The organism is Methylobacterium sp. 142-1Y (assembly GCF_057747795.1).
Genome location: NZ_CM173224.1, coordinates 3,211,516 through 3,265,666 on the forward strand (window position 1 = coordinate 3,211,516; position 54,151 = coordinate 3,265,666).

Consider the following 54,151-nt stretch of genomic DNA (forward strand, 5'->3'; position numbering starts at 1 on the left):
AAGCGGTCGATCCGCATCCCGGCCTCGTCAGGCGTCACCTCCAGGGTCTGCACGCCGGTGGCCAGCGCCTCGGCGGTCGCCTCGCGGAGTGCCCGCCGGGTCGGGGGCTTGGCAGCCGGGCCCTTGTCGTCCGCGGGAGCGCGGCGCTGCGGGGCCTCGCCGGAGGCCCGGCGTTCGTCCTGGCGCTCATCGCGCCGCGGCCGGGCCGGCGCGCGGCCCTCGGAAAAGCTTCGGGCCGGCCGCTCCGCCGCACCCGTGCGCGGACGATCGGATCTCGGCGTGTCGGATTTCGGCTTATCGGATTTCGGCTTATCGGATTTCGGCTTGGCCGGAAACTTGCCGGCCGGGGCACGGGCCGGCGCCTCGTCGCGCTCCCAGGGCGCAGCGTCGCTCATGTCGCGGCCGAAGGCGGCGCGAGCCGTGGGAGGAGCGCGGTTGGAGACAACCAGGCCGGCGGCGCGCTCGGCGGCGTCGCGCGCGGTGTTGCGCGGTCCGGTGCGGGCCCGCGGCGGGCGGCCCGAGGCGGGTCCGCCCGGGCCGGTCCGCGACCGCCCGGTACCACCGCGAGAAGGAGGCTTCGTCATGCGGCGGCTCGTAGCACCCGCAAGCCCTTCCGTCACGCCCGGCGAATCATCGCCGGCCCGTCATCCTTGAAAATCCCCGTCCTCGCCCATCGTCATCGCCAGGAGATCCCGCGCGAGAACCCCTCCTGGCGCCCGTAGGACGGCTCCGCGAAGGCGGCGGCGCAGTCGATGCCGAAGCGCTGCACGAGATCGTCGGCGAGGCCCGAAAAATCCTCGGTCGCACGGGCATGGGGGCGGTGGCGGCGCACCGGCTGGCGCCGGGCGAAGGCCTCGCTCACCGCCACGTCGGTGCGCACGCCGCGTACCATCTGGCCCGGCCCGAAGGCGGTGCGCAAGCTGCCCAAGCTCTCCCGCTCGACATTGGTGCGCAGGTCGATCCGCATCGGCGCGATGGCGAGCCCGAGGGGCGCAGCGCGGAAGCGCAGCATCGTGTCGTGATAGGAGCGGGCGAACTGGCGCACGCCCTCCAGGCCGAGGGGGTCGAGGGTGGTGGGGACGACGACGCCGTCGCTCGCCATCAGGGCGCAGACCGTGAGGGCGGCGGAGGCCGGCGGCACGTCGATCAGCACCAGGTCGTGGACGCGGCTCAAGGGGCTGAGGGCGTCGGCCAGGCAGCGGATGTCATTGGTACCGAGCTGCCCGTCGAAGCCCCGGTCGGCCGGCACCACCGCGACGTTGTCCTCGTCGGTGGCCTGGGCGGCGCCGTCGAGGCCGGCCTGGCGCCGCAGGAGCGGCGTATGGGCGTTGGGCGAGCCGAGCCGGGCCGTGACTCCGAGCCCCAATCCCGCATGGCCCTGCGGATCGAGATCGACCACCAGGACCCGATGCCCCCTGGCGCCGAACTCGGCCGCGAGATTGACCGCGGAGGTGGTCTTGCCGGTGCCGCCCTTGCAATTGGCGATCGAGAGAACCCGCGCCGTCATCCGGCTGGACCGTGCGGGAGGAGGAGATTCCGTCTCATTCCCGCAGGCTGACTTAAGGGAGAGTGGCGCGTCAACGCCTATCGGTCCAGTTGTTCACACGGCCGTCACGAATCGTCGTCGGTGCGCTCCCGGCGCCGCGCATCCCACCACTCCAGGCGCTCGGCGACGCGGCGCTCGAAGCCGCGGTCGGTCGGCACGTAGACGCGCTGGCGCCCCAGGCGCTCGGGCCAGTAATCCTGGCCCGAGAAGGCGTCGGGCTCGTCGTGGTCGTAGCGGTAGCCCTCGCCGTAGCCGAGCCTGCGCATCAGCTTGGTCGGCGCGTTGAGGATGGTGCGGGGCGGCGGCAGCGAGCCGTGCTCCTTGGCCAAGCGCGTTGCGGCCTTGTAGGCGGTGTAGACTGCGTTCGATTTCGGGGCCGTGGCGAGATAGACCGCGGCTTGCGCCAGCGCCAGCTCGCCCTCCGGCGAGCCGAGAAAGTCGAACGCGTCCTTGGCGGCGTTCGCCACCACCAGGGCCTGGGGATCGGCGAGCCCGATATCCTCCACCGCCATCCGCACCAGCCGGCGGGCGATGAACAGCCGGTCCTCGCCGGCATCCAGCATCCGGCAGAGATAGTAGAGGGCGGCGTCGGGGTCCGAGCCGCGGACCGTCTTGTGCAGCGCGGAGATGAGGTTGTAGTGGCCCTCCTGCGCCTTGTCGTAGACGGGAGCCCGGCGCTGGATCAGCTCCTGCAGCAGGGCGGCATCCAGGGTCTCGCCGGGTCCCACCGAGCGCCACACCTCCTCGGCCAGGGTCAGCGCCGCCCGCCCGTCGCCGTCGGCCATCCGCACCAGCACCGCGCGGGCTTGCCCGTCGAGGGGCAGGGTCCGGCCGGTCACCGCCTCGGCCCGGTCGAGGAGCTTGGCGATCGCCGCCTCGTCGAGGGCGCGGAAGACCAGCACCCGGGCCCGGGACAGGAGCGCGGCGTTCAGCTCGAAGGAGGGGTTCTCGGTGGTGGCGCCGACCAGCGTGACCGTGCCGTCCTCGACCACCGGCAGGAAGGCGTCGAGCTGCGCCCGGTTGAAGCGATGGATCTCGTCGACGAAGAGCAGCGTGCCCCGTCCCGCCGCCCGCCGGGCCCGGGCCGCCTCGAACACCTTCCGGAGTTCGGCGACGCCGGAGAAGATCGCCGAGATCTGCTCGAAATGCAGGTCGGTCTCGCCGGCGAGCAGCCGCGCCACCGTGGTCTTGCCGGTGCCGGGCGGTCCCCACAGGATCAGCGAACCGAGATTGCGTCCGCGCAGGAGCCGGGTCAGCGCGCCTCCCTCCCCCGTCAGGTGCTCCTGCCCGACGACCTCGGCGAGGGTTGTCGGCCGCAACAGGTCGGCGAGGGGACGGGGAGCGTCGCGGTCGAGGCCCGCGGAGGCGAACAAGTCGGACATGGCCGCATCAAGACCGGGCGGGCCTGCGGCCGCAAGGGCTTCCCGGCCGCTGCCCACCGCGAGGGTGATCCGGCGAGCCGAAGCTGCTAGGCTGGCGCTCCCCGGGCCCCTCCGCCGCGACCTTGCCGCGACGCCGTCTTCAGCCTAGCAAGCAGCATGCGATTCAACTTCAACGTCGTCGGCCCGGCGAGCTTCGAGCTCTGGATCGCCCCCGACGACATGCGCCGCACGCCGCGCGTCCGCGTGGTCATGGACCGGACGCGCGAGACCGTGATCGAGGCCTGGGTCCATTACCCGCAGCTGAAGGAGTTCGGCTGGCACGCCCACGGCGTCTGCGGCTTCAAGCTCGACGGCCAGAGCTGCCCCGGCCTGGACCAGGCCGGGCGCTACGACATCGTCGACGCCGACACCAACATCCTGCTCTACCGGCACGGCAGTGACTCCGCGCATCGCCCGGCCCGCGTCCTCGCGCTCGACTACACGATCCACCAGGACAACGCCGCCCGCGACATGCTCTTCCCGGAATTCGCGATGGCGTATTTCGGCATCCACGACATCCACTTCGACCTTCTGCGCTGCATCATCGACATCAAGTACAGCAACTCGCTGCTGCTGCAGGGTAGCGTGCTCCTGAAACGCTACGAGGACGTGATCCAGTCGGGCGAGTACGTGAAGACGATCCTGGTCGTCGACCCGTATGTGGAGTTGGCCAAGCGCATCCTGTACCTGCGCCGGATGGCGGAGATCGGCAAGGACCCGGCCCAGAGCTGGCGCGTCGACCACCTGCAGGCCCCTTGCGCCTTCGCGGCCGGGCTCGATCTCGGCAGCGTCTCGGCCCTGCGCAAGGGATTCGACCGGATCGATCTCGAGACCTTTTCCTGGCTGGAGAACCCGCTCACCCGCGACCTCTCCTGCACGTTCCCGGGCGAGGCGATGAAGCCGGGCCACTGGACCCTGGCGATCGAGGCGCTGTCGCGCTTCCACGTCATCGGCCACCAGCATTTCTGGGGCGCCTACACGGCGATGCTGGCCGACGTGCTGCAGCTCCAGGGCCCGGCCGTGCCGGAGCGCAGGGTCCCCGAGCCGGTGCTGGAACTTGCCGAGACCCTGAGCCGGGTGAAGAACACGCTCGGGCTCGTCGAGATGGACATCAACCTCAGCGACAAGGTCTACACCATCATCGAGAACCAGTGGGAGAAGGCGTGAGCGCCTTGCTCCTGTCGAGGTAAGCTTCGGCTGATCCCGCTCTCGACCTCATCCTGAGGTGCCGAAGCGTAGCGCAGGCCTCGAAGGAGCGCTCCAGAAGCCTCAGCGCAGGCTGGAGCCCTCCTTCGAGGCTCCCGTTGGTCGCACCTCAGGATGAGGTCACGGGTGGGACCGCCGAAAGCTGCCGGCCGGACTCGTCGAACCGGTGCCCCTCAGGGCCGGCGATACACCCACACCCGTGCCGGCGGCAGGTTCAGCCACACCTTGTTCGAGCGGCTGGCGGTGTAGGTCGTGGACTTGGCCGGGATCGGCGGCACCACCGCGTAGGTGAACTGCACGAACGGCGCGTCCGGATGCATCAGGTCGTGGGCCGCCGTCAGCAGGTCGAGGCGCTGCTCCAGCGGCTTGGTGAAGAGCGGCAGGCTCGAGATCGTGGCGCAGGCCGGCTCGGCGACCACCCCCTCCAGAGTGGCGCGGATGTCGTAGGCGTCGCCCTGGAGCACCGTGGCCTTCGGGAAGCGCCGGCGCAGCAGCGTGCAGAAATCCGGGTTGTACTCGACGAGGACGAGGCGTTCCGGGGCGATGCCGCGGCGCACCAGAGCGTCGGTCACCGGGCCGGTGCCGGGACCGAGCTCGATCACCGGCCCGGTGAGGCGCGGATCGACGTAGGAGGCCATGGTGCGGGCGAGCATCCGGCCCGAAGGCGTCACGGCGCCGGTGACCAGGGGCCGCTCGAACCAGGAGCGCAGGAACCGCGCTTCGTCCTCGAGGATGTCGCGCTTCTTCTGGGGCTTCGGCTGCGAGTGGGGCAGCGGGCTCGAGACCGCGACGGCTTTGGCCCTGGATCGGTGAGGCAAAGGCAAGACCGAAGACCCTTGAACACGCGAAAAAGTAGGTCGGGGAACGGCTGTCGTTCAAAGGCGCGCCGCCGTCAAGCCTGACGCGCCCGGAACGCCCCGCGAACCACGCAATCCCACTCGCGCGGGAGAACGCGCAACGGCTGCCCCGGTTCGCCGGCCTAATCCGTCAGGCCGGGACCGAGCCGCCGTCGTGAGGGTCAGGCGCGGCCCGAGCCGCTGAGGCCGTCGAAGAATTCCTTCACCCGGGAGAAGAAGCCGGCGCTCTCCGGGTGGTTGTCGGCCTGCGTGCCGTGGGTGTCGAATTCCTGCAGCAGCTCGCGCTGGCGCTTGGTGAGGTTCTGCGGCGTTTCGACGAAGACCTGGATGTAGAGGTCGCCCACGTCGCGCGAGCGCAGGACCGGCATGCCCCTGCCCTTGAGGCGGAACTGCTTGTTGGTCTGGGTGCCGGCCGGCACCCGGACCGAGGTGTGCGAGCCGTCGATCACCGGCACGGTGATCTCGCCCGAGAGCGCCGCGGTCACCATCGAGATCGGCACGCGGCAGAACAGGTCGGCGCCGTCGCGCTGGAAGAACGGGTGCGGCTTGATCGACAGGAAGATGTAGAGGTCGCCCGCAGGTCCTCCGCGCAGACCCGATTCGCCCTCGCCGGCGAGCCGGATGCGCAAGCCGTCGTCGACGCCCGCCGGCACGTTGATCGACAGCGTGCGCTCGCGGGTGACGCGGCCGGCACCCGAGCAGGCCGGGCACGGATCCTCGATGATCTCGCCACGGCCGTGGCAGGCCGGGCAGGTGCGCTCGATGGCGAAGAACCCTTGCGCGGCCCGCACGCGGCCGTAGCCGGCGCAGGTCGGGCAGGTCTTGGGCTTCGAGCCCGCCTTGGCGCCCGAGCCGGCGCAGACCTCGCAGGTGACCGAGGTCGGCATCTTGATCGTCTCGGTCTTGCCGGTGAAGGCCTCCTCGAGGCTGATCTCGAGGTTGTAGCGCAGGTCGGCGCCGCGCTCGCGGCCGCCGCCCGGACGCCCGCCCTGGCCGCCGCCGGGGCGCCCACCTCCGGGACCGCCACGGGCGTCGCCGAAGAAAGTGTCGAAGATGTCCGACATGAAGTCGCCGAACTCGTTGCCGAATCCGGGGCCGCCCTGCCCGCCCTGCGAGAAGGCGGCGTGGCCAAAGCGGTCGTAGGCGGCGCGCTTCTGCCCGTCTGACAGGCACTGATAGGCCTCGTTGAGCTCCTTGAACTTGAGCTCGGCCTCCTTGTCGCCGGGGTTGCGGTCGGGGTGGTAGACCATCGCCAGCTTGCGGAAGGCTGACTTCATCTCACCGTCGGTCGCCGTGCGGGCGACGCCCAGCACCTCGTAATAGTCGCGCTTCGACATTCCTGTCCCCGGCCCCGCCGTACCCCGTCGGGCATCGTCCATACACGTCCGGTCCCCGGCACCGTTTTCGGCGCCGAGGACCGGGTCGCATCACAAGTCACTGGGCCGCACGGATCTCAGATCCGTGCGGCAACCTCAAGGCGTGTTACGCCCGCTTCTTGTGGTCCTTGTCGTCGACTTCCTGGAAGTCGGCGTCGATGACGTCGTCCTTCTTGGGCTCGGCGCCCGGGGCCGCGCCCGCGGCGGCGTCCGGACCGGCCTGGCTCGCGGCGTACATCGCCTCGCCGAGCTTCATCGAAGCCTGCATCAGGTCGGTGGTGCGGGCCTTGATCTGCTCGACGTCCTCGCCGGCCAGGGACTGGCGCAGGGCGTCGATGGCGGTGGTGATCGCGGCCTTGTCGGAGGCCGGCACCTTGTCGCCGTGCTCGGTCACCGACTTCTCGGTGGCGTGGATCAGGCTCTCGCCCTGGTTCTTCACCTCGACCAGCTCACGGCGCTTCTTGTCGTCGGCCGCGTTGGCCTCCGCCTCCTGCACCATGCGCTGGATGTCGGCGTCGGACAGGCCGCCGGAGGCCTGGATGCGGATCTGGTGCTCCTTGCCCGTCGCCTTGTCCTTGGCCGTCACGTTGACGATGCCGTTGGCGTCGATGTCGAAGGTCACCTCGATCTGCGGCAGGCCGCGCGGGGCGGGCGGGATGCCGACGAGGTCGAACTGGCCGAGCAGCTTGTTGTCGGCCGCCATCTCGCGCTCACCCTGGAAGACCCGGATGGTGACCGCGTTCTGGTTGTCCTCGGCCGTCGAGAACACCTGCGACTTCTTGGTCGGAATGGTGGTGTTGCGGTCGATGAGCCGGGTGAACACGCCGCCCAGCGTTTCGATGCCGAGCGAGAGCGGGGTCACGTCGAGGAGCAGCACGTCCTTGACGTCGCCCTGGAGCACGCCGGCCTGCACCGCGGCGCCGATCGCCACGACCTCGTCCGGGTTGACGCCCTTGTGGGGCTCCTTGCCGAAGAAGGTCTTCACCTGCTCCTGGACCTTCGGCATGCGGGTCATGCCGCCGACGAGCACCACCTCGTCGATCTCGGCCGCCGAGACGCCGGCATCCTTGAGCGCCTTGCGGCACGGCTCGATCGTGCGCTGCACCAGGTCGTCGACCAGCGACTCGTACTTGGCGCGGCTGAGCTTCAGCGCCAGGTGCTTCGGGCCGCTCGCATCCGCCGTGATGTAGGGCAGGTTGATCTCGGTCTGGGTGGCCGAGGACAGCTCGATCTTCGCCTTCTCGGCGGCCTCCTTGAGGCGCTGGAGAGCGAGCTTGTCCTTCGTCAGGTCGATGCCCTGCTCGCGCTTGAACTCGGCCGCCAGGTACTCGACGATGCGGTTGTCGAAATCCTCGCCGCCGAGGAACGTGTCGCCGTTGGTCGACTTCACCTCGAACACACCGTCGCCGATCTCCAGGATCGAGACGTCGAAGGTGCCGCCGCCGAGGTCGTAGACCGCGATAAGGCCGGCCTTCTTCTTGTCGAGGCCGTAGGCGAGCGCCGCCGCGGTCGGCTCGTTGATGATGCGCAGCACCTCGAGGCCGGCGATCTTGCCGGCATCCTTGGTCGCCTGGCGCTGGGCGTCGTTGAAGTAGGCCGGGACGGTGATGACCGCCTGGGTGACCGGCTGGCCGAGATACGACTCGGCCGTCTCCTTCATCTTCTGCAGCGTGAAGGCGGAGATCTGCGACGGGGAGTAGGACTTGCCGTCCGCCTCGACCCAGGCGTCGCCGCCGCTCGAGCGGGCGATCTTGTAGGGGACGAGCCCCTTGTCCTTCTGCGTCATCGGATCGTCGTAGGTGCGACCGATGAGGCGCTTGATCGCGAAGAAGGTGCGCTCGGGGTTCGTCACCGCCTGACGCTTGGCCGGCTGGCCGACGAGCCGCTCGCCGTCGTCCGTGAAGGCGACGATCGACGGGGTGGTGCGCGCGCCTTCCGCGTTCTCGATGACCTTGGGCTGCGTGCCTTCCATCACGGCCACGCAGCTGTTGGTGGTGCCAAGGTCGATGCCGATCACTTTACCCATGGTGGGATCCCTCGTTGGTGTTTTTTAAGCAGACCGCCGAGCCCCGAAGCAGCTCGGCCCATGGCGGTACTTGTCGAATGGTTTGAGCCCGGGCGGGCCGGACCGCGCCTCGCCGGGAACCCGGCGAGCGGGGGAGTTGCCCGCGCCGAGCCGGATATAAGAAGGCCTTTTGGGGGCCGCAAGGCGAGCCGGGCCGGCCCGCGCATCGCGATTTGCGTGGGGCCCACTCGTTGCACGAGGCTCACATGGGACCGCGGGAACGGGCTGCGGGACCGGCTCTGCGTCGGCGGTCGTCTCTCCGCCCTATGGTCAAGCCGCCACGACAATGTTGCGGGCTTGCCACGCCCCTGCCACGGACCGCATGCTAGGACTCCGTCTCAGGACCCTGGGGGACATCGATGCCCATGCCGTTCGGCCTGTGCCTTTTGCCCCGTGCCTTTTCGCCTGGAGCCTGATGACGCCCGTTCGCCCCTCCCCCCGCCCGGTGGCCCTGCCCGTGCTGGCGGCCCTGCCCCTCGCGGCGGTCCTGATGGTGGCGCCGGCTCCGGCCTCGGCCCAGTCCTTCCTCGAGGAATTGTTCGGCATCGGCCGCGCCGCGCGTCCGCCGGTGCCCCCGGCGCCGGTGCCCGGCGGACGCGCTCCGGGCGAGGCGCCGCTGCCCGAGGCCGCGCCCCGGCCCGCTCCCGCCCCGCCGGCGCCCCCGAAGCCCGTGGTGCTGAAGACCCCCAACGACGACGCGATCCTCGGCCAGGACCTGCAGCAGAACGGCAATGCCGGCTCCTTGCGCCTGGAGCGGGCGGGCGGCGGCTTCACGGCCCGCCTGACGCTGGCCGGCACGAAGGTCTCGCAGCCGACGGAAAGTTGCAAGGTCTCCCTCGGCGACGGGCAGCCGCTGGCGCTCACCGACCAGGGCAAGCCCAACGGCGTGACGCAACTGGCCTCCTCCGGCCCGGCCTGCCCGCTGCGGTTCGAGATCCTGGAGGGTAGCGTGATGGTCACGCCGCTCGGCGAGGGCGAGGCCTGCGTCTTCACCGCGTCGGACTGCGCCACGACGCCGAAGGGGATGTGGGGGCCGGGCGCCGCCACCCTGCTGCCGCGGGCGCAGGAATTCGACGCGGCGCGCGGCGTCGCCGACAAGGCGGTGCGCGAGAATTACAAGGTGATGACCCGCCGCGCGTCACGGGAGGACGTGCGGCCGATCGTGACCGAGCAGGCCGCCTTCTCGGCCGACCGGGAGCAGTTCTGCCGCGCCTATGTCCGCGAGGGCTCGCACGGATTCTGCCACCTGCGCTTCTCCGAGGCGCGGGCGCTCTCGCTCGCCACTCGCCTCGGCCTGTCGACGGCCGCCCCGACGGCCAGCAACGCGCCGCGCCCGGCGGCGCGCGTCCGGCGTCCGGCCCCGGCCGTCGAGGGGATGAACCCGGGCTTCGAGGCCGGCGCGCAGGACCAGTAGCACGCTCGCCGGACTCCGCCCGGCAGGGCACGAGCGCCGCCGGGCCGACACCATCCCGTCAGGCGTGGCCGGCGGTGGCCGAGAGCATGGCCGGCTCGATGCCGATGCCGCGCAACGCCCGGTCGTACTTGGTCTCGAGAGAGGTGTTGAAGATCAGCTCCGGATCGGCCGGGCAGTGCAGCCAGCCATTCGCCTGGATCTCGCTCTCGAGCTGGCCGGCCTGCCAGCCGGCATAGCCGAGCGCCAGCACCGCGTTCGCCGGCCCGTTGCCGGCCGCGATCGCCCGCAGGATCTCGATCGTCGCAGTGAGGCAGATGCCGTCGTCGATCAGCAGGGTCGACTGGTCGATGTGGAAATCGGGCGAGTGCAGCACGAAACCCCGGCTCGCCTCGACCGGTCCGCCCATCAGAACCGGCATGTGGCCGATGCGGCTCGGCAGGCGGATCGCGTCGGTCTCGGCGATGATGTCGAGCTGGACCAGGAGGTCCGGCATGTTGAGGTCGGCGGCCGGCTTGTTGACGATGATCCCCATCGCCCCCTCGGCCGAATGCGCACACAGATAGATCACCGAGCGCGAGAAGCGCTCGTCGGCCATGCCCGGCATCGCCACCAGGAGCTGCCCGTCGAGGTAGCTCGGCGCACCAGCCGCACTCTCCCGATCGCCGGCGCGCGGGTCCGTCGCCCCGCCGGAGGCGGGGTCGGGGGAGAGGAGGTCCTGTGGAAATCTGCTGCGCATGAAGCCCATGCTACGCTCCGCCCCGGCGTTGTCCATAGTCCGCTTGGTCCGGCATCCATCCGGTCCGGCGTCCAATCGGGCGGGAACGCGCGGGAAGGCCCGCGGGGTCCCGCCTCGACTCACCGAGACCGCCGCGCTAGACCCCGACCCAACCATTCCGTCAGGAGACCCACGATGACGATCCAGGTCGGCGATCACCTGCCCCAGGCGACCTTCCGGGTGATGGGCCCCGAGGGCCCGACGCCGAAGACCACCGACGACGTGTTCAAGGGCCGCCGCGTGGTGCTGGTGGCGGTGCCGGGCGCCTTCACCCCGACCTGCCACCGCAACCACCTGCCGGGCTACGTCACCCGCCGCGCCGACATCCTGGCCCGCGGCATCGACGCGATCGCGGTGACCTCGGTCAACGACGTGTTCGTGCTCGACGCCTGGTCGAAGGCGGCCGGCGCCGAGGGCATCGAGTTCCTGGCCGACGGCAACGGCGACTTCGCCAAGGCGCTCGGCCTCGACATGGACGGCACCGGCTTCGGCCTCGGCATCCGGTCCAAGCGCTACGCCATGCTGGTCGAGGACGGGGTGGTGCGGGTGCTCAACGTCGAGGACGCGCCGTCGAAGGCGGACGCGTCGGGGGCCGAGGCGCTGTTGAAGGCGCTTTGAGAGTACGGTCGAGGCCTCGTCGGGAAGACCGGCAGGCCTGACCATTGTCAAGGGCCTGTTTGAGTGAGTTGCCCGAACTCGCGACGGTCGCCGCGCGCAGCCCCTTCCCCCCTCTCTGCGGCAGGGCTGTCCGGGGACAGGTAAAAGGCGCGGGGTTCCCCTCTCCCCGCTGGCGGGGAGAGGCCTGAGCTCCGAAGGGGCTCAGGGAGCCCGAAGGGCGAGGGTCAGGGGGTATTTCCGGAGGAGCCTCACTCGTCGAGACCCCCTCACCCCCGCTTCGGCTTTCGCCTCCGCTTGCCGTGTCCCCTGAACGGTGGTGGGATCTTCGATCCCCAGGCCCTCTCCCCGCCCGCAGGGCTGGCGTGTTCACACATCTTGGTTCGAGTGTTTTCCCGCTCAAAGGTAGCGCGCTTCCCCTCCCCCTTGTGGGGAGGGGCTAGGGGTGGGGGTGGTGCCGGATCGAGCGCTATGGTGCCTCCTGCACCACCCCCACCCCTGACCCCTCCCCACAAGGGGGAGGGGAAGCGCGCATATTTACAGAGGGTTATCTCTCTGAGGAGAAGTGTGAATCCGCTAGGCCCGCGGGGAGAGGGAATGTCCTGCGCCTCTTCCTTCCCCGGACAGCCCCGCGCGGAGGGGGGAAGGCCCATGCTCCCGACCGTCGCGCCCGCACCGTGCAACCTGTCGTGTTGATCAGGCAACGGGTCACAGATCGATGAGATGTGAGTCTTGGTGGACGCGTTCGAGGTCGAGACCGGCGCCACCCGGCGGCGACCCATTAGTGACGGTCTCACTGCCGGCTTTGCACACACCGATTTCCAATGGCTCGTCGCCAGGTTGCTCAGTGCGCACTGCCGTGTCTGGCTTGATCGTCATGGGACAACTGGAGCGGGCGAAGGGATTCGAACCCTCGACCCCAACCTTGGCAAGGTTGTGCTCTACCCCTGAGCTACACCCGCTCACGCTGTCAGGCCTGTCGAACTTGGAGCGGGCGAAGGGATTCGAACCCTCGACCCCAACCTTGGCAAGGTTGTGCTCTACCCCTGAGCTACACCCGCCCAAACTCGTTCGGCCTCATGGAAAAACTGGAGCGGGCGAAGGGATTCGAACCCTCGACCCCAACCTTGGCAAGGTTGTGCTCTACCCCTGAGCTACACCCGCTCGCTGTTTTCCGTCGGCGTCACCGTGGCGGCGCCGATGAGCGGCATAAACACCATTCCGCCGGGGAGTGCAAGGGGTTCCGGAGCCGGCTTCGGGCAGGTTCTACCAGGTGGCGGCGGGCGGGGTGCCGTCGCGGATTTCGATCAGCCTCGCCCGGGTCGCCGGGGTGGCATCCGGCGGCAGGGCGTCGAGGGGGAAGAAGGCGGCCTCGGCGATCTCGCGGTCGGGACGCTTCGGCACCGGCAGCGTGAAGGTGCGGGCGACGTAGAGCGCAACATGGTCGCGCTGCGAGGACCGGTTGTTGAAGTAGAAGCCGTGCAAGGCCGGCGTGGCGCCGGGATCGAGCACGATCCCGGTCTCCTCGCGGAATTCCCGGGCCATGGCGTCGAGCGCGGTCTCGCCCGGCTCGACGCCGCCGCCCGGCAGGTGCCAGCCGGCCATGTAGGTGTGGCGCACGAGGCAGACCCGGTTTTCCGGATCGATCGCCGCCCCGCGCACCCCGAGGGTCATCCCGCGGGTGAAGCGCCAGACGAGGTGGGCGCCCCGCATCAGCAGGGCCTGTCGGCGCGTCATCCCGCAATCTCCCTGTCTTTCAGACGACGGTCAGGCGGATCTCGCCGACGCCGGCGATCGTCCCGACCATGGTCTGGCCGCGGGTGACCGCGCCGACGCCCTCCGGCGTGCCGGCGAAGATCACGTCGCCGGGCTCCAGGACGAAGTAGGTCGAGAGATAGGCGATCTGCTCGGCCACAGACCAGATCATGTCGGAGAGGTCGCCCTTCTGGCGCAGAGCGCCGTCGACCGAGAGGGTGATCGCGCCCTTGTCCGGGTGCCCGATGACGGAGGCCGGCTTCAGGGTGCCGACCGGGCCCGACAGGTCCGAGGCCTTGCCGAGCTCCCAGGAGCGGCGCAGCGCCTTGGCGTCGTCCTGGAGGTCGCGGCGGGTCATGTCGAGGCCGACCGCATAGCCGTAGACGTGGTCGAGGGCTTCGGTCACCGGGATGTCGCGGCCGCCCTTGGCGAGCGCCACCACCAGCTCGACCTCGTGGTGGTAGTTCGCGGTCTTCGGCGGATAGGGATGCTCCACCGTCTCGCCGTCGGGCACCACCTGGAGCGCATCGGCGGGTTTCATGAAGAAGAACGGCGGCTCGCGGGTCGGGTCGGCGCCCATCTCGCGGGCATGGGCGGCGAAGTTGCGCCCGACGCAGTACACCCGGCGCACGGGAAACAGGTCGTCGGTGCCTTGGATCGGGAGCGCGGTGCGCGGCGGGTTCGGGATCACGGAGAGCATGTGCCTGCTGTCTCGGGCGAGGTTTCGCGAAGGGCCGCGCATCTTGGAAAAAAGGCCGGCCGACGGTTATCTAGAGGGCGGTTCGGCAAGGCGCCATCCCGCCCCGCCGCAACCCCCTCCCCTGCAGACGCTTCGCCCCGGCGCCCCCCGTGACCCACAGCCTCATCGATACGCTCAGCTCCCGCCTCGGGGCCGCGCACGTCCTCACCGCCGCGACCGACATCGCCCCCCACCTCGCCGAGACCCGCGGCCTCTATCGCGGGGAGGCGCTGGCGGTCGTGCGCCCGCGCAACACCGAGGAAGTCGCCTTCGCGGTCGGGACTTGCGCCGCGGCGCGGGTGCCGGTGGTGGCCCATGGCGGCAATACCGGGCTCGTCGGCGGCGGCGTGCCGTATGGCGGCGTGGTGATCTCGCTGTCCCGCCTCGATCGGGTGCGGGCGGTCGATCCGCTGGATGCCACCATCACGGTCGAGGCCGGCTGCGTGCTCGCCAACGTTCAGCAGGCGGCCGATGCGGCGGGCATGCTGTTTCCGCTGTCGCTCGCCTCCGAGGGCTCGTGCCGGATCGGCGGCAACCTCGCCACCAACGCCGGCGGCACGGCGGTGCTCGCCTACGGCAATGCCCGCGAGCTGACGCTGGGCTTGGAGGTGGTGCTGGCGGACGGACAGGTCTGGAACGGCTTGCGCGCTTTGCGCAAGGACAATTCCGGCTACGACCTCAAGAACCTCTTCGTCGGCTCGGAAGGGACGCTCGGCATCATCACGGCGGCGGTGCTGCGGCTGCACCCCAGGCCCGTCTCGAAGGCGACCGCCTTCCTGGGCCTTGCCTCGGCGCGGGCCGCGCTCGATGCCTTCGGGGCCCTGCGCGACCGGCTCGGGCCCCGGCTCACCGCCTTCGAATACGTGCCGCGCTTTCCCCTGGAGGTGGTCTTGCGCCACCTGCCCGGCGCCGTGCGCCCGCTTGCCGGTGACCACCACTCTTACGCCCTCGTCGAACTGTCCTCGCCGGGCCCCGACGCCGGCGAGGAACTGGAAGCGCGTTTAGGCGGCCTGATCGAATCCGGCCTCGCCGAGGATGCGGTCCTGGCGCAGAGCGAGGCGCAAGCCGCCGCCCTGTGGCGCCTGCGCGAGAGCCTGTCGGAGATGCAGGGGCACGAGGGCGGCTCGATCAAGCACGACGTCTCGGTACCGGTCTCCCGGGTGGCGGAGTTCCTGGAGCGGGCCTCGGCCGCCTGCGAGGCGGCGTTGCCGGGGGTGCGGGTCTGTGCGTTCGGGCATTTCGGCGACGGCAACATCCACTTCAACCTGACCCAGCCGGTCGGGGTCGAGAAGGCGGCCTTCCTCGCCGAGTGGCCGCGCTTCAACCGCATCGTCCACGACATCGTCCACGCCATGGACGGCTCGATCGCCGCCGAGCACGGCGTCGGGCTGATCAAGCGCGACGAGCTGCCCCGCTACAAGGACCCGGTCGCCCTCGACCTGATGCGCCGCCTCAAGGGCGCCCTCGACCCGATGGGAATCCTCAATCCCGGCAAGGTGCTGGCGCCGGTCGAGGGCGGGCCGGCGGCGTTTCCGGTCAAGGTCGCGGCCTCATGATCTCGCTATTCCGTCAGGCACCCGCGGCCCCGGCGGGGCTCACCGCGGCCGCCCTGCTCGGCGCCTTCGAGAGCCTCGGCGACAATTGCGAGTTCGGCATCGCCCAGCGCTATGCCGGCATCGATCCCCTCGGGCTGTTCCGCCTCTCCTCGGCGCCGATCGCCGACCTGACCCACGCGGTCGAGACGCGGTTTTCGCATTACGGCGGTGCGGAGGACATCGAGGTCCGGGTCGGTGCCGGCGGCTACCTGTTCTGCCACAGCCGGCGTTACGGCTTCGCCTACCATACGGGCGACACGGCGCCCCGGGTGAAGCCGGCCGACATCCTCGCGCGAGAGATCCGCCGGGTCGACTACCTGAAGGACAGGCTGCTCGCGGATCTCGCGGTGGGAGACAAGATCCTCGTCCGCAAGGGACCGCCCGGAGAGACGGACATCGCGGTGCGCCGCCTGTTCGCGGCGCTCCGGACGATCGGGCCGGTGACGCTGCTGCGGGTCTGCGAGGCGGGCGAGGTCCCGCCCGGCCGGGTCGTCTGGCGCGGCGAGGGACTGATGCAGGGCACGCTGCCGCATTTCGCGCCCTATGCCACGGCGACCGATGCCGACCTCGCCGGCTGGCTCGCGGTCTGCGGCCGGGCCTACGCGCTCCGCCACAGCCTGGTCGAGGCCCCCGCTCTGGCACCCGACGGCCCGCCGCTCCTCGCGGACCCCGCGACCGCCCGCCACGCCCTCGACGCCGCCGCGCCCGATCCCGGAACGCTCGCTGCCTCCCGCCCCGTCTCCGGATTGCGGGGAAACCGCCTCCACGTCGTTTCGGCGGAGATCCGCTTAGGCGAGGATTTTTCCGGGACCCGGGCCGCCCTCACCTTCGTCGATACTGCGCCTCATGCCCGCCGCGAGGCGGACCTCGCCTGCCGCGGCGCCTGGCAGACGATCTACACCGCCACCCGGACCCGCAAGCGCCAGACCAAGGCGACGATCGGCCTGCTCCTGGCAGGTCCCGCGGGCACCGCGGTCGAGACGCGGAACTGGCGGGTGACGGAAGGGTGCCTGCCGGGGGTGGGGTGACGGCCCTCAGCCCGCCGCCGCCGCCATCGGCAGATCTGCCGGCGGCGCGTAGCCGGCGAGATCGAGCACCCAGCGCCCCTCCCCGTCGGCGGTGAAGCCGAGTCGCGGGTAGAGATCGGCCACCATTCCGTTGCGCCCGCTCGCCCGGTAGAGCCCGACGAGGCGCCGGGCGCCCCGGCGGGCCGCCTGCGCCGCCAGCACCGCGAGCGTCCCTTCCTCGACCCGCCGCCCGAGCACCCGGCAGCTCATCAGCCAGGTCTCGACGACGAGGTCGCTGCCGCCGAGCCGGCCGATGACGACCGCGATCACGCCGTTGTCGCCGAGTCGATCGGTGAGGCGCAACTGGAGCGTCACGGCGTCGGGATCCTCGATCAGCGCCGCGGCTTCGGCCTCGCGCAGGCGCCGCGTGGTGAGGTTGAACTGGTTGGTCTTGTTGACGAGCTGGACGATGCGCGGAAGCCCGAGCGCGTCGAACGGGCGCCAGACGAGCCGCATGCCGAGCCCCGCGAGGGTCGCGGCGAGGTCGGTCTTGCCGACGGATCGGCGCTCGCCGTCCTGCGCGTAGGCGCGGGCCCGCCCGCGATCCTCGTCGGTCAGGGCCACGGCCTCGAAGTAGCCGGCATCGGCAAGGCAGCGGGCGACGAGCGCCGGCTCGTCGGGCACCTCGGGCACCGCCACCATCGGCAGGTGCTCGCGCACGAGCGCGCGCTCGAACGGATTGTCGTCGACGAAGACCAGGGACTCGAGGCCGAGCCGGAGTTCCTCGGCGATGCGCCGGAGGTTGGTCGCCTTGTCGTCCCAGTTCGCCACGAAGGCGGCGAAGTCGGAGAGACGCAGCAGCATGTCGGGATGCTCGGCGAAGGGAAGCCGGGCCGTCTCGGGGTCGTTCTTCGAGCAGGCGGCGAGCACGATGCCGCGGCGTGCGAGGTCGCGGGCATACGATTGGAGCGCCAGGAAGGATTCTCCGAGTGCGCTGCCCTGGCCGACGACGAGTCCGGACAGCCCATCCTCGCCGATCGTCCCGCCCCAGAGCGTGTCGTCGAGGTCGAGCACCAGGGCCTTGGCCGAGCGGCCGAACCGGGCGCCGACGAGCCGGGCGACGAGGTCGCCGTAGAGCGGACCGGCGGCCGGAGTCACCGCCTGGCGGGCCCGCAGCCAAAGGGCCGGATCGTGCCAGGCGTCGAGGCCGTGGCGCGAGACGGCGTCGTCGAGGGCGAGAAGGTCGACGCCCTCCTCGGCCGCCGCATCGCGCAGGGCGGCGTTGAGGCGCAAGCTGCGGGCGGCGAGCGAACCCGGCATCCGATGCTCGTTGCCGCCCATCAGCGGTACTGCGGTCGGCAGCAGCGTCTGCTGGATCACGCCGCAGCCATGCGCCGCCCGAGCCCGGGCCCAGAGGGATGTCAGCCGCTCGATCGCCTCGGCGAGGCCCGCCTCCCCGGCATCGGGGTCGCTCGGTCCGAGGAGGTCGGCGGCGTCGAGGGCGAGCAGCACGACATCGGGCCGGACGGCGCGCAGGGCCTCGCCGTCGATCTCCCGGCGGTACTGGCCATAAGCCCCCTCGTGCACCGAGAGATGAAGGTCGCGGCGCAGGGCCCCGACCCGGATCCCGGCGGCAAGATGGGCGAGCGTCGAGGAACCGAGGAGCGCGAGGCGCCAGGTCGATCCGGACGGGGGGCCGGACGGGAAACGCCGCTGCAGGGCCCGGTCGAGCCGACCGGTCCGCGCCGGATCGAGGCGGGTGCGGGCGAGCGCCGCCAGGGCGTCCCAGGCTTCCGCGTCGGGAAGAGCCTCGATCTCGCCGATTCGGGCGGCGAAGTCCGCCGGCGGCGCCGGCAGCCAGGAGAGGTCGGCGCTCACCGTGGCGCCTTGCGGGCGATCACCGCCGCGAGGTCGCCGACGCTGTGGAGGCCATCGACCTCCCGGGTGGTGAGCTTGATGCCGAACTGCGCCTCGACCGCCACGATCAGCTCGATCATCCGGGTCGAATCCCAGCCCTCGACGTCCTCGGCGGTCAGCTCGGGCGTGAGCGGGATCGGCTCGCCGAACACCTCCTCGAAGAGCGGGGCCAGGGCCGCGAGGGCGGAGTCTTCGGTCATGATCGTGGCCTTTGGTCTACCAGCTCGAACCCATGCCGTCACGCGAGCCGTGCCCTGCGCGCCGGGGTGGGCTGCCTGCTTAGCGTCTTGCATGACGCTACCGAGTTGGTAGCTCAAGCCGACGAGAATCCCGGAGAATCCCCGGCATGAACGCCCGTCCCGACGCCCGCGACTTCGCCACTCCGCAGAAATTCGGCATCGGCCAGCCGGTGCCGCGGGCCGAGGATCCCGTCCTGGTGCGGGGCGAGGGCCGCTATACCGACGATCTCGCCCTGGACGGCCAGGCCTACGGCGTGTTCGTGAGGAGCCCGGTCGCCCACGGGTCCTTGCGCGGCCTCGATGCCGAGGCGGCGCTCGCGATGCCGGGCGTGCTCGCGGTGATCACCGCCGCCGACCTCGACGGCTACGGGACGATCGGCAACGGCCTGCCGTTCAAGAATCAGGACGGCACGCCGATGCGCAAGCCGGACCATCCCTCGCTCAGCATCGGCAAGGTGCGCTATGTCGGCGAGCCTGTCGCCCTGGTGGTGGCCGAGACCCTGGCCGAGGCCCGCGACGCGGCGGAGGCCGTGGTGCTCGACATCGAGGATTTGGGCGTCGTGACCACGCCCGACGAAGCCGCCGCCGAGGGCGCCCCCCTCCTCCACGACGACGCCTCCGGCAACCTGGCGCTGGATTTCCGCACCGGCGACCAGACGGCAACCGAGGCCGCCTTCGCGCGGGCGGCGCATGTCGCCTCCCTCGATCTCCTCAACAACCGCCTCGTCATCAACCCGATGGAGCCGCGCTCGGCCATCGGCGTCCACGATCGGGCAGAGGGCCGCTTCACCCTGCATGTCGGCTCGCAGGGCGTGTTCGGCCTGCGCAACTCCCTCGCCGAGGGCGTGTTGAGGCTGCCCCGCGACAAGGTGCGGGTGCTCACCGGCAATGTCGGCGGCTCCTTCGGCATGAAGGCGCCGGTCTATCCCGAATACCTGCCGCTGCTGGTGGCCGCCAAGCGCCTCGGCCGGCCCGTGAAGTGGACCGACCTGCGCTCCGAGAGTTTCCTCTCCGACCATCACGGCCGCGACGTCGCGGTGACGGCGGAACTCGCGCTCGATGCGGAGGGCAACTTCCTGGCCTTCCGGGTCAAGGGCCGCGCCAATATGGGCGCCTATCTCAACCCGCTCTCGCCCTTGTTCCAGACGGTCAACATCGCCCGCAACATGGTCGGCGTATACCGCACCCCCGTCTACGACGTGGCGGTGGAGTGCCTGTTCACCAACACCACGCCGATCGGCGCCTACCGGGGTGCCGGCCGGCCCGAGGGCAACTACTTCATCGAGCGCCTGATCGACACCGCCGCCGCGGAGATGAACCTCGACCGGGTGGACTTGCGCCGCCGCAACCACATCCGCCCGGCCGACATGCCCTACAAGGCGCCGTCCGGCCTCACCTACGACAGCGGCGACTTCCCGGCCGTGCTCGACCGGGCGCTGAATGCCGCCGACTGGGACGGGTTCGCCGCGAGACGTGCCGAGAGCGAGGCCAGGGGCAAGCTTCGCGGCATCGGCATCGGCGACTATCTCGAGATCACCGCGCCGCCGACCAACGAGATGGGCGGCATCCGCTTCGAGGCCGACGGCACGGTGACGATCGTCACCGGCACCCTCGATTACGGCCAGGGCCACCTGACGCCGTTCGCCCAGGTGCTGCACGACCGCCTCGGCATTCCCCTCGACCGCGTCCGCCTGCTCCAGGGCGACAGCGACCAGCTCATTGCGGGTGGCGGCACCGGCGGCTCGAAATCGCTGATGGCGAGCGGCACGGCGCTCGTCGAGGCCGGCGACCTCGTCATCACCAAGGGCCGCGAGGCGGCGGCCTCGGTACTGGAGGCCGGGCCTGCCGACATCGAGTTCCGCGACGGCCGCTTCACCATCGCGGGCACCGATCGGGGCATCGGCCTCCTGGAGCTGGCCGCCAAGGTGCGGGCCGGCCTGCCCGACCCATCGGCGCCGAAAAGCCTCGACGTCGCCCATACCCACAAGGAATCGCCCTCGGCCTTCCCCAACGGCTGCCACGTCGCCGAGGTCGAGGTGGACCCCGAGACCGGTGTGGCCACGGTGGTGCGCTACACCACGGTCAACGATTTCGGCACGCTGGTGAATCCGATGCTGGTCGAGGGCCAGCTCCATGGCGGCGTGGTCCAGGGCATCGGCCAGGCGCTGATGGAGCGCACGGCCTATGACGAGCAGGGCCAGCTCGTGACCGGCTCGTTCATGGATTACTGCCTGCCACGGGCCTCCGACGCGCCGCCGATGAGCTTCGAGAGCCACGCGGTGCCCGCCACCACCAACCCGCTCGGGGTGAAGGGCTGCGGCGAGGCGGGCTGCGCCGGCTCGCTGCCCTCCGTGATGAACGCCCTCGTCGATGCCCTGCGCCCCCGCGGCATCCGCCACATCAACATGCCGGCGACGCCGCAGGCGATCTGGTCGGCCTTGCGGGACGCGGAGACGGCCGCATGAGCGAGCCCGTGATCCTGGCGGCGCAAGCCCGCGTCGAGACGGCGAACGGCAGCCGCTACCTGACTCAGCTGTGCAAGCACTGGAGCCACAAGTTCCCCGACACGACCTTCACGCCGGAGCGCGGCGTGGTGCCGTTCGGGGAGGACCGCCGCTTCACGGCGGAGGCCGACCCGGAGGGCCTGACCCTGCGGGTCGAGGCGCCGGACCTGGAGGCGTTGACCCGGATGCAGGGCGTGGTGGCCGAGCACCTCGCCCGCTTCGCCTTCCGGGAGGATCTGGGCGGCATCGCCTGGACGCGGGTGGGGTGAGATCCCACACTCCGACCGGATGAGGTCGCGGATAGGATCGACAATGCCGGAAGGCGCGTCGAATCGCCCGACATCGAATGGCGCTTGGCCTCACCGCGTCGACCACGTGCGAACCAGAGGTAACCGCATCCATGACGAACACCCCTGACTTCGACGCCCGCCTCGACCGGCTCGCCGAGGTCGCCGTGAGGGTCGGGCTCGGGCTCCAGCCCGGGCAGGAACTGGTGATGACGGCGCCCCTGGAGGCGCTGCCGCTGGCCCGCCGCATCACCGTCCAGGCCTACAAGGCCGGCGCCTCGGTGGTGACGACCCTGCTCTCCGACGACCAGGCGACGCTGGCGCGCTTCGAGAACGGCCACGACGACGCCTTCGACAAGGCGGCCGGCTGGCTCTACGAGGGCATGGCGCAGGCCTATCGCAGCGGTGCCGCGCGGCTCGCCATCTCGGGCGACGACCCGTCGCTCCTTGCCGGCCAGGACCCGGACAAGGTGGCGCGCGCCAACCGCGCCCGGTCCAAGGCCTACATGCCGGCGCTCGAGCAGATCGCCAACTTCGCCACCAACTGGACCATCGTCTCGGCGGCGAATCCGGCCTGGGCCCGCACGGTGTTCCCGGATCTGCCGGAGGATCAAGCGGTCGCCCGGCTGTGGGACGCGATCTTTGCCGCCTCGCGGGTCGACGGGCCGGATCCGGTCGGCGCCTGGGAGGTGCACAATCGGGCACTCAGCGACCGCACGGCCTCCCTCAACGCCCGCCGCTACGCCGCCCTGCATTTCCGCGGGCCCGGCACCGATCTGACCGTCGGCCTCGCCGACGACCACGAATGGTGCGGCGGCGCCACCACGGCGAAGAACGGCATCGTCTGCAACGCCAACATCCCGACCGAGGAAGTCTTCACCACGCCCCACAAGATGCGGGTGCAGGGCCATGTCAGCGCGACGAAGCCCCTCTCCTACCAGGGCACCCTGATCGACGGGATCGCGGTGCGCTTCGAGGAGGGCCGCATCGTCGAGTCGCGGGCCCGCACCGGGGCCGACGTGCTGGCCAAGGTGATCGACACCGACGAGGGCGCGCGCCGCCTCGGCGAGGTCGCCCTGGTGCCGGCCTCCTCGCCGATCTCGGCTTCGGGGCTCCTGTTCTGCAACACCCTCTACGACGAGAACGCCGCGAGCCACATCGCCTTGGGCCAGGCCTACAGCAAGTGCTTCCTCAACGGCGGCGCGGGCCTCAGCGAGCAGGACCTCGCCGAGCGCGGTGCCAACCGCAGCCTGATCCACATCGACTGGATGATCGGCTCGGCCGAGGTCGACGTGGATGGTATCACGCCGGACGGCCGGTCCGAGCCGCTGATGCGCCGGGGCAAGTGGGTCGACTGACCCGCTATCCGACGTAGATCAGGCGCTTGCCCCGGTTCTCGCCGCGATACAGCGAGGCGATGGCGCCGGGGGCGCCCTCGATGCCCTCGGTGACGTCCTCGTCGAGGGCGATCTTTCCTTCGGCGTACCAGCCCGCCAGCTGCGCCACCGCCTCCTCGAACCGGGCCTTGTGGTCGAGCACCACGAAGCCGCTCCAGACGAGGCGCCTGGTCAGGATCTCGCGCTCGACGCGGGGGCCGGTCGGCGTCTCGGTCCAGCTCGACACCGAGGCGGTGCCGCACTGGACGATCCGGCCACCGACGGCCATCCGCCGCAAGGCCATATCGAGGATCGGCCCGCCGACATTGTCGAAATAGACGTTCACCCCCTCCGGCGCCTCCCGGGCGAGAGCCGCGCTCCACTCCTCCGTACGGTAGTTCCAGGCGGCTTCGTAGCCGTAGGCCTCGCGGCAGCGGGCGACCTTGGCATCGTCCCCGGTGAGACCGAGGGGACGGCAGCCGAGGTTGCGGGCGATCTGGCCGACGAGGCTGCCGACGGCGCCCGCGGCGGTCGAGACCAGCACCGTCTCCCCCGGCCGCGGCCGGCCGAGTTCGGTCAGCCCGAGATGGGCGGTGAGCCCGTTGAGGCCGAGAAGCCCGGCATGGGCCGAGAGCGGCACCGCCTCCCGGCAGCGCCGGAAGATCGCCGAGACCGGGACCGCGGCGTAATCCTGCCAGCCGAACCAGCCGTACAGGAACGCGCCCTCGGCTACCTCCGGACTGTTCGAGCGGACCACGACGCCCACCGCCAGCGCCCGCATCGGCCCGCCGAGGGGCACGGGCTGGGAATAGTTGGCCTCGGCGCTGGCCCAGCCGCGCTGGGCCGGATCGACCGAGAGGTAGAGGTTGCGCACCAGGATCTCGCCCGGGCCCGGCTCCGGCACCGGGACGGCGTCGAGGCCGAAATCGTCGGGTTGCGGGATGCCCGTGGGGCGGCGGGCGAGCAGCACCCGGCGGTTGCGGTCCGGGAGCGTATAGGCGGGAATGTCGGTCGGGCCGGTCACGCGCGTCTCCTCCTGGCGGCGCCGTCTGTGGGCGTCACGCATCCAACTCACGACGTCATCCTGAGGTGCGACCGCAGGGAGTCTCGAAGGAGGGCTCCCGATATCGGCGAGTTCCCTGGAGCCCCCTTCGACATCAGTCGATCTGCGATCGCCGACGCCTCAGGACGAGGTCGTGGATGGAATCGAATTCGCCAGGCAAGTCAAACAGGCACTCACAAGCCCGGCCCCCTGGCAGCCCCGAGGATGCGCCCCGGCCCGTTATTCTCCGCCTGGAGCACCACGACGTAGGAATCGGCGTCGGCCTCGGTGAGGGCGGTGCGGGGTACCTCGTAACGAGCCGGGGCGCCGTGCCAGGAACCGACATGGTGCATGCCCCGCACCACGTTGCGGTAGGTGACGGTGCGGCCGCGATTCTCACCCCGCCCGATCGCGACCTCGCGGGCGCGGGTGACGGGCAGCAGCCACACTTCCGCCGTGCGGCCGGCCTCCGGCGCCGGACCGACATCGATGACGATGCGGTGCGGATCCGCCTCGCTGTGGATCGCGACCGGCAGGCTCGCGGCGGTGCCGGGGTCGCGGATACTGCGTTCCAGGGCCGCCCGGTCGGAGCCGACCACCGTCGCGGCGCCGTTCACCACCGCCTGCGGGGTGAAGACCTGCCGGTCGCCGCGCATGCTCGCATAGGCGCGCTGGCGCGCGGTGAACGAGGTGCTGGCGAGCGTGTCCTTCCAGCCGAGATAATCCCAGTAGGTGACCGGCAGCGTCAGGGCGATCACGCCGGGATCGCGCGCCAGCTCGGTCACCAGCCGGTCGGCCGGCGGACAGGCGGAGCAGCCCTGGCTCGTGAACAGCTCGACCACCGCCCGCGGCGGGTTCGCCTCACCGGCGCAGGCCGGCCCGGGGAGGCCGAGCCAGGCCGGACCGAAGCCGGCGAGCAGGCGGAGGAGGGCTACGCGCGTCATGCCTCATCAACACCCGGCCGGACCGCGGAGAGAAGTCACGTTAGCTTGAGGCTTGGACGTTCGAGGCTTGGACGTTCGAGGCTTGGACGTTCGAGGCTTGGGCGTTCGAGGCTCGGACCGCCGGCGCCGGGACCCGCACCTTCGGCAGCATCGCCGGGCGCCAGCGCCGGTGCATCCACAGCCACTGCTCCGGATGCTCGCGCACCCATCCGGCGATCACGTCGGTCATCGCCTGCATCGCCCCCTGCACGTCGACGGCGCCGCTCGCGTCCCGCGGCAGGGTCAGCGCCGGAGTCAGCTCCAGGCGAAACCGGTCGCCGGGCAGCCGGATCACCCGCACCCCGTGGACCGGGCAGTCGTAGTGCCGGGCGAGCTTGGCCAGGAGCGGGTTCACCAGGGCCGGGTGCCCGAGGAAATCGACCACGACCCCGCGGGTGAAGTGCTGGTCGACCAGCATGCCGAGATGGCCGCCGCGCTCGACCACGCCCTGCATCTTGAAGGCGGCGCCGGGCCCGGCGGCGGTCAGGCCGCCCATGGTGGCGCGGCGGACCTCCTGCACCAGCTGCGCCGCCGCCGGGCTGTTCGGCGGGCGGAACACCGCGCTCGCCTCCAGGCCGAACCGGGCGGCGCAGATCGCCGGCAATTCCCAGTTGCCGAGATGGGCCGAGAAGATCAGCCCCGGCTTGCCGTCGTCGCGTAAACCGAAGAAGTGCTCGATGCCCTCGACCTCGATCCGCCCGGCCTTCGTCGCTGCGGGGTCGTAGTCGAAGATCTCGGCGAGATGCGCGTATTCGGCGCCGGTCCGGCCGAGATTGTCCCAGGAGCCGAGCGCGATGGCGGCGATCTCCGCCTCGCTCTTCTCGGGGAAGGACTGGCGCAGGTTCTTGAGAGCCGTGCGGTGCGAGGGCAGCCGGGGACCGATCGCCCGGGCGATCGCCGCACCCGCCGCCGCGGCGCGGACCGGGCCGAGCAGGCGGGCGAGCGCGAACAGCGCGCGGACCACGAAGACCATCGGCAGGCCGGCGAGGCGGGACAGGGCGCGGTAGAGCCTCAGCTTCAGGCGCAGCACGACGATCTCACGAAGCAATCCGGGCGAGAGAACAGGCAAGGCGGCGGGATCGCGCAGGATTGTCACGCCCTGCCCGTCGCGTCTTCTCGCGCCGGATGCGTTTGCGCAAGGGCGCGCGGGCGGTCCCCGCGCACTTCCTGTGCAACCGTGGCCTTTAGAGCGTCACCAGGATCTTGCCGAACACCTTGCGCGATTCGAGCCGCTCCAGGCCTTGCGCGAAATCGCCGAGCGGCAGCACGGTGTCGATCACCGGATTCATCCCGCCCGCCATCTTGTCGAGGGCGTCGCGGATATTGGCGATGCGGCAGCCGAACGAGCCGGTGATGCGGTATTGCTGCTGGAACAGCTGCATCAGGTTCATGGTGGTGGAGACGCCGGAGGTCGACCCGCAGGTGACGAGCCGCCCGCCACGCTTGAGGCAGAGGAGCGAGCCGTTCCAGGTCTCCGGCCCGACATGCTCGAAGACCACGTCGACGCCCTTGCGCTTGGTGGCCTTGCGCACCTCGCCCTCGAAGCGCTCGGTCCGGTAGTTGATGACGTGGTCGGCGCCGAGGGCCCTGGCCTTCTCGCCCTTGGCGTCGTCGCCGACGGTGGTGAACACCGTGCAGCCGATCGCTTTCGCCATCTTGATCGCCGTGGTGCCGATGCCCGACCCGCCGGCATGGACCAGGATGGTCTCGCCGGGTTCGAGCTTGGCGTTGTCGAACAGCATGTGCTGCACGGTGCCGAAGGCGATCGGCGCGCAGGCGGCGTCGGTGAAGCTGACGTTGTCGGGCACCCGCACGACGAGGCGCGCCGGCAGGTTGACGTAGTCGCGGGCGAAGCCGTCGACGTGGAAGCCGAGCACGCCGCCGACATCCTCGCAGAGGTTGTCGCGGCCCTCGCGGCAGGCGCGGCATTTGCCGCAGGTCAGCGCACCGTAGGGCGCGACCTTGTCGCCGACCTTGAGACCCTCGACGCCCTCGCCGAGGGCCGCGACCTCGCCGGCCGCCTCGGCCCCCACGGTGAGCGGCAGTTTGCGCTTGGCGAAGGCCATGCCGCGAAAGCCCCACACGTCGATGAAGTTCAGGCCGACGGCGCGGACCCGGATCTGCACCTCGCCGGGGCCGGGGGCATCCGGGTCGGGGACCTCGGTCAGGCGCAGGTCGCGGTCGCCGAAGAGCTGGAGGGCTTTCATGGGGGTCCTTCGTCAGACGAGCGCCTTCCCCTCCCCCCTGTGGGGAGGGGCTAGGGGTGGGGGTGGTGCCGGAGAGGCCTCGCGCTGCTCTACGCGGCACTACCCCCACCTCCGGCTCCTCCCCACAACTTGCAGCGATACCGGGCAAGCCCGGGATCGCCGGGGGGAGGAGAGGCGCGCTACATGTAAACGGAAGAACACACGGGAGAGGGTATCCCGCGCCTTCGTGTCAGCCGGAGGTAAACCGGCGGGCCGGGAACGACAACCGACGTCACTCCGGCGTCAGATACCGCCGCCGCGCCCAGCCCACGATGGGGCCGAGCTTCACCCGGCACCAGGTCAGGCCGCTCGGGGTGTCGTTGGTGCAACCGAAGCCGCGCAGGCGCCCGCGGGGCGGGGCCTGGCCCAGGGCCGGCGAGTCGGCGTCCGGTGCCTCGCGGATGCTGAGCGTGTCCCCCGGGGGCAGCCCCTCGACCCGGAAGACCTCCAGCCGGCCGAAGTCCTGCGCCTGGACGGAGGCCGGTGCGAGGAGGAGGAGCGCCGCCGCGGCGGCGCGCACGAGAGGGTGCCGCATGGATCCGGTTCGTCAGGTGCGATGGATGCCCATCATCGCGGTCAGCCCGCCATCCACCGGCAGCACCGCGCCGGTGATGTAGCCCGCCCCGGGGCTCAGCAGGAATGCGACGAGATCGGCCACCTCCGCCGGTGCGGCGAAGCGCCCGGCGGGGATCTGCTTCTCCATCCCGGACCGGTGGGCGGCGTAGGGCGCCATCATGTCGGTATCGATGAAGCCCGGCGCGACCACGTTGACGGTGACGCCGCGGCGCGCGGATTCGATCGCGAGCGTGCGGCAATAGGCGATCAGCGCGCCCTTGGTCGCGGCGTAGGCGGCGTTCCCCGGATTGGCCCGGAGCGCCGCCACCGAGCCGATCGCCACGATGCGCCCGGTCTTGGCCCGTGTCATCGGCCGTACCAGCGCCTTGGCGAGGCGGGTCAGCGACCAGAAATTGACCTGCATCGCACTTTCCGCCCGGTCCTGGTCGAGCACGGCGGCGAGGCTGTCGCAGGGTTGGCCGGCATTGTGGACGAGGCCGAAGATCCCCTCGCCCTCCATCACGGCGCAGAAATCGTCGAGCGCCGCCTTGTCCGCGAGGTCGAGGCCGTGGGGCCGCACCCGCTGCTCGGGGTGGAGGGCGGTGAGTTCGAGGGCCAAAGCCTCGGCTGCAGCTTGCGAGCCGCGATAGGTGAAGTCGACGTCGTGGCCGGACGCCATCAGCGCCCGCACGATCGCGGCCCCTAAGCCCCGCCCGCCACCGGTGACGAGCACGCGGCGGTTATGGATCGCAGCGCTCATCGAATGGGGGCTCCTGCCGGCTCCGCCCCGAACACCAGGCAGGTGTTCTGTCCGCCGAAGCCGAAGGAGTTCGAGAGCACCGTCGTCACCGGCACGTCCCGGGCGGTCGTCACCACGTCGAGGGGGATCGCCGGATCGGGGATCGTGTAGTTCAGGGTCGGCGGCACCCTGCCATGGGCGATGGTAAGGAGCGAGAACGCGGCCTCGACGGCGCCGGCGGCGGTGAGCGTGTGGCCGATCATCGACTTGTTGGAGGAGATCGGCACCGAGCGCATCCGCTCGCCGAACACCGCGAGGCAGCCCATCGCCTCCATCTTGTCGTTCTCCGGCGTGCCGGTGCCGTGGGCGTTCACCGTGTCGATCCGGTCGGGATGCAGGCCGGCATCGTCGAGCGCCGCGCGGATCGCCGCGACGACCGGGGCGCCGTCGGGGCTCGACCGGGTGCGGTGGAAGCCATCGCCCTTCTCGCCGCAGCCGAGGACGTAGCCGAGGATTGTGGCGCCGCGGGCCCGGGCGTGGCCTGCGCTCTCCAGCACCAGGGCGGCGGCGCCCTCGCCCATCACGAAGCCGTCGCGATTCTTGGCGAAGGGCTTGGAGGCGGCCTCGGGCGGGTCGTTCTGGGTCGAGAGGGCGGAGAGCAGCGAGAACCGGATCAGCGATTCCGGGTTCACCGAGCCGTCGGTGCCGATGCAGAGCGCCGCCTCGACCTCGCCGCGGCGGATCGCCTCGACGCCGAGCTGGATCGCGGTCGCGCCCGACGAGCAGGCGGTCGAGAGCGAGATCGGCGAGCCCCGGGTGCCGAAGCGATCGGCGATCCGGTCGGCGACGGTGCCGAAGATGAAGAGGTCGTGCCAGTCGTCGAAGCGCCGACTCGCGGCGGCCCGCAACAGGTCCGCGTAGGTCACGTCGCCGTTGGTCGCCGCGGCCTCGGCGAGGGCCTGGCGCTGCGGCCACTCGATCTCGACCGGCGGCACCGCCATGAACAGCGCGCCCGGGAAATCGCCGGAGAGGCCTGCCTGCGCCACCGCCTCGTCGGCGGCGGCCTCGGCGAAACGCTGCGAGAGGAGCGGCGCCACCATCGGGTCGGCGGCGATGAAGTCCACCGTGCCGGCGATGCGGGTGCGCAGGCCCTCGGTCGGGAAGCGGGTGATGGCGTGGATGCCGGAGCGCCCGGAGGTCAGCGCCGCCCAGTTGTCGGCGGCGCCCTGGCCCAGCGAGGTCACCATGCCGAGGCCGGTGACCGCCACCAGGGGGCGGCCCATCGCGTCGCGGTCGCGGCTCATGCGGTTTCCCCTGCGGTGGTGAGGCGCAGCACACCCTCGCCCCGGCGATGGCCGACCGTCGTGACGGCGACCTCGCGCGCCTCGCCCGCCGCCACCAGAGCGGCGGCAATAGCGGCGCCGAAGGGCGCGGCGGCCTCCAGCGTGTGGCCGGTCAGGTCGCCGAGCGCCCGGACCGGTGCCTGCGGCGCCAGGGCCTTCAGCGCCCCGCGCTCTTCGCCGGTGATGCCGGCGCAGCCGGTGGCGGCCGAGATCACGGCGTCCGGCTGGGTGACGCCCGCTTGGCCCCAAAGACCCTTCAGACTCGCCGCCACGCTGCCGTCAAGGCGCTTGGTGCGGTCGCTCGCCACCGCGTCGAGCCGGGCCAGCGCCCGGGCGCCGCGGGCCCTGGCGTGGTCCTCGGCCTCCAGAACCAGGAAGGCCGCGCCGGAGCCGAGAATGAAGCCCGGCGCGTCGCCGCGCTCGAAGACCGGGCGGTAATCGGGTTTGCGGAGGTAGCCGCCCATCTCGTGGATCAGCAGCACGTCGGCCCGCTCGGCATTGTACGAGCCGCCGACGAGAACGATGTCGAGCTGGCCGGCGGCGATGCGGCTTTGCGCGATGCGCAAGGCATCCACGCCGCTCGATTCCTCGCCCATGAAGGTGCGCGAGGCGCCGGTGACGCCGTGCACGATGGCGATGTTGCCGGCGAGCAGGTTGGAGAGCTGGGCGAGGAAGAGCGTCGGCCGCAGGTCGTTCAGCAGGCGCTCGTTGAGGTAGCGGCCGGGATCGTCGGCCTCCCGCAGCCCGGTGAGGATTTGGCCGTCGACCGCGTAGTCGCGCTCGCCGCCGCCCGCTGCCACGACGAGATGCATGGCGCTTTTGAGCACCGTATCCGCCTTGGCGCCGGCCGCCTCGAGAGCGAGGCCGGCCGCGTAGACGCCGAGCCGCTGCCACGGCTCCATCTGCCGCTGGTCGGATTTCTTGGGGATCTGCCCGTCGAGGGTCAGAGGCACGACCGGATGGACCGGATACGGCGCGAAGGTCTCGGTCTCGGTGCGCGGCGCCTCGCCGGCCCGGTAGGCCGAGACATGCGCCTCGACGCCCTCGCCCGCGCAGGAGACGAGCCCGAGGCCCGTGACGACAACAGGCCTGGTCACGAATCCGCTCCGTCGGGGAGGCCGATGCGGGCGGTGCGCTCGCGCATGAGCGCGCCGAGACCATCCGGGAACGGCATGCTCCGGAACCGCAATTCGGCGTTGCAGATCGGCTTGCCGTCGGAGCGGATCGCCGCCTTGGTCACGGCGTAGCCCGAGCCGTCATGCTCCAGGCTCGCCTCGACCTCCAGCACGGCCCCGGGACCGACGAAGGAGCGGAAGCGCGCCTTGTCGACGCCCATCAGGAACGGCATGTGGCTGAACGACGCACGGGCGAGAAGCAGGTAGCCGGAGGCCTGCGCCATCGTCTCGGTGAGGAGCACGCCGGGCACCAGGGGGTGGCCGGGGAAATGCCCCTCGAAGACCGGGCTCGCGTCCGGCACCGTGGCCAAAGCCGCGATGCGCCCCTCGGCGCGGTCGAGGCTCACGACCCGGTCGATCATGTCGAAATATTCGAGGCGCATCCCGGCGGCCGCCTAAACCCGGATCAGACCTTGGCGGCCTTCTCGGCCACCAGGCCGTCGATGCGCTCGCAGAGGTTCTTCAGCACGAAGTACTGCTCGGCCGGAACCTTGCCCTCGTTGACCTCCTGGGTCCACTGCTCGAGGGGCAGCTTGATCCCGAAGGACTTGTCGATCTCGAAGGCGATGTCGAGGAAGGCCAGGCTGTCGATGCCCAGATCGTCGATGGCGTGGCTCTCCGGCGTGATCTTCTCGCGCGGGATGTCGGCGACGTCGGCGATGATGGTGGCGACGCGGTCGAAGGTGTCGGACATGGACGTGCAGCCGTCTTCCTGCTGAGGTCTGGCTCGAACGGCGCGACCTCCGGGCACCGCCCGCGCCCCGGCCACGAAACCGCCTCCCCGAAAAGGGTCCGCCGGGCAGGGCCCGGTCGAGGGGCCCGCATACACGAGGGGGGACGGGCCGGCAACCGCGCTCCCTGCCCCGAGGCGCCCCCTGCCCCAAGGCGCCCCCTGCCCCAAGGCGCCCCCTGCCCTAGGTCAGCTCGGACGACGCGGCCGCTTGACATGCGGGAAGGATGAAACCGGCATGGAACACGTGAAGCCCCCGACCGGACCCCGGCCCGGCCCCGCCCCGGCGGCCCCGCCCTCGCCCGCGGCCGGCACCTCCGCCTTCGCCCGTGCGGCGCTCGTCATCGCGCTCGGGGCGCTGGGCCTCTGGGTGCTGCATCCCTTCCTGCCGGCGCTGGTCTGGGCGGTGATCCTGGCGATCGCCCTGTGGCCCCTGCGCGAGCGGCTGGTGCGGATCAAGCGGCCCGGCAAGCACAATCTGCTGTGGCCGGCCGTGCTGACGCTCGCGGTCGCCCTGGTGATCCTGGTGCCGCTGATCGTCGTCGCCATCCAGGCGGCGCGGGAGGCGCACGACGCGGTCGCGTTCTGGCGCCAGATCGAGGAACAGGGCTGGCCCGTGCCGGATTTCGTCTCGCACCTGCCCTTCGGTGCCGCCCAAGTCTCGGCCTGGTGGCAGGAGAACCTGAGCCACCCGCAGGGCTCGTCCGAGGTCCTGAAGCGCGTCGACCAATCGATCAACCACTCGTCGCTGGTCGGGTTCGGGCGCACCTTCGGCAGCCAGATCGTCCACCGGGCGATGCTGTTCGGCTTCACGCTGCTCGCCCTGTTCTTCCTCTTCCGCGACGGTCCCGCTTTGGCCGCGCAGGGGCTTTCGGCGACCCGCCGCCTGTTCGGCCCGCGGGGCGAGCGGGTGGCAACGCAGATGGTGGCCTCGGTCCACGGCACCGTGGACGGGCTGGTGCTGGTCGGCCTCGGCGAGGGCTTTCTGCTCGGCGTGGTCTACTTCTTCGCCGGCGTGCCGCATCCGGTGCTGCTCGGCGCCTTCACGGCGCTGGCCGCGATGATCCCGTTCGGGGCGCCCGTGGCCTTCGGCCTCGCGGCCCTGCTCGCCGCCGCGAAAGGAGGAGTGACTGCGGCGATCGTCGTGGCGGCGGCCGGCCTCGTCGTCACCTTCGTGGCCGATCACTTCGTCAGGCCGGTCCTGATCGGCGGCGCGACCCGCCTGCCGTTCCTGTGGGTGCTGCTCGGCATCCTCGGCGGCGTCGAGAGCTTCGGGCTCCTCGGCCTGTTCCTGGGGCCGGCCGTTATGGCGGCGTTGGTGTTGCTGTGGCGAGAATACACGGCGCGAGACGACCAGGCCGTCGCCTGATTCGCCGATCCGCTGCTCGAAGGACTGTTTCCCGATGAGAGTCTGGCTCGCCGCGGCCCTGCTCGCCGGCTTCTCCGCCTGTCCCGCCGCGGCGCAATGGGACGACGACCGCCCGACCGCCCGGCGCGGCGACCGGTACGACGACGGCCGCCGCGATCCCGGCCCGCGCTTCGGCGACGACGACCGTCCCCGGGATCTCGACCGGCGCGACCGCCGCGAGGTCGAGCGCGGCGATCCCGACGAGATCATGCCGCGCCGCCGCGACCGCGACGATCGCGGCCACCGGGATGCGGAAGGGCGCTGGCGGGACGATCGCTCCCAGGCGGACCGTTACGACCGCTACGGCCCCTCGCCGTATGACCGTTACGGTGCCCCACCCTACGGGCCGGGCACCGTGCCGCCGCCCCCGCCTGGCGGGGTCTTCGTCGTACCGCCGCCGATTCCGGGGGCAAATCGCTACTGATCGAGTTCGGCTCGATCGCTCCGCGCGAGAGAAAGCGCGGGCTCCTCTTCAGGCACGCAGGATGCGACGGGACGGCAGGTCCGCGGCTCCCGCCTGTCCCACCCACGACCTCATCCTGAGGTGCGGGCGATCGAAGATCGTCGAGCCTCGAAGGAGGGCTCCACGGATCTTGGAGACTTCTGGAACCCTCCTTCGCGGTCAGCCCATCTTCGATGGGCCAACACCTGAGGATGAGGTTGTGGATGGGAGAGGCCCCTACCGACGGGATTGATGCCCGTGTCATGTACCGATCACCAGCCCGCGCGGCGCCTGAGCGAAGCCGCTTTCCGCATCGCAAAGCGATCAATCGGAAAACTGTATGATCCGGGATTTTCACGGTGCGGCTGCAAGATGAGAAAGATGAGAAACGTACGTTGTCGCCCATGAGCAAACAGGCACGGAAAACTCACCTATCCCCCGCGAGGTCCCGATGAAGCAACCCCCGACCCTGCGCGGCGAGCCCGCCCGTCGCCTCGCCGCCCTCGGCCTCGCGCTGCCGCGAGTCCCCGAACCGCGCGGCGCCTTCCTGCCGTTCTCGCGCATCGGCACGACCCTGTGGCTCGCGGGCCAGATCTGCGAATGGGAAGGCGAGGTGCGGTTCACCGGGCCGGTGACCGACATCGCGACCGGGCAGGAGGCGGCACGGATCTGCGCGCTGAACCTGCTGGCCTCGCTGAGCCTCGCCCTCGACGGCGACCTCGACCGGGTCGTGCGCTGCCACCGCCTCGGCGGCTTCGTGCAGGTGGAGCAGGGCTGGCCCGACGTGCCGAAGGCCGTCAACGGCGCCTCGGACCTTATGGCGGAGCTGTTCGGCGAGGCCGGGCGCCACGCCCGCACGGCGATCGGCGTCGCCAGCCTGCCGGCCGATGCGAGCGTCGAGGTCGACGGTATCTTCGAGGTGAGGTGAAGGTTAGCGGGCGTCGCTCGCGGCGCCGCCGGTATGGTAGCCGGCGGCCTGCTCGACCAGGGTGAGGATGTCGAGGGCCCGCCAGGGCTTGGGGATGAAGGTGGCCGACATGCGCAGGTCGCTCGGCTGGTCGCCGGCATCGCCGGACGTGAGCAGCACGTGGACCCGCGGCCAGGTGACGCCGATGATCCGCGCCAGCTCGAAGCCGCCGATCTGGCCCGGGGTCCGCACGTCCGAGAAGACGACGTTCACCTCGTCGCCCCGCTCGCGCAGGATGGCGAGCGCCTTCTCGGCGGTCTCGGCCTCAATGACGCGGAAGCCCGTTTCCTCCAGCAGCGTGGCCGCGAGGAAACGCTCCTCCGGTTCGTCCTCGACGACCAGGATCACGGGCTGGGTCTTCGCGGCGGCGCTGGACTCGGTCATGTGCAGGGAACGAGCTTGCGGCCCAGTGGTTGCATAGCTCCCGGAGGCCTCTGTTCATCCTTTCCGAGGTGTTGCGGCAATGCAAGGCTTGCCGCGTCACGGGGAGACGATCAGGCGACGCCGTGGCTCCGGAACCATACGAGCATCCGACCCCAACCGTCCTCCGCCGGCCCCTTGCGGTAGCTCGGCCGGTAATCGGCGTGGAAGCCGTGCGGCGCGTCCGGGAAGATCACGATCTCGACCTCCTTGCCCGCCGCCTTCGCCGCCTCGCGCGCCTTCTCGACGTCGGCGACCGGGATGCCGGTGTCGGCGGCGCCGTAGAGGCCGAGGATCGGCGCGCGGATTTCCGGGATCACGTCGGCGGCGGTCTTCGGCTGGATGCCCGTGCGGGTGCCGCCGAAATTGCCGTACCAGGCGACGCCCGCCTTCAGGTTGGCGCTGTGGGCGGCGTAGAGCCACACGGTGCGCCCGCCGCGGCACCAGCCGGTGATGCCGAGCTTGCCCGCATCGCCCTTCGCCTCGGCGGCGGCCCAGGCGGCGGTGGCGTCGAGGTCGCCCATCACCTGCGCGTCCGGCGTCTTCGACACCACTTCGCGGACGATCTCCTGCACGTCGGTCATCTTCGAGACATCGCCCTGTCGGGCGAAGAGCTCCGGCGCCACCGCGGTGTAGCCGGCCTTGGCGAGGCGCCGGCAGATGTCCTTGATGTAGTCGTGGACCCCGAAGATCTCCTCGACCACGAGGACGATCGGAAACGGCCCGGCCCCCTGCGGCATCGCCCGGTAGGCTGGCATCGGCCCGTCGCCGACCGGGATCCGCACCTCGCCGGCGACGATGCCGGCCTCGTCGGTGTGGATCGCCTGCGCCTCGACCCGGGTGGTGGCGAGCGTCAGCCCGGTCATCAGGCTCGTCATCACGAAGCCGCGCCGGGAGTAGGGCGGGATCACCAGGCCGTCGAGCTGTTCGAGGTCGTCGGTCCGCGCGTCGTCGCTCGTCGCCATCCTGGTCCTCCCATGCCTGGCGCCTTGTCGCGCCGGGGCGCGATCATGCGGGCCGAGCGCGCCAGGGCAAGCGCGAACGCCCGTGGTTCACGGTCACGATCCGGTCAGGCGCGAAGAAGTTCGGCAAGAAAAAGGGCCGCCCGCGCGAGCGGACGGCCCTTCGATCGACCCCGATCTTCCGTTCACGCCACCGCGGCCTTGCGGGACTTGGCGTTGCTGCGGGCCGGCCAGCCCAGGGCCACGAGGCGAGCCTTGGCGTGCTCGCGGACCTCGTCGCGCAGGCCCGGCGGCATCGCGGCGAGCGCCGCTTGCGTCTCGGGGGCGAGCATCAGATCGGTCACCGCGTTGATCGACTGCGCCTGGTCGATGCGGGCGGTCAGGTCGGCTTCCGATGCGGCGGCGTCGGTGCGCGGCGCATCCTCGCGCTGGACGTCGGCATCGTTCGCGGCCTCGGCCTCACGGTCGGATTCCTCGGATGCGTGCGGCCCGCGCCCGGTCTCGGGCCGGCGCGACTGGTTCGCCGCCACGAGATCGGGCCGGCTCGCCTTGAACTCGTCGGCCTCGTCCTCGGAATAGAGGAGGCCGTGCAGGCCGGCGAGCTTGAGGATCACCCGGTCCTTGGCCCGCTTCTCCGCCATGGCGAAGACGTAGGCCGCCTGCTTGCCGGAGACGCGATAGTTCACGCCGATCAGGGCTTCGCCGATCGACCACTCGGTGCGGTCGCCGTTCGGGCCGGGCATGTGGCCGGTCACCAGGATCACCGCCTCGTCCCGCTCGGCCCGCACGATCACCGGGGCGTCGAAACGGATGCGGGCCTGTACGGCGATCCGCTCCAGGGCCTTGTGGTAGATCACGGCGGTGCCCTGCACGCGCCAGACGTTGCCGGCCAGCGGCTCGCCATAGGTGGCGAGGATGTCCGCGATCTGCTTGTCCGTGGTTGCGCTCATCTCGATCGATCTCACCTGCTGACGGCGGCTCCGGACGGCGGGGAAATCGGCCGGTTCCACATTTGTTCTCTATCACGCCAGGGAGGGATGCGCGAGCGTTTTCGCGATATCGAGGCGAGACGAAGCGTCGTCGGAGGATGATGTTCTTGTCGCACCCTCGCTCCGCTCGGTGCCCCGTGCAGACGATCCCCCACCGGAGCGGCCACGCCGTCACGGCGACGATTGCGCCGCGTTGCCCGGGGTGGGTATGTTCGCTAAATGTTCTTAAAGAGAGTGACGCCTAGAACTTTGGCAGGTCGGTGCGTCGGCGCCGGCCGTGGCCCGGAGCCCCGCATGAGCACCCCCGCCCTCCTCGATGCCTCGACCCTGCTCGACCGCCCGGGCCAGCGCCGCAGCGCCGTGCGGAGCACTGCGCCTCGCCGCAGCGGCGCGGCCCTCCTGCCCGCGGTGCCGCGCCCGGCCCTGGTGGCGGATTTCCTCGCCATCGCGGCCCTCGACCCGGCGGTGGAGCGCCTGCGCGCCGCCCCCGCCCCGGTTCGCCTGATCCTCGGCGACACGGCGGTGGAGCACGCCGCCGATTTCGAGCAGGCGCGCACCGACGAGCCCGGCCTCCTCGTCGACGTGGTGGCGGAGGGCGATCTCGGGCGGCATCCCTTCCGCACGGCCTACGTGGCGGGAGAGCCGGTCGTGGCGGAGGATGGCCGCCGCTTTCTCATCGAGAGCGCCGCCACCTTGAGGGCCGAGCCGCGCATCTCGACGGTGCGGCTCATCATGGCCTGCCGCCGCACCCACGTCTCGGCCGGCGACCGGGTGCGGATCCTGCACCACCTCGACGAATGCGGCACCGGCCGCCTCGTCGAATGCGCCGCCATGGCGATCAACGCCCAGGACGGCGTCGCGGCGGTGCTGGCGCTCGCCGTCGAGGGGCTGGTGGCGGTGGATATCGGGCGCCCGATCCTGCCGGAGACGCCGGTGCGGCGGCGGGTGCTGCCGTATCCGGATCCGTTCGGGTTTTGAGCGTCTTGACGTTGCGGCCTGAGTTGCCGTTTCATGGCGGCAGGGCCGATGCAGCCCGCCGCCTGCGCCCCGTCCGGGGTACGGTGAATGCATCCATGCGAGGCGCGTCCGTTCTTCTCCCGTCCGTCGGGCGAACCGGTCAGCAAGGCAGGCACTGATCCCACTGGTTCGCCCGCGAGCAGGGATTGAATCATGCGCACCTATCGCGATGCCAAGGCGATGGCGAAAGCCCTTCGCGAAGAACTGGGCCGGCGGGGCTCGGCCCTGTCCCACGGCGAGTGCCTGGAGATCGTCGCCCGCCAGTTCGGCCTCGACAACTGGAACATCCTGTCCGCACGCCTCACCGCTTCCGCGGAACCGGGGCCGGAAGCCGCCCTGGTGCAGCCGGCCGGCTGGATCGTCTCCGGCTCGAAGCCGCACCTCTACGACATGGGCATCGATCCCGCGATGCCTTACGGGGACGGTCGGGCAGCGCTGATCCGCTGCCGCTACGCCGAGGACGATCCCGCCTACGCGGCGATGGAGAAGGGGTTCGCCACGATGATGCAGAGCATCGTGGCCGCTCCCTATCGCGGACGACGAGTCTGCCTCAGCGCCGACCTTCGGGTTCGGGACGTCGCTGGTGCCGCTACCCTATGGCTGCGGGCCGATGCGGCGATCGGCCGGACCGTCGCGTTCGACAACATGGAGGAGCGCGCGACGGACGGGCCGCTCACAGGTACCCGAGGCTGGACCAGCCGACGCATCGTGCTCGATGTTCCGACCGAAGCCGAGACCTTGCATTTCGGCTTCTACCTCCGCGGCAGCGGCCGGGCCTGGGCCGGCGGTTTCGCCCTGCGCGAAGCCTCCCCCGAGGATGCCGCCACGGTGCTCGCCCGCGTCCGCCCCGAGCCGACCAACCTCGACTTCGCCCAGGCGATGGAGGCGAGGGCAACCGCGGGCTGACCGGCCCCGAAGCCTGCTTCCAGCTCGGATCAGGGGCCGTACCCTTTCGCGTCCCGCGCCCGGGCACTGCCCGGATCGTCAACCACCCCGCTTCGCCACCGCCGCCTCGACCAGCGAACGGATCGCCGCCCGCACCGGCTCCGGGGTCTCGTCGCGAAAAAACTTCGCCTCGATCTCCTCGCGGATCAAGGCGCCGTCGTCGCTGCGCGCGAGGTCGGTGGTGGTCTCGGCCTGGAGCAGGGAGACGAAGGCGCTCTCGATCCGGCCGATCGCCTCGGGCGAGGCATCGGCGGCGACCTGGCGGCCGGTGAGGTCGAACACGTCGACGGTGTGAGGCAGGCGCTCCTCGGCGAGCGAGAGGTCGCCCGACAGCACGAAGACGGCCGGGACGTGGGCGATCAGGTCGACCGAGCCGCGGGTGATGTTGCCGGGATTGACCCACAGCGTATCGCCGATCCGCACGGGTGCGTGGCGCTTGTGGACGTGGCCGTTCAGCGCCAGCGCGCAGCCCTGGATCGCCTCCGGCGGCACCGCCCCGGGATAGCCCGCCCCGAAGGCGATGTCGTGGTGGGTGAGCCAGACGGCATGGTCGGCCCCCGGAAACAGCCCGCGCGCATCCGTTGGAATCGCCTGCCCGAACGGCGTGGCGCCGAGCCCGATCAGGCGACCGTCCAGCCGGTAATGCGCCGCCGGGCCCGATTCGGGCACCGCGTCGAGGACGTCGCTCACCGCCAGCATCGCCAGGCTGTCGCCGTCGGAGAGGCGGGTGTGGCGGATGTCGTGGTTGCCGACATTGGCCAGCGGCCGGTGCCGGAACGCCTTGAGGATGCGAATCAGGCGCGACTTCAGGCTCTCGTCCGGCTCCACCGGCCGCTCGAACAGGTCGCCGAGGAGCAGGGGCGCGAGGTCGCGGTCGTTGGCGAGGGCGACGCAATGCTCGAGCTTGGCGAGAATCGGCGCCGGCCAGTCCGGGTCCTTGCGCCGGCCGGGGCGGCGCGACGAGACGTGCGGATCGCCGATGACGAGGAGACCGGCGCAAGGCACCGGCGCGGCGTCGAGCCGCTCGCGTCCGAGGATCATGCCGCCTCTCCGTGGCGGTGGCCGGCGAGAAGGGAAGCCGGCGCGGCCGGATTGCCGCAGGCCGGGCAGCGCCCGCCGGTCGAGGCGAGCACCTCCGCCATCTCGGCCTCCGCCGCGGCGAGGCCGTCGCGGGCCGCCGCCGCCCGGGCCTCGGCCTCGGCGAGGCGGTCGCGGATCCCGGCGAGGCGCCGGCCGGTCGCGGCGGCATCCGGGCTGAGCACCGGCGAGGGTGCCGCCGGCAGGTCGCGCAGGGTCGCGTCCCGCGCCTGCGCCTGGGCGAGGCCGCGGGCCAGGCGGCTCAAGCGGGCGGCATGGGCCGCGGCCTGCGCCGTCTCCCGCGGAATCGGCGCGTCCGGCGGCAGGTCGGCCAAGGCCGCCCCCCTGCCCTGCGCGGCGGCGAGATCGGCGGCGGCGGCGATCACCCGGCGGCCCAGGGCCGCCCGGTTGCGCGCCTCGGCGAGGCGGCGCCCCAACTCGGCCCCGACCTCCGGCCCCGGCAGGTCGGCCAGGGCGCGGGCGCGGGCGGCGGCGCCGGTCGCGAGGCGGGAGGCGCGGGCGAGCCGCTCGGTCAGGGCCGTGCGATCGCGCAGGCGGGCCGCGTCCTCGGCGAGAGCGCCGGCCTGATCGTGCAGCCCGCGCAGGATCTCCGCCAGGGCGTCGAGCCCGTCGAGGGCGGCCACGCTCTCGCGCAGGCGGGCGATCTCGCGCTCGCCCTCGCGGATCGTGCGCTGGTCCTCGGTGACGCGCTCGCGCTGGAGCGCCTGCATGTCGCGGATCAGCCCGGCCTCGCGGCCGATCGACAGGACCGCCGAGCGCCGGGCCGGCTTCTCGCCGAGCAGGAAGACCGGGAATTTCTGGTGCGCGACGTGGACGTCCAGTTCCTCGACCCGGGTGATGCCGAACAGCCGCTCGACCCATGCCGGCACGTCGCGCCCGCCGGTCTCGAAGGTGGTGCCGCTCTCCTGCACCAGCGCCCCGTCCGCCTCGTGCAGCGACCACAGGTTGACGGGCGTGCGCTTGGGCTGGCGGACGTAGCGCAGCACCCGCCCCCCGGCGACGCCGATCTCGACCCGCGCGGCATTCGCGCCGGCCCGCACCAGGCTGTCGCGCACCTCGCCGTAGAACACGGCGCGGAGCGCCCGGATCACCGTCGACTTGCCGTGGTTGTTCGGCCCGACGAGCGCGTTGACCCCGGGCGCGAGCGGCAGGGTCGCGTCGGCAAACCCCTGGACGTCGACCAGGCGGATGAAGCGGAAGCCCCGCATCTCGGGAGACCACTCGGCGGCGCAGGCCGCCGCCGGCCCCTCGATCGCCACCCCCGTCTCGGGCCGGCCGGCGATGCGGCTGACGGTGAGGCCGGCATCGAACCCGGCCACGTCGTGGTGGGAGATCGCCAGGCATTGCACCCCGAGCCGGGCGGCGCCGTCGTCGAGCACCCGGTAGAAGGCCGGCACGCGGTCGGGCGCGATCCAGCAATCGGCCTCGTCAAGGGCGAGGAAGCGGCCGACGCCGGCCTTGACCACCGCGATCAGGCGCAGCGCCATCCCGACCACGTTGGTCATCGCGCCGCCATTGTCCTCCAGCACGTCCTCGCGCCCGCCATCCGGGCGCTCGACCCCGATATCGAGGGCCGGCAGGCCGCGCTCGGTGGTGAGGTCGAGGCGCACCGGCTTCTCGCCGGGCAGGACCTCCTGGACCAGGGCGGTGAGCAGGGTCTCGAAGGTCGCGACGCTGCGCCGGTTGGCGTCCTGCTGCAACTCGCGCAGGTAGGTATCGACCGCGTCGCGCTGGGCGAGCCGGCCCTTGCCGGCGGCGACGAGCCGCGTGCGCTCCGCGAGGTTCTTCCGGTCGCCGTCGCGGGTCGCCTCCAGGCGGGCGAGCCGGCGGTCGGCGCGGGTCAGCGCGTCCTGGATCTCGGCAGGGGTCACGGGCGCGTCTCAGCGGCCCGCATCGAGGGCGTCGAGGCGGTCCTGGACCGCGCGCAGGGATTGCGCGAAGGCCTCGACCCGGCGGGCATTCTCGGCCCGGGCCTCCTCGATCATCCGGCGGATCTCGGCCTCGTCGTCGGTGCCCAGCTCCTCGCGGGCCTGGGCCCGGGCGGCGGCGAGTTCCGCGGTCAGGCGCTCGACGTCGCTCTCGGCCCGAATCCGGTCGGCGCGCAGGCGCTCATAGGCCGGCTGCAACGCCTCGAGGCGGCGCAGGGCCTCGAGATCGGGGCCCGGCTCCCGCGAACCCGCATCCTGCCCCTTGCGGCTGCGCTCCATCTGTCTCCCCGTCATCACCGGATTCAGGTGGCATCCGGAGCGCGGTTTGGCAACGCGCCGGCAGTCGAGAAATCTTCGTCGATCCCTGTTGACGACCTGTGCAAATCAGCCCAGTGTTCCTTAAATGTTCCATGCGGCGGGCCGGTCCGGGAGGCGGCGCGGCGTCGCAGCGGAACCATGGGAGACCCGCATGGCGACCACCCGTCTGGACGACGACGCGGCCGATTCCGCCCCGCTGTTCGAGAACCGGGACTGGCGCCTCCACGCGGAGGGCCTGGAGCACCGGGAGACCGGCTACTTCATCGACCGCGACACCCTGAACGCCCGGCGGCCGGACGGCCATTGGGAATGGCCGCTCCACCTCTCGGAGAAGAGCTGGTGCGGCGTGCGCAGCTTCCGCGAGGCGTTCGCCGCCGCGCTCGACGCCTTCGGCATCGCGCCCGACCGCAAGCTCACCCTCTCCTTCGCGCTGGGCTTCGGCACCCGGGTCGGCGGCGCCGCGCCGGACGCCTTCGTGCCGCTCGCCGACCTCGTGCGCTTCCGGGCGCCCGCGCCGCGCACGAACGTCTCGGTCCGCCCGCTGGTGGCGGCGAGCGCCTGACGGCCCACGTCGTGAAGACTCTCCCCTAAGACCTGGAAATGCTCTAGAGCCCGCCCGGCGGCATGTGCGGGGAGCGGACTTTGGTGAGCGGACACCGCAGCGTGGAGATTATCGTCCGGGGCCGGGTCCAGGGCGTCGGCTACCGGGCCTGGACCAAGGGCGTGGCGGAGGCGCGCGGCCTCTCCGGCACCGTGCGCAACCGGCACGACGGCAGCGTGGAAGCGCATCTCGCCGGGCCGGTCGATGCCGTCGCGGCGGTGATCGAGGCCTGCAGACAGGGCCCGCCCGGCGCCAGGGTGGAGGAGCTGACGGTCGGCGAGCGCGAGGCCGCGGGCCCTGCCGGCACGCGCGGCGTGCAGATCCTGCCGACCGCCTGACGGGGCCCGGCATGCATCCGGATCTGGGCAGCAGTTTCTCGCTCCTCGACCTCGCGGCCCTGCTCTGCTTCCTCTCGGCATGGTGGGGCTATTCCTACGCGGTCGAGCATTTGTCGGGCGGCAAGCGCAGCCTCAACGGCATGATGAACCGCTACCGCCACGCCTGGGCCGACCAGCAGATCGTGCGCGAGAACCGGGTGGTCGACACCACCATCAACGCCTCGCTCCAGAACGGCACCGCCTTCTTCGCCTCGACGGCGCTGATCGCCTTGGGCAGCGCGCTCACCCTGTCGCGCTCCGCCGACGATGCCCTGACGCTGTTCTCCACCCTGCCCTTCGGCGCGCCGATGACCCGGGCGGTGTGGGAGATCAAGGTGGCGGGCCTCGCCCTGATCTTCGTCTACGCCTTCTTCAAGTTCGCCTGGGCCTACCGGCTGTTCAACTATGGCGCGATCCTGATCGGCGCGGTGCCGCCGCGCGACGGCGATCCGGTCCGGATCGAGCGGGCGGCGCGGCGGGCGGCGGCCATGAACGTGGTGGCGGGCGGCCATTTCAACCGCGGGCAGCGTGCGTTCTTCTTCGCGCTGGCCTATCTCGGGTGGTTCGTCAGCGCCTACGTGCTGTTTGCCACCACGGCGATGGTGCTCACCGTGATGTGGCAGCGCCAATTCGCCTCCGACGCCCGCCGGGCCCTGCAGGATTACGATGATCCCTGACGATTACGAGATCGAACTCACCCTGGTGCGCCTCGTCACCGATCGCGGGGCCGACAAGACCGTCTGCCCCTCCGAGGTGGCCCGGGCGCTGGGCGGGCCCCACCCGGACGGCTGGGGCCCGCTGATGCAGCCGGTCCGCCGCCAGGCGGTGCGCCTGATGAAGCAGGGCCGGATCGCCATCCTGCGCAAGGGCAAGGTGGTGGCGGATCCGGACGATTTTCGCGGGGTCTACCGGCTGTCGTTGCCGCGCTCGGCGGATCAGGGCCCCGGAAACACCGACTCGGTGTAGCCCGAGGCCCGGTACGCCACGAGGCCGAGCCATTCGCGCACCGCGACGTCCAGTTCGAACAGGCCGTCGCCGGCCGTGGAATGGAGCCCGACGGCACCCGGCCCGGTGCGGTAATCGACCGGATAGGCCGTCACCGTGAAGCCGGCGCGGCGGAAGCAGCCCATCGCCCGCGGCATGTGCCAGGCCGAGGTGACGAGGAGCCAAAGCTCGCCGGGCTTCGGCTTGACCAGTTCGGCGCTGAAGGCGGCGTTCTCGCGGGTGTTGCGGGAGCGGTCGTCGTAGGTGATCCGCTCCGGCGACACGCCGAGCGACGCGGCGTGTCGGCGCACGATCTCCGATTCGGACATCGCGCCGTCGCCGGTGAGCCGGCCGGAGCCGCCGGCGAAGACCAGGGTGGCCGACGGGTATCGCCGCGCGAGGTCGCCGAGCGCGATCATGCGCTCGCCGGCATCGTTGACGACGAGCTGGCCGCGGGCGGCCGACAGCCCGGTCTCGACCGCGCCGCCGAGCACCACGATGCCGGTGACCGGCGTGCCGTCGTCGCGGAACTCCGGGAAGCGGTTCTCCAGCGGGCCGAAGACCAGGGAGGCCAGCGGCGAGACGCCGCCAACGAGGAGGACGAGGCCGGACGCGGCGGCGAGACCGAGGCCGAGGCGCCGCCAGCGCAAGGCGAGTCGTGAACCCGCGAGCCCTGCCCCGGCGAGGACCAGGAGCAGGAGCAGGTTCGAAGGCGCTGCGAGAAACCACAGCACCTTCGAGAGCACGAAGAACACCGGGATCGTCCCGGCCCAGGCGTGAATCAGCCCTTGTTCGTCTCGGCCTCGTAGCGGGCGCGGGTCTCGGCATTCGGCGGGTAGAGGCCCGGCAGTGCCAACCCCTTGTCGACCTCGCGCATGATCCAGAGTTCGAGGCGCTCCTGCTCGACGGCGGCGAGCGCCACTTCCTCGGCGAGCGCCGCCGGGATCAGCACCGCACCGTCGCCATCGGCCACCACGATGTCGTCGGGATAGACCGCGACGCCGCCGCAGCCGACCGGCTCGCCCCAGCCGACGAAGGTGAGGCCCGCCACCGAGGCCGGCGCCGCGACGCCCGAGCACCAGACCGGCAGGCCGGTGCCGTCGACGCCCTCGCCGTCGCGCACGACGCCGTCGGTGATCAGCGCCGCGACACCGCGCTTCTTCATCCGCGCGCACAGGATGTCGCCGAAGATGCCGGCATCCTGAACCCCCATCGCGTCGACCACCGCGATGCAGCCCTCGGGCATCGCCTCGATCGCCGCGCGGGTCGAGGTCGGGCTCGACCAGGATTCCGGCGTCGCCAGATCCTCGCGGGCCGGCACGAAGCGCAAGGTGAAGGCCGGGCCGACCACCCGCTGCCCGGCGGCGAAGCGCGGCATCGGCCCGCGCATCCAGCAGCGGCGGATGCCCTTCTTCAGGAGCACCGTGGTGAGGGTGGCGGTGGTGACGGCCTGCAGGGCGTCGAGGAGGGTCTTGTCGAGCGGCATCGGGCCTTCGGGGGCGTAGAGGAAAAGGACGGGTCGAGACGTAGCCGATCCGGCGGCGGCCGGCCACGCCATGGGTGCATGGCCCTATGGCTCAGCTCAAGGGCGGCAGCGCCACGCCGGCGGCGGGCCGTGCCCGGATCCGCTCGTACCAGGCCCGCAAGGCCGGCCGCTCGATGCGCGGCACGTCGAGGTGGAGCCAGCGATGCGCCGCGGCGCCGAGCGCGATGTCGGCCACGGTGAAATGGTCGCCGACCGCGTAGGCGCGGCCCATCAGGTGCCCGTTGAGGATCGCCGCGCATTCCTCGGAGGCCGCGACCGAGCGGTCGATCACCGCCTGGTCGCGCTTCTCCGGCGGGGTACGCACGGTCTGCCAGAACGCATCCCGGGTCGCGGGCGTGAAGCGGGTCGCCTGCCAGTCGAGCCATTGGTCGACGAGGGCCGCCGCCTGGGGATGCTCCGGCCACAACCCGCCGAGACCGTGGCCGCGGGCGAGGTAGCGCAGGATCGCGTTCGATTCCCAGAGGATGAAGCCGTCCTCCTCCATGACCGGCACGAGGCTGTTGGGATTGAGAGCGACGTAGTCCGGGTCCCGCACCCGCCCGAAGGCGCCGCCGGCCTCGATGCGCTCGTAAGCCAGCCCCAGCTCTTCGAGCCCCCACACCGCCTTCTGCACGTTGACGGAACTCAGCCGTCCCCAGAGCCTGCGCATGGCGTGTCCTCCTCGATCGTGGGCGGGTAGACGTGGGTCGCGCCCGTCGGGTCGGTGACGGTCCAGCCGACGGGCCCTCCCGCCAGATAGCCCGGTCCGACCGGCACCTTGCCGTATCCGCCCGGGATGTCGAGGACGTAGGTCGGCTGCGCCAGCCCGGACAGCCGGCCGCGAAGGGAGCGCATCAGGTCCTGGCCGTGATCGAGGGTGGTGCGCAGGTGGCCGGTGCCCGGGGCGAGGTCGCCGTGATGCAGGTAATAGGGCTTGATCCGGTTCTCGACGAAGGCCCGCATCAGGGCGGCCAGCGTGTCGGGATCGTCGTTGACGCCAGCGAGTAGCACCGACTGGCTCACCATCGGGATCCCGGCATCGACGAGCCGGGCGATGGCCGCGCGGGCCTTGTCGGAGAATTCCCGCGGGTGGTTGGCGTGGAGCGCCACGAACACCGCACCCTCGAAGCGCTTCAGCGCCGCGATCAATGCCGCATCGACCCGGGCCGGATCGACCACCGGCACGCGGGTATGGAGGCGCAGCACCCGGACATGCGGGATGTCCTTCAGCGCGGCGGCGATGCGGCCGAGGCGCCGGGGCGAGAGCACCAGCGGATCGCCCCCGGTCACCACCACTTCCCAGACCTCCGGCCGGGCGGCGATGTAGGCGAGGGCGGCGTCGAGCTCGGCCTCGGTGAGGCTGCCCTGCCCGTCCGGCCCCACCACCTCGCGGCGGAAGCAGAAGCGGCAATAGACCGGGCAGACATGGAGGGGCTTCAGGAGCACCCGGTCGGGATAGCGATGGACGATGCCCGGAACCGGCGCATGGGTCTCGTCGCCGATCGGGTCGGCCCGCTCCTCCGGGGTCGTGACCAGCTCCTCGGCCCGCGGCACGAATTGCCGGCCGATGCCGTCGTCGGGGTCCCCGATCAGCTCGGCCACCTCCGGGGTGATCGACACCGCGTAGCGCGCCGCCACCCGTTCGAGCGCCGGCAGCCGCTGCGCCGGCACCAGCCCGCGCGCCGCGAGATCGCCCGCGTTGCGGATCGCCCCGCTCACCGTGGTCCCTCGGACTGGGAATACTCGGCCATCGGCGTCCAGATCACGTCCTCGATCCGGCGGGCGCCGGTCGCCAGCATGACGAGCCGGTCGAAGCCGAGCGCGATGCCGCTCGCCTCCGGCATCTGCCCGAGAGCAGCCAGAAAGTCTTCGTCGAGGGGGTAGCGCTCGCCGTAGACGCGCTCCTTCTCGTCCATCTCGGCGGCGAAGCGCCGGCGCTGCTCGGCCGGATCGGTCAGTTCGCCGAAGGCGTTGGCGAGCTCGACGCCGCACGCATAGAGTTCGAACCGCTCTGCCACCCGCGGATCGGCGGGGCTCGGCCGGGCAAGCGCCGCTTCAGGGATCGGGTACTCGCACAGGATCGTCGCCCGGCCGCGGCCGAGGGCCGGCTCGACCCGCTCGACCATCACCCGGCTGAACAGATCGGCCCAGGTGTCGTCGGGTGCGGTGCGGATGCCGGCCTCGTGCAGAGCCGCGGCGAGCGCCGGCCGGTCGGTGCCCGCATCCGGCGCCACCGTCGCGAGCAGGTCGATGCCGGCATGGCGCCGGAAGGCCTCCGCCACGGTGAGCCGCTCCGGCTCGGCGAAGGGATCGGCCTCGATCCCGCGACAGGTGAAGATCGTGGTGCCGGCCGTCTCGGCGGCGAGGCGCAAGATAGCGGCGCAGTCCCGCATCAGGCTGTCATAGGTCTCGCCCGCCCGGTACCATTCGAGCATGGTGAATTCCGGGTGGTGCAGCGCCCCGCGCTCGCGGTTGCGGTAGACCGGGCCGAGACTGAACAGCCGCGCCTCGCCCGCCGCCAGCAGCTTCTTGCAGGCGAATTCCGGCGAGGTGTGGAGATAGAGCGGGTGTTCCGCCCCGTCCGGCCCGATCGCCGTGGTGGAAAAGGCCGAGAGATGCGCCTCGTTGCCGGGCGAGACCTGGAGGATCGCGGCCTCGACCTCGACGAAGTCGCGGGCCGACAACCACGCCCGCAGGGCGGCGGCGATGCGGTTGCGGGCCAGGAGCCGCGGCCGACGGTCGGCATGGACGTGAGGGGCCCACCAGGGCGAGGCAGCTGTCATGGTGCGAACATCGATCGGGTGGCGGGCGACTGGCGGTGGCGCCTGAGATGCGATAGGGCGGGCCGAAGGCATCCTCTGCCGGCGCGGCGCGCGACGCCCGCGGCTTGGCGGACGCCGCCGCTCTCTGTCAACGCTTCCAGTCCAGGATTCGCCCCGTGCCGAAGGTCATCGCCAGCTCACTCCGCAAAGGCAACGTCGTCGACAAGGACGGCCGGCTCTACGTGATTCTCTCCGCCGAGAACATCCATCCCGGCAAGGGCACCCCGGTCACCCAGCTCGACATGCGCCGGATCACCGACGGCGTGAAGGTCTCGGAGCGCTACCGCACCACCGAGCAGGTCGAGCGCGCCTATGTCGAGGACCGGGAGCACACCTTCCTGTACAGCGACGGCGAGGGGTTCCACTTCATGAACCCGGAATCCTACGAGCAGATCGCCGTGCCGCAGGACGTGATCGGCGACCAGGCCGCCTACCTCCAGGAGGGCATGGCGGTGATGCTCTCGACCCATAACGGCGTGCCGCTGGCCCTCGAGCTGCCCCAGCGCGTCACCCTCGAGGTGACGGATACCGAGCCGGTCACCAAGGGCCAGACCGCGTCCTCGTCCTACAAGCCCGCCACGCTCTCGAACGGCATCCGCACCCTGGTGCCGCCGCATATCGGCACCGGCACCCGCATCGTCGTCATGACGGCGGACGGCGCCTACGTCGAGCGCGCCAAGGACTGATCGATATCGGGCGGGGCTCAACCCCCGCCCGCCTCCCTGAAGCAGGTCCGCGACACCGCGATCGCCCGGGCCTGCTCCTCGCCCGTGAAGTCGCCGCCTGCCCGCCACAGGCCCTCGTCGCGCAGGCGCCCCAGCACGCAGCGCGCCGCCACCCGGCAGGTCGCCGTGCCGCCGCCGGCCTCCGCGCAATTGGCCCGGTACTCGCGCAGGAACTGCGCCTGTCCCGCACGGGGATGCGGCCCGCTCACCGACGCGACCCCGTAGAGCAGCCCGAGCAGCAGCGGCTGGTGGACGAGATAGACCGCGAGGCTGTGCCGCCCGGCTCCCGTGGCGAGCCGCCCGATCCGGCTGCGCGGCGCCCAGGCTCCGATCCGCGACGCCGCGAGGCGCGGCAGGGCGAGCCGGCCGAGCCCCACCCCCGCCAGCACGAAACCGAACCAGGGAAACAGCGGCACGTAGTCGTTCGTCGTCGGCACGACGGCGCCGAGCCCGAGGAAGTACAGCCCCGGCGCGTCGAGGACGGCCGGTGTGCCCGTGAGGCCCGCCAGCGTCGGGCCGGCGAAGACGAGAGCAGCGGCGAGCGCGACCAGCGGCAGCGGCGCCACGAGCGCCGGCAGGGCCAGCACGCTCGACAGGGCGATGCAGTGCAGGATGCCGAAGAAGATCCACGAATCAGGGAACAGGAAGAAGGTGGCGAGCGAGATGGCGACCGCCGCCAGGGCGATGCGACCGAGGCGCGCCAGGTAGGGGCGCCACCACCCGGCTCTCCGGCCCCTTGCCAGAACGAGGCTGATCCCGACCAGCACCAGGAAGCTGCCGGCGATGCCGTGCGCCGACGCCTTTCCGACCGACGACAGGGCGGCATTCTCGGGCGTCAGCCGCAGGAAACCGAGGTCCCAGGTCAGGTGGTAGAGCGCCATCGCCAGGAGCGCGACGCCGCGGGCGAGGTCGATGACGGCGAGGCGCCGGACCGGCGCGGCGGCAAGGGGCGGGGCGGCAGGGGGCGGAGCGGAGGGAATCGAGGTCTGAATCGCGGCGTCTCCGAAGCGGCATGTGCCGGCGTGCTCATAGCCGAGCCGGATCGCGGCCGGCATCCCCGTCCGCCCCTGCGACGAAAACGCGCAGGAGCGGGTGTAGGATTTTAGTCGGTGCCGCAATCCTCGCGCGCGACTCCGGAAACTTGCCTCCCCGGATTGCAGAATGCCCGCCGGCCGGGCGAATCCGGCGAGGACATCACCCCTTCTCCGTCTCAACTCGGCCGATTTGGGCTTCCCCGGAGTCATGACTTTGTTAATCTGCCGGTGAAGCGCGCGACGCGATTCGAGTGGGTTGCTTACGATGTCGGACGAGTTCGGTTCAGGCCACGCCTGGGAACGGCCAGCGGGTGCGTTCGGGGACGGCGCGCGCGACACCAAACCCGTGCTCGACGCGGCGGTGGAACGCCCGACCGAACTCGTCGAGGTGAGCGGCCGCATCAAGTGGTTCGACGTGGCGAAGGGCTTCGGTTTCATCGTGCCGGATAGCGGCGCAGCCGACGTCCTGCTCCACGTCACCTGCCTGCGCCGCGACGGCCACCAGAGCGCCAGCGAGGGCGCGCGGATCGTGGTCGAGGCGGTGCAGCGCCCCCGCGGCTGGCAGGCCTTCCGGGTGATCTCCCTCGACCAGTCGACGGCGACCCATCCGGCCGAGCTGCCGATGCCGCGCACCCACGTCACCGTGGTGCCGACCAGCGGCCTGGAGACCGCGGTGGTGAAGTGGTTCAACCGCCTGCGCGGCTTCGGCTTCCTCAGCCGCGGCGACGGCACGCCGGACATCTTCGTCCACATGGAGACCCTGCGCCGCTACGGCATCGCCGAGCTGAAGCCCGGCGAGCACGTCATGGTGCGCTACGGCGACGGCTCGAAGGGCCTGATGGCCGCCGAGGTCCGCCTCCTGAGCGAGGCGAGCGTGGGGGCGGGGCCGCCCTCGTCGCACTGAGCGCCTGGCACCACGCCGTGCGCCGCCAGGCGGGCGGCGCGGCATTTTCGATTCGCCTGTGTTTCCGGTCGCCGAGCCCCCATCCCTTTCGCGGCGGAATGCGCTAGCTCACCCTCATGTCGCTCCGCTTCGCACGGCCCCTCGCGGCCTCGGCCCTGGTGGCCTCCCCCCGCCGGCTCCTCGCCGCCCTCATCCTCCTGCTCCTGCCTTCGGCGGTTCTCGCCGACGGTCCGTTCGAGCCGCTGACCATCGCCTCCCGCAACGGCCGCCACACCTTCCAGGTCGAGGTGATGCGCGACGATGCCGGGCGCGCCCGGGGGCTGATGTTCCGCCGCTCCATGGCGCCAGACCGCGGCATGCTGTTCGACTTCGAACGCACCGAGCCGGTCGCGATGTGGATGAAGAACACCTACCTGCCGCTCGACATGCTGTTCATCCGCGCCGACGGCACGGTGGCGCGCATCGCCGCCGATACCGAGCCGCTCTCGACCCGCACCATCACCTCCGGCGAGCCGGTGCTCGGCGTGCTCGAGCTCAATGCCGGCACCGCCGCGCGCCTCGGTCTGCATCCGGGCGACAAGGTCGAGCATCCGCTGTTCCGCGGGCGCTGACGGGAGGCCGGCGGCGCTCGAGTATTATCTGATTGGAGCGAATGCCGGCTGCAACGTCACGGTGCACGACAGGACCGTTCACCTACGGGCTCCGGCCCGTCCCACCCGCGACCTCATCCTGAGGTGCGGGCGATCGAAGATCGCTGAGCCTCGAAGGAGGCCTCCAGGAATTGCCGTGGCATCTGGAGCCCTCCTTCGAGGTCAGTCGATCTTTGATCGACTGACACCTCATACCAATGGCCCAAGATGCTGACGCATCGGGCCATTGATCCATCTCGAATTTTCGATTTCAAGCCAGAGGCTTGGCGAAAATTCGAGAGCGGAACCAAAGGTCGTTTCCAACGACCGTTGGTATCAGGATGAGGTTGAGGCTGGGAAAGTCCGATGACCGGCAGGCGTCGGGCCACTGTCATATCCCGTGTCGCGACGCGATCTTGCGGTGCTTTCGCCGCCGGATGACGGGGTCAGAAGCCGCGGTTCGAGATGCTCGGGATCGACGGCTGGGTGAAGACGCGGTTCACGTCGGGCCGGCGCTGGGTCCCGTTGGTGTCGTTCGAGCGCACGTAGTTCTTGGTGTCGAAACTCTCGGCGAGGCCGGTGCCGCGCGGGTCGCCGCTGCTGGTGCAGGCGGCGGCGAGGCAGGCGAGGGTGAACGCCGCGGCGGCATGAAGGAAGCGCATGGAGGGTCCTGACGTTCGGGCCTGCCGACTCGCGGATGTCGAATCGAGGGCGTTTTGGATCTGACAGTCCAGCCGGGGTGCCCGGCTCCTGTCCCCCCGTCAAGGCGCCGGGGGCGGCGACGGCGGTAAAGCCCCTCCCCTGTGCCTCCCGCGCCGCGCCGTGCGGAATGTGTGGAGGGCTGCGATTCTCCGGCTGGCGGAGTCCCGAGCTTTGCGCGAGAGTCCGGCCCGATGAGCAACGTCGTTCCCCTGCTGCGCCCGCGTCCGGCGCCCGATGCCGCCGCCCGCGCCACCGCGTCGGTCGTCTCCGACCTGGTGACGATCGCCGAGCAGCTGCACGACATCGGCGCCCGCGCCGCCGCCCTTGGCCGGCCGCGCACCGAGGCCGAGCGCACGGTGCAGATGGTGCTGGATGCCGTGACGTCGATCGAGCGGGCGCTCGACACGATCACGGATGGCGGGGATTACACGCCGTTCTGAGCGCTGGTTCGACGGTGTCGTACGCGTCGTCCCATCCCGAGCTCGTCCTGAGGTTCCGGATAGGATGAATGGTGTACGCCCATCTCGGCGTCGCCGAGGCAGGGCCATCCCGCTCGATGCGCCTCACATTCCCGCATCGAGCACGCTACGGAACACCGCGCCGTAATGGCAGGCAGCGGCCGCCAGCACGAAGCCGTGCCAGATCGCGTTCTGGAACGGCAATTGCCGCCAGACGTGAAAAATCACCCCGAGGGAATAGAGCAGGCCGCCGGCGGCGAGCAGCCACAGGGCCGGGGGCGACAGGGCGGCGATGACCGACTCGTAGGCCATGATGCCGCTCCAGCCGAGCGCCAGGTAGAGCGCGATGGCCAGCCGGTCGAAGCGGCCCGGCAGGGTCAGCTTCACGATCGCGCCCGCCGCCGCCACGAGCCAGATCCCGGCGAGCAGGCCGAAGGCGAAGCTGTCGGTGCCGACGAGGGTGACGAGCGGCGTGTAGGTGCCGGCGATCATCAGGAAGATGGTGGCATGGTCGGCCCGGCGCAGGCGCCATTTCAGCCGGCCGACCGGGCACATGTTGTAGGCGGCGGAGGTGCCGAGCATCGCAACGAGGCCGGCGGCGTAGATCGCGACCGACGCCGTCTCGGCGGGGCTGAGCTTCGACAGGACGGCGCCGATCGTCAGCGCCAGGGCACCGATCACGCCGAGGCTGACCCCGACCACGTGGACGACGCCGTCGGCCAGCAACTCGCGCGGCGTGTAGGTCCAGACGAGGCTCAGGGGCCGGCCGTCGGGGGCGAAGCGTGCATTCAAGGCTGGGGACGGGGTCAGGGATTGCTCCTGCACGGGCATCGGGCCTCCGCTCCTCGACGACGGGAGACGGCCTCCCTATCGGTCGAGGTTAAAGCGCAAGCATGAACGTGGGACGAACGTTCCCGCGACACTCAGGCCGCCCGCAGCGCCGCCGCAGGCGCGCGGTCCTCCTTGGGCATCCGGCAGAGCCGGGCATGGGCGCTCGCCATGCCGAGAACCAGCATGGCGGCGACCTGATGGGCGAGGCCCGCCCAGAGCGGCACCACCAGGAGCAGGGTGACGATGCCGAGGCTCGCCTGCGCGGCGACGAGGCCGGCGAGGGCCGTGGCGCGCCGTGCCGCGCCGGTGCCGGGCGCCCTGCGCCGCGCGTCGACGGCATGGAGAACGGCAAGGATCAGGAGCGCGTAGGCGGTCAGCCGGTGGTTGAACTGCACCAGGGTGACGTTGTCGACGAAGTTCTCGATCCAGGGCGTGCCGGAGAACAGTCCCGTGGGGACGAGGCTGCCATCCATCAGCGGCCAGGTGTTGTAGGTCAGCCCCGCCTTGGAGCCCGCGACGAGGCCGCCGAGCGCGATCTGCACCAGCACCAGGCCCATC

The 54,151-nt window shown here is 71.3% G+C and carries 57 protein-coding genes and 3 tRNA genes (2 of these 60 running past the window's edge); 21 read left to right on the top strand and 39 right to left on the bottom strand.

The window, feature by feature from the left end; translation table 11 throughout:
* From AC3AOF_RS14540 to AC3AOF_RS14550, 3 genes are all read right to left on the bottom strand, one after another.
* Positions 1-584 carry the beginning of an RluA family pseudouridine synthase gene (locus AC3AOF_RS14540; RefSeq protein ID WP_236990133.1) on the bottom strand. Its footprint begins 934 nt before the window's first position, so 584 of the gene's 1,518 nt are visible here — the first part of the coding sequence; it begins with the start codon at positions 582-584; its stop codon lies beyond the left edge, outside the window.
* Positions 585-676: 92 nt separating this feature from the next.
* Positions 677-1,507: a ParA family protein gene (locus AC3AOF_RS14545; RefSeq protein ID WP_236990132.1), complete on the bottom strand. Its 831-nt coding sequence runs from the start codon at positions 1,505-1,507 to the stop codon at positions 677-679.
* A gap of 104 nt (positions 1,508-1,611) precedes the next feature.
* The gene (locus AC3AOF_RS14550) at positions 1,612-2,928 is read right to left on the bottom strand and encodes a replication-associated recombination protein A (protein ID WP_236990131.1); all 1,317 of its coding nucleotides are present in this window, start codon (positions 2,926-2,928) and stop codon (positions 1,612-1,614) included.
* A gap of 156 nt (positions 2,929-3,084) precedes the next feature.
* Between AC3AOF_RS14550 and AC3AOF_RS14555 the strand changes: the two genes are divergently transcribed.
* Positions 3,085-4,134 carry a hypothetical protein gene (locus AC3AOF_RS14555; RefSeq protein WP_236990130.1) on the top strand — a complete coding sequence of 350 codons (1,050 nt, stop codon included), beginning with the start codon at positions 3,085-3,087 and terminating at the stop codon, positions 4,132-4,134.
* A gap of 212 nt (positions 4,135-4,346) precedes the next feature.
* On the opposite strand, the gene AC3AOF_RS14560 is transcribed toward AC3AOF_RS14555, so the two are convergent.
* From AC3AOF_RS14560 to dnaK, 3 genes are all read right to left on the bottom strand, one after another.
* Positions 4,347-4,997, bottom strand: a complete 651-nt coding sequence (locus AC3AOF_RS14560; protein ID WP_442919271.1) for a class I SAM-dependent methyltransferase — start codon at positions 4,995-4,997, stop codon at positions 4,347-4,349.
* 194 nt (positions 4,998-5,191) lie between these two features.
* Positions 5,192-6,367, bottom strand: a complete 1,176-nt coding sequence (dnaJ, locus tag AC3AOF_RS14565; protein ID WP_236990129.1) for a molecular chaperone DnaJ — start codon at positions 6,365-6,367, stop codon at positions 5,192-5,194.
* Between the two features lie 145 nt (positions 6,368-6,512).
* Entirely contained in the window at positions 6,513-8,432 is a 1,920-nt protein-coding gene (dnaK, locus tag AC3AOF_RS14570) for a molecular chaperone DnaK (RefSeq protein ID WP_488348909.1), read from the bottom strand.
* Positions 8,433-8,886: 454 nt separating this feature from the next.
* Between dnaK and AC3AOF_RS14575 the strand changes: the two genes are divergently transcribed.
* Positions 8,887-9,885, top strand: a complete 999-nt coding sequence (locus AC3AOF_RS14575; protein WP_236990127.1) for a cupin domain-containing protein — start codon at positions 8,887-8,889, stop codon at positions 9,883-9,885.
* Positions 9,886-9,943: 58 nt separating this feature from the next.
* Here the strand turns inward: AC3AOF_RS14575 and AC3AOF_RS14580 are convergent, their stop codons facing one another.
* On the bottom strand, positions 9,944-10,489 hold the full coding sequence (locus tag AC3AOF_RS14580; RefSeq protein WP_236992788.1) for a YqgE/AlgH family protein: 546 nt from the start codon (positions 10,487-10,489) through the stop codon (positions 9,944-9,946).
* 306 nt (positions 10,490-10,795) lie between these two features.
* Here AC3AOF_RS14580 and AC3AOF_RS14585 point away from each other — a divergent pair, with 306 nt between their 5' ends.
* On the top strand, positions 10,796-11,278 hold the full coding sequence (locus AC3AOF_RS14585; protein WP_236990126.1) for a peroxiredoxin: 483 nt from the start codon (positions 10,796-10,798) through the stop codon (positions 11,276-11,278).
* Positions 11,279-12,162: 884 nt separating this feature from the next.
* Here the strand turns inward: AC3AOF_RS14585 and AC3AOF_RS14590 are convergent.
* The 5 genes from AC3AOF_RS14590 to AC3AOF_RS14610 form a co-directional block, all read right to left on the bottom strand.
* Positions 12,163-12,237 (bottom strand) — tRNA-Gly (locus tag AC3AOF_RS14590).
* Between the two features lie 24 nt (positions 12,238-12,261).
* Positions 12,262-12,336: transfer RNA gene (locus AC3AOF_RS14595), tRNA-Gly, on the bottom strand.
* A 28-nt stretch (positions 12,337-12,364) separates the two neighbouring features.
* A tRNA-Gly gene (locus AC3AOF_RS14600) sits at positions 12,365-12,439 on the bottom strand.
* A gap of 102 nt (positions 12,440-12,541) precedes the next feature.
* Complete coding sequence (locus AC3AOF_RS14605) at positions 12,542-13,012, bottom strand: NUDIX domain-containing protein (protein ID WP_488348910.1); 471 nt, start codon at positions 13,010-13,012, stop codon at positions 12,542-12,544.
* 19 nt (positions 13,013-13,031) lie between these two features.
* Positions 13,032-13,730 carry a fumarylacetoacetate hydrolase family protein gene (locus tag AC3AOF_RS14610; protein WP_236990124.1) on the bottom strand — a complete coding sequence of 233 codons (699 nt, stop codon included), beginning with the start codon at positions 13,728-13,730 and terminating at the stop codon, positions 13,032-13,034.
* Positions 13,731-13,879: 149 nt separating this feature from the next.
* Here AC3AOF_RS14610 and AC3AOF_RS14615 point away from each other — a divergent pair, with 149 nt between their 5' ends.
* Positions 13,880-15,325, top strand: coding sequence for an FAD-binding oxidoreductase (locus tag AC3AOF_RS14615; RefSeq protein ID WP_236990123.1), 1,446 nt, complete (start codon positions 13,880-13,882; stop codon positions 15,323-15,325).
* Complete coding sequence (locus AC3AOF_RS14620; RefSeq protein ID WP_488348911.1) at positions 15,322-16,392, top strand: hypothetical protein; 1,071 nt, start codon at positions 15,322-15,324, stop codon at positions 16,390-16,392. Before AC3AOF_RS14615 ends, AC3AOF_RS14620 begins: the two co-directional genes overlap by 4 nt.
* A 6-nt stretch (positions 16,393-16,398) precedes the next feature.
* On the opposite strand, the gene AC3AOF_RS14625 is transcribed toward AC3AOF_RS14620, so the two are convergent.
* Positions 16,399-18,249 carry an HAD-IIIC family phosphatase gene (locus tag AC3AOF_RS14625; protein ID WP_488348912.1) on the bottom strand — a complete coding sequence of 617 codons (1,851 nt, stop codon included), beginning with the start codon at positions 18,247-18,249 and terminating at the stop codon, positions 16,399-16,401.
* Entirely contained in the window at positions 18,246-18,488 is a 243-nt protein-coding gene (locus AC3AOF_RS14630; protein WP_236990120.1) for an acyl carrier protein, read from the bottom strand. Before AC3AOF_RS14630 ends, AC3AOF_RS14625 begins: the two co-directional genes overlap by 4 nt.
* A 146-nt stretch (positions 18,489-18,634) precedes the next feature.
* On the opposite strand from AC3AOF_RS14630, the gene AC3AOF_RS14635 reads away from it, so the two are divergent.
* The 3 genes from AC3AOF_RS14635 (at position 18,635) to AC3AOF_RS14645 (ending at position 22,676) form a co-directional block, all read left to right on the top strand.
* Positions 18,635-20,992 (top strand): xanthine dehydrogenase family protein molybdopterin-binding subunit, encoded by a 2,358-nt coding sequence (locus AC3AOF_RS14635; RefSeq protein ID WP_236990119.1) that lies wholly within the window; start codon positions 18,635-18,637, stop codon positions 20,990-20,992.
* Complete coding sequence (locus AC3AOF_RS14640) at positions 20,989-21,300, top strand: DUF2218 domain-containing protein (RefSeq protein WP_442919269.1); 312 nt, start codon at positions 20,989-20,991, stop codon at positions 21,298-21,300. The genes AC3AOF_RS14635 and AC3AOF_RS14640 overlap by 4 nt, the downstream gene beginning before the upstream one ends.
* A 131-nt stretch (positions 21,301-21,431) precedes the next feature.
* Positions 21,432-22,676, top strand: coding sequence for an aminopeptidase (locus AC3AOF_RS14645; RefSeq protein ID WP_488348913.1), 1,245 nt, complete (start codon positions 21,432-21,434; stop codon positions 22,674-22,676).
* Between the two features lie 4 nt (positions 22,677-22,680).
* On the opposite strand, the gene AC3AOF_RS14650 is transcribed toward AC3AOF_RS14645, so the two are convergent.
* From AC3AOF_RS14650 to AC3AOF_RS14695, 10 genes are all read right to left on the bottom strand, one after another.
* Positions 22,681-23,718 carry an NADP-dependent oxidoreductase gene (locus tag AC3AOF_RS14650; RefSeq protein WP_488348914.1) on the bottom strand — a complete coding sequence of 346 codons (1,038 nt, stop codon included), beginning with the start codon at positions 23,716-23,718 and terminating at the stop codon, positions 22,681-22,683.
* A 212-nt stretch (positions 23,719-23,930) separates the two neighbouring features.
* Positions 23,931-24,680 carry a DUF1223 domain-containing protein gene (locus AC3AOF_RS14655; protein ID WP_236990116.1) on the bottom strand — a complete coding sequence of 250 codons (750 nt, stop codon included), beginning with the start codon at positions 24,678-24,680 and terminating at the stop codon, positions 23,931-23,933.
* A 40-nt stretch (positions 24,681-24,720) separates the two neighbouring features.
* Complete coding sequence (locus AC3AOF_RS14660; RefSeq protein WP_488348994.1) at positions 24,721-25,749, bottom strand: lipid A biosynthesis lauroyl acyltransferase; 1,029 nt, start codon at positions 25,747-25,749, stop codon at positions 24,721-24,723.
* Positions 25,750-25,903: 154 nt separating this feature from the next.
* Positions 25,904-26,926 carry a zinc-binding dehydrogenase gene (locus AC3AOF_RS14665; RefSeq protein ID WP_488348915.1) on the bottom strand — a complete coding sequence of 341 codons (1,023 nt, stop codon included), beginning with the start codon at positions 26,924-26,926 and terminating at the stop codon, positions 25,904-25,906.
* A gap of 271 nt (positions 26,927-27,197) precedes the next feature.
* A complete protein-coding gene (locus AC3AOF_RS14670; protein ID WP_236990114.1) occupies positions 27,198-27,500 on the bottom strand; it encodes an SH3 domain-containing protein in 303 nt (100 codons plus the stop codon).
* A gap of 12 nt (positions 27,501-27,512) precedes the next feature.
* A complete protein-coding gene (locus tag AC3AOF_RS14675) occupies positions 27,513-28,280 on the bottom strand; it encodes an SDR family oxidoreductase (RefSeq protein ID WP_488348916.1) in 768 nt (255 codons plus the stop codon).
* On the bottom strand, positions 28,277-29,563 hold the full coding sequence (locus tag AC3AOF_RS14680; RefSeq protein ID WP_488348917.1) for a beta-ketoacyl-ACP synthase: 1,287 nt from the start codon (positions 29,561-29,563) through the stop codon (positions 28,277-28,279). Before AC3AOF_RS14680 ends, AC3AOF_RS14675 begins: the two co-directional genes overlap by 4 nt.
* On the bottom strand, positions 29,560-30,699 hold the full coding sequence (locus tag AC3AOF_RS14685) for a beta-ketoacyl-ACP synthase (RefSeq protein WP_488348918.1): 1,140 nt from the start codon (positions 30,697-30,699) through the stop codon (positions 29,560-29,562). Before AC3AOF_RS14685 ends, AC3AOF_RS14680 begins: the two co-directional genes overlap by 4 nt.
* Complete coding sequence (locus AC3AOF_RS14690; RefSeq protein ID WP_488348919.1) at positions 30,696-31,160, bottom strand: 3-hydroxyacyl-ACP dehydratase FabZ family protein; 465 nt, start codon at positions 31,158-31,160, stop codon at positions 30,696-30,698. Before AC3AOF_RS14690 ends, AC3AOF_RS14685 begins: the two co-directional genes overlap by 4 nt.
* 23 nt (positions 31,161-31,183) lie before the next feature.
* Entirely contained in the window at positions 31,184-31,471 is a 288-nt protein-coding gene (locus AC3AOF_RS14695; protein ID WP_203156095.1) for an acyl carrier protein, read from the bottom strand.
* Between the two features lie 283 nt (positions 31,472-31,754).
* Between AC3AOF_RS14695 and AC3AOF_RS14700 the strand changes: the two genes are divergently transcribed.
* The 3 genes from AC3AOF_RS14700 (at position 31,755) to AC3AOF_RS14710 (ending at position 34,285) form a co-directional block, all read left to right on the top strand.
* Complete coding sequence (locus tag AC3AOF_RS14700; RefSeq protein WP_488348995.1) at positions 31,755-32,876, top strand: AI-2E family transporter; 1,122 nt, start codon at positions 31,755-31,757, stop codon at positions 32,874-32,876.
* A gap of 34 nt (positions 32,877-32,910) precedes the next feature.
* Complete coding sequence (locus AC3AOF_RS14705) at positions 32,911-33,339, top strand: hypothetical protein (protein ID WP_488348920.1); 429 nt, start codon at positions 32,911-32,913, stop codon at positions 33,337-33,339.
* Positions 33,340-33,826: 487 nt separating this feature from the next.
* Positions 33,827-34,285: a RidA family protein gene (locus tag AC3AOF_RS14710; protein WP_442919363.1), complete on the top strand. Its 459-nt coding sequence runs from the start codon at positions 33,827-33,829 to the stop codon at positions 34,283-34,285.
* Positions 34,286-34,288: 3 nt separating this feature from the next.
* On the opposite strand, the gene AC3AOF_RS14715 is transcribed toward AC3AOF_RS14710, so the two are convergent.
* The 3 genes from AC3AOF_RS14715 to AC3AOF_RS14725 form a co-directional block, all read right to left on the bottom strand.
* Positions 34,289-34,708: a response regulator gene (locus AC3AOF_RS14715; protein ID WP_236990107.1), complete on the bottom strand. Its 420-nt coding sequence runs from the start codon at positions 34,706-34,708 to the stop codon at positions 34,289-34,291.
* Positions 34,709-34,818: 110 nt separating this feature from the next.
* On the bottom strand, positions 34,819-35,709 hold the full coding sequence (locus tag AC3AOF_RS14720; RefSeq protein ID WP_488348921.1) for a dienelactone hydrolase family protein: 891 nt from the start codon (positions 35,707-35,709) through the stop codon (positions 34,819-34,821).
* A 182-nt stretch (positions 35,710-35,891) separates the two neighbouring features.
* Complete coding sequence (locus AC3AOF_RS14725) at positions 35,892-36,656, bottom strand: trna delta -isopentenylpyrophosphate transferase (RefSeq protein ID WP_236990105.1); 765 nt, start codon at positions 36,654-36,656, stop codon at positions 35,892-35,894.
* 333 nt (positions 36,657-36,989) lie between these two features.
* Here AC3AOF_RS14725 and AC3AOF_RS14730 point away from each other — a divergent pair, with 333 nt between their 5' ends.
* Positions 36,990-37,673, top strand: a complete 684-nt coding sequence (locus tag AC3AOF_RS14730; RefSeq protein ID WP_488348922.1) for a hypothetical protein — start codon at positions 36,990-36,992, stop codon at positions 37,671-37,673.
* A 192-nt stretch (positions 37,674-37,865) separates the two neighbouring features.
* Complete coding sequence (locus AC3AOF_RS14735; RefSeq protein ID WP_488348923.1) at positions 37,866-38,618, top strand: glyoxalase superfamily protein; 753 nt, start codon at positions 37,866-37,868, stop codon at positions 38,616-38,618.
* 78 nt (positions 38,619-38,696) lie between these two features.
* On the opposite strand, the gene AC3AOF_RS14740 is transcribed toward AC3AOF_RS14735, so the two are convergent.
* Genes AC3AOF_RS14740 through AC3AOF_RS14750 form a run of 3 tightly spaced genes read right to left on the bottom strand, consistent with a single transcriptional unit; the run spans position 38,697 to position 41,962 of the window.
* Positions 38,697-39,698 (bottom strand): hypothetical protein, encoded by a 1,002-nt coding sequence (locus tag AC3AOF_RS14740; protein ID WP_488348924.1) that lies wholly within the window; start codon positions 39,696-39,698, stop codon positions 38,697-38,699.
* Positions 39,695-41,626, bottom strand: coding sequence for an AAA family ATPase (locus tag AC3AOF_RS14745; protein ID WP_488348925.1), 1,932 nt, complete (start codon positions 41,624-41,626; stop codon positions 39,695-39,697). The genes AC3AOF_RS14740 and AC3AOF_RS14745 overlap by 4 nt, the downstream gene beginning before the upstream one ends.
* Positions 41,627-41,635: 9 nt before the next feature.
* Positions 41,636-41,962 carry a hypothetical protein gene (locus tag AC3AOF_RS14750; protein ID WP_488348926.1) on the bottom strand — a complete coding sequence of 109 codons (327 nt, stop codon included), beginning with the start codon at positions 41,960-41,962 and terminating at the stop codon, positions 41,636-41,638.
* A 190-nt stretch (positions 41,963-42,152) separates the two neighbouring features.
* Between AC3AOF_RS14750 and AC3AOF_RS14755 the strand changes: the two genes are divergently transcribed.
* From AC3AOF_RS14755 to AC3AOF_RS14770, 4 genes are all read left to right on the top strand, one after another.
* Positions 42,153-42,563, top strand: a complete 411-nt coding sequence (locus AC3AOF_RS14755) for a hypothetical protein (protein ID WP_488348927.1) — start codon at positions 42,153-42,155, stop codon at positions 42,561-42,563.
* 101 nt (positions 42,564-42,664) lie between these two features.
* A complete protein-coding gene (locus tag AC3AOF_RS14760; RefSeq protein ID WP_488348928.1) occupies positions 42,665-42,940 on the top strand; it encodes an acylphosphatase in 276 nt (91 codons plus the stop codon).
* An 11-nt stretch (positions 42,941-42,951) separates the two neighbouring features.
* On the top strand, positions 42,952-43,656 hold the full coding sequence (locus AC3AOF_RS14765) for a DUF599 domain-containing protein (RefSeq protein ID WP_236990098.1): 705 nt from the start codon (positions 42,952-42,954) through the stop codon (positions 43,654-43,656).
* Positions 43,646-43,945, top strand: coding sequence for a DUF3253 domain-containing protein (locus AC3AOF_RS14770; protein ID WP_442919267.1), 300 nt, complete (start codon positions 43,646-43,648; stop codon positions 43,943-43,945). The genes AC3AOF_RS14765 and AC3AOF_RS14770 overlap by 11 nt, the downstream gene beginning before the upstream one ends.
* Here AC3AOF_RS14770 and AC3AOF_RS14775 read toward each other — a convergent pair.
* The 5 genes from AC3AOF_RS14775 to epmA all read right to left on the bottom strand — a co-directional run bounded on the left by AC3AOF_RS14775 (position 43,915) and on the right by epmA (position 48,271).
* Positions 43,915-44,718, bottom strand: coding sequence for a YdcF family protein (locus tag AC3AOF_RS14775; RefSeq protein ID WP_488348929.1), 804 nt, complete (start codon positions 44,716-44,718; stop codon positions 43,915-43,917). The two genes, AC3AOF_RS14770 and AC3AOF_RS14775, sit on opposite strands and share 31 nt — an antisense overlap.
* 26 nt (positions 44,719-44,744) lie before the next feature.
* Positions 44,745-45,449 carry a ribonuclease activity regulator RraA gene (locus tag AC3AOF_RS14780; RefSeq protein ID WP_488348930.1) on the bottom strand — a complete coding sequence of 235 codons (705 nt, stop codon included), beginning with the start codon at positions 45,447-45,449 and terminating at the stop codon, positions 44,745-44,747.
* Between the two features lie 91 nt (positions 45,450-45,540).
* Positions 45,541-46,158, bottom strand: coding sequence for a glutathione S-transferase family protein (locus AC3AOF_RS14785; RefSeq protein WP_488348931.1), 618 nt, complete (start codon positions 46,156-46,158; stop codon positions 45,541-45,543).
* A complete protein-coding gene (locus tag AC3AOF_RS14790; RefSeq protein WP_488348932.1) occupies positions 46,134-47,207 on the bottom strand; it encodes a lysine-2,3-aminomutase-like protein in 1,074 nt (357 codons plus the stop codon). The genes AC3AOF_RS14785 and AC3AOF_RS14790 overlap by 25 nt, the downstream gene beginning before the upstream one ends.
* The gene (gene epmA / locus AC3AOF_RS14795) at positions 47,204-48,271 is read right to left on the bottom strand and encodes an EF-P lysine aminoacylase EpmA (RefSeq protein ID WP_488348933.1); all 1,068 of its coding nucleotides are present in this window, start codon (positions 48,269-48,271) and stop codon (positions 47,204-47,206) included. The genes AC3AOF_RS14790 and epmA overlap by 4 nt, the downstream gene beginning before the upstream one ends.
* Before the next feature lie 155 nt (positions 48,272-48,426).
* Here epmA and efp point away from each other — a divergent pair, with 155 nt between their 5' ends.
* Complete coding sequence (efp, locus tag AC3AOF_RS14800; protein ID WP_236990092.1) at positions 48,427-48,996, top strand: elongation factor P; 570 nt, start codon at positions 48,427-48,429, stop codon at positions 48,994-48,996.
* Between the two features lie 17 nt (positions 48,997-49,013).
* On the opposite strand, the gene AC3AOF_RS14805 is transcribed toward efp, so the two are convergent.
* Complete coding sequence (locus tag AC3AOF_RS14805; RefSeq protein WP_442919266.1) at positions 49,014-50,090, bottom strand: acetyltransferase domain-containing protein; 1,077 nt, start codon at positions 50,088-50,090, stop codon at positions 49,014-49,016.
* A 244-nt stretch (positions 50,091-50,334) separates the two neighbouring features.
* Between AC3AOF_RS14805 and AC3AOF_RS14810 the strand changes: the two genes are divergently transcribed.
* Positions 50,335-50,973, top strand: coding sequence for a cold-shock protein (locus tag AC3AOF_RS14810; RefSeq protein ID WP_236990091.1), 639 nt, complete (start codon positions 50,335-50,337; stop codon positions 50,971-50,973).
* Positions 50,974-51,089: 116 nt separating this feature from the next.
* Positions 51,090-51,584 carry a DUF192 domain-containing protein gene (locus tag AC3AOF_RS14815; RefSeq protein WP_488348934.1) on the top strand — a complete coding sequence of 165 codons (495 nt, stop codon included), beginning with the start codon at positions 51,090-51,092 and terminating at the stop codon, positions 51,582-51,584.
* Between the two features lie 464 nt (positions 51,585-52,048).
* Here AC3AOF_RS14815 and AC3AOF_RS14820 read toward each other — a convergent pair whose 3' ends face one another.
* Entirely contained in the window at positions 52,049-52,264 is a 216-nt protein-coding gene (locus AC3AOF_RS14820; protein WP_236990089.1) for a lipocalin/fatty-acid binding family protein, read from the bottom strand.
* A 231-nt stretch (positions 52,265-52,495) separates the two neighbouring features.
* Here AC3AOF_RS14820 and AC3AOF_RS14825 point away from each other — a divergent pair, with 231 nt between their 5' ends.
* Positions 52,496-52,744 carry a hypothetical protein gene (locus tag AC3AOF_RS14825; protein ID WP_099952958.1) on the top strand — a complete coding sequence of 83 codons (249 nt, stop codon included), beginning with the start codon at positions 52,496-52,498 and terminating at the stop codon, positions 52,742-52,744.
* A gap of 123 nt (positions 52,745-52,867) precedes the next feature.
* On the opposite strand, the gene trhA is transcribed toward AC3AOF_RS14825, so the two are convergent.
* Together trhA and AC3AOF_RS14835 are read right to left on the bottom strand one after the other, a co-directional pair.
* Positions 52,868-53,593 carry a PAQR family membrane homeostasis protein TrhA gene (gene trhA, locus AC3AOF_RS14830; protein ID WP_236990088.1) on the bottom strand — a complete coding sequence of 242 codons (726 nt, stop codon included), beginning with the start codon at positions 53,591-53,593 and terminating at the stop codon, positions 52,868-52,870.
* A 92-nt stretch (positions 53,594-53,685) separates the two neighbouring features.
* Positions 53,686-54,151: the final stretch of a COX15/CtaA family protein gene (locus AC3AOF_RS14835; RefSeq protein ID WP_488348935.1), read on the bottom strand. 644 nt of this gene lie beyond the right edge of the window; the window shows 466 of its 1,110 coding nt (coding positions 645-1,110); its start codon lies off the right edge, out of view — the gene reads right to left on this strand; its stop codon occupies positions 53,686-53,688.

Bases quoted from the DNA above. Each gene is read 5' to 3' on its own strand.
- AC3AOF_RS14780 (WP_488348930.1), bottom strand. From the start codon at position 45,449: ATGCCGCTCGACAAGACCCTCCTCGACGCCCTGCAGGCCGTCACCACC.
- AC3AOF_RS14665 (WP_488348915.1), bottom strand. From the start codon at position 26,926: ATGAAAGCCCTCCAGCTCTTCGGCGACCGCGACCTGCGCCTGACCGAG.
- AC3AOF_RS14705 (WP_488348920.1), top strand. From the start codon at position 32,911: ATGAGAGTCTGGCTCGCCGCGGCCCTGCTCGCCGGCTTCTCCGCCTGT.
- AC3AOF_RS14805 (WP_442919266.1), bottom strand. From the start codon at position 50,090: ATGCCGGCCGCGATCCGGCTCGGCTATGAGCACGCCGGCACATGCCGC.
- AC3AOF_RS14825 (WP_099952958.1), top strand. From the start codon at position 52,496: ATGAGCAACGTCGTTCCCCTGCTGCGCCCGCGTCCGGCGCCCGATGCC.
- AC3AOF_RS14555 (WP_236990130.1), top strand. From the start codon at position 3,085: ATGCGATTCAACTTCAACGTCGTCGGCCCGGCGAGCTTCGAGCTCTGG.
- AC3AOF_RS14725 (WP_236990105.1), bottom strand. From the start codon at position 36,656: ATGAGCGCAACCACGGACAAGCAGATCGCGGACATCCTCGCCACCTAT.
- AC3AOF_RS14735 (WP_488348923.1), top strand. From the start codon at position 37,866: ATGCGCACCTATCGCGATGCCAAGGCGATGGCGAAAGCCCTTCGCGAA.
- AC3AOF_RS14740 (WP_488348924.1), bottom strand. From the start codon at position 39,698: ATGATCCTCGGACGCGAGCGGCTCGACGCCGCGCCGGTGCCTTGCGCC.
- AC3AOF_RS14730 (WP_488348922.1), top strand. From the start codon at position 36,990: ATGAGCACCCCCGCCCTCCTCGATGCCTCGACCCTGCTCGACCGCCCG.
- AC3AOF_RS14690 (WP_488348919.1), bottom strand. From the start codon at position 31,160: ATGCGCCTCGAATATTTCGACATGATCGACCGGGTCGTGAGCCTCGAC.
- AC3AOF_RS14715 (WP_236990107.1), bottom strand. From the start codon at position 34,708: ATGACCGAGTCCAGCGCCGCCGCGAAGACCCAGCCCGTGATCCTGGTC.
- AC3AOF_RS14550 (WP_236990131.1), bottom strand. From the start codon at position 2,928: ATGTCCGACTTGTTCGCCTCCGCGGGCCTCGACCGCGACGCTCCCCGT.
- AC3AOF_RS14620 (WP_488348911.1), top strand. From the start codon at position 15,322: ATGATCTCGCTATTCCGTCAGGCACCCGCGGCCCCGGCGGGGCTCACC.
- AC3AOF_RS14680 (WP_488348917.1), bottom strand. From the start codon at position 29,563: ATGAGCCGCGACCGCGACGCGATGGGCCGCCCCCTGGTGGCGGTCACC.
- AC3AOF_RS14765 (WP_236990098.1), top strand. From the start codon at position 42,952: ATGCATCCGGATCTGGGCAGCAGTTTCTCGCTCCTCGACCTCGCGGCC.
- AC3AOF_RS14630 (WP_236990120.1), bottom strand. From the start codon at position 18,488: ATGACCGAAGACTCCGCCCTCGCGGCCCTGGCCCCGCTCTTCGAGGAG.
- AC3AOF_RS14580 (WP_236992788.1), bottom strand. From the start codon at position 10,489: ATGCCGGGCATGGCCGACGAGCGCTTCTCGCGCTCGGTGATCTATCTG.
- AC3AOF_RS14640 (WP_442919269.1), top strand. From the start codon at position 20,989: ATGAGCGAGCCCGTGATCCTGGCGGCGCAAGCCCGCGTCGAGACGGCG.
- AC3AOF_RS14645 (WP_488348913.1), top strand. From the start codon at position 21,432: ATGACGAACACCCCTGACTTCGACGCCCGCCTCGACCGGCTCGCCGAG.
- AC3AOF_RS14675 (WP_488348916.1), bottom strand. From the start codon at position 28,280: ATGAGCGCTGCGATCCATAACCGCCGCGTGCTCGTCACCGGTGGCGGG.
- AC3AOF_RS14635 (WP_236990119.1), top strand. From the start codon at position 18,635: ATGAACGCCCGTCCCGACGCCCGCGACTTCGCCACTCCGCAGAAATTC.
- epmA (WP_488348933.1), bottom strand. From the start codon at position 48,271: ATGACAGCTGCCTCGCCCTGGTGGGCCCCTCACGTCCATGCCGACCGT.
- AC3AOF_RS14720 (WP_488348921.1), bottom strand. From the start codon at position 35,709: ATGGCGACGAGCGACGACGCGCGGACCGACGACCTCGAACAGCTCGAC.
- AC3AOF_RS14750 (WP_488348926.1), bottom strand. From the start codon at position 41,962: ATGGAGCGCAGCCGCAAGGGGCAGGATGCGGGTTCGCGGGAGCCGGGC.
- AC3AOF_RS14770 (WP_442919267.1), top strand. From the start codon at position 43,646: ATGATCCCTGACGATTACGAGATCGAACTCACCCTGGTGCGCCTCGTC.
- AC3AOF_RS14575 (WP_236990127.1), top strand. From the start codon at position 8,887: ATGACGCCCGTTCGCCCCTCCCCCCGCCCGGTGGCCCTGCCCGTGCTG.
- AC3AOF_RS14655 (WP_236990116.1), bottom strand. From the start codon at position 24,680: ATGACGCGCGTAGCCCTCCTCCGCCTGCTCGCCGGCTTCGGTCCGGCC.
- AC3AOF_RS14785 (WP_488348931.1), bottom strand. From the start codon at position 46,158: ATGCGCAGGCTCTGGGGACGGCTGAGTTCCGTCAACGTGCAGAAGGCG.
- trhA (WP_236990088.1), bottom strand. From the start codon at position 53,593: ATGCCCGTGCAGGAGCAATCCCTGACCCCGTCCCCAGCCTTGAATGCA.
- AC3AOF_RS14820 (WP_236990089.1), bottom strand. From the start codon at position 52,264: ATGCGCTTCCTTCATGCCGCCGCGGCGTTCACCCTCGCCTGCCTCGCC.
- AC3AOF_RS14610 (WP_236990124.1), bottom strand. From the start codon at position 13,730: ATGCTCTCCGTGATCCCGAACCCGCCGCGCACCGCGCTCCCGATCCAA.
- AC3AOF_RS14695 (WP_203156095.1), bottom strand. From the start codon at position 31,471: ATGTCCGACACCTTCGACCGCGTCGCCACCATCATCGCCGACGTCGCC.
- dnaK (WP_488348909.1), bottom strand. From the start codon at position 8,432: ATGGGTAAAGTGATCGGCATCGACCTTGGCACCACCAACAGCTGCGTG.
- AC3AOF_RS14755 (WP_488348927.1), top strand. From the start codon at position 42,153: ATGGCGACCACCCGTCTGGACGACGACGCGGCCGATTCCGCCCCGCTG.
- AC3AOF_RS14545 (WP_236990132.1), bottom strand. From the start codon at position 1,507: ATGACGGCGCGGGTTCTCTCGATCGCCAATTGCAAGGGCGGCACCGGC.
- AC3AOF_RS14605 (WP_488348910.1), bottom strand. From the start codon at position 13,012: ATGACGCGCCGACAGGCCCTGCTGATGCGGGGCGCCCACCTCGTCTGG.
- AC3AOF_RS14670 (WP_236990114.1), bottom strand. From the start codon at position 27,500: ATGCGGCACCCTCTCGTGCGCGCCGCCGCGGCGGCGCTCCTCCTCCTC.
- dnaJ (WP_236990129.1), bottom strand. From the start codon at position 6,367: ATGTCGAAGCGCGACTATTACGAGGTGCTGGGCGTCGCCCGCACGGCG.
- AC3AOF_RS14585 (WP_236990126.1), top strand. From the start codon at position 10,796: ATGACGATCCAGGTCGGCGATCACCTGCCCCAGGCGACCTTCCGGGTG.
- AC3AOF_RS14815 (WP_488348934.1), top strand. From the start codon at position 51,090: ATGTCGCTCCGCTTCGCACGGCCCCTCGCGGCCTCGGCCCTGGTGGCC.
- AC3AOF_RS14810 (WP_236990091.1), top strand. From the start codon at position 50,335: ATGTCGGACGAGTTCGGTTCAGGCCACGCCTGGGAACGGCCAGCGGGT.